Below are 57,671 nucleotides of genomic sequence, written 5' to 3' on the forward strand. Positions count from 1 at the left end.
TCGGGCACCTTAGCTTGGTCGGCAATGTCCTGCGCCCCCTCCCTGATCGACGCGCATGGCCGCACCATCCGCTATCTGCGCATATCGGTGACCGACCGGTGCGACCTGCGCTGCCGATACTGCATGGCGGAGGCGATGACCTTCCTGCCCCGTTCGAAGGTGCTGAGCCTGGAGGAGATCGCACTGATCGCCGAGCGGTTCGTGGCGCGCGGGATCGACAAGATCCGCCTGTCGGGTGGCGAGCCGCTGGTCCGGCGCGGTGTGACCGAACTGTGCCAGCGGCTCGGCCGGATGATCGGGGGCGGCCTGTCCGAACTGACCATGACGACCAACGCCACGCGGTTGCGCGAACATGCGCCGGCGCTGGCCGATGCCGGCATCCGGCGGATCAACGTCAGCCTCGATAGCCTCGACCCTGAAATCTTCCGCTATGTCACTCGCCACGGCGATGTCGCGCAGGTGCTGGACGGCATCGCCGCCGCACGCGACGCGGGCATGGCGATCAAGATCAACATGGTGGTCCTGAAAGGGCTGAACGAGGACCATGTCGGCGACATGCTCGACTGGTGCGGGCGTGAGGGGCACGACCTGTCGCTGATCGAGACGATGCCGCTGGGCGCGATCGACGAGGACCGCACCGACCGGTTCGTGCCGCTGACCCGCGTGTTCGACACGCTGTCGGACCGTTTCACCCTGACGCGCGACAGCCACCAGACCGGTGGGCCGGCACGCTATTGGCGGGTGGCCGAGCATGGCAACCGGCTGGGGCTGATCTCGCCGCTGACCGCCAATTTCTGCGCGGGATGCAACCGGGTGCGGCTGACGACCGAGGGCAAGCTGTACCTTTGCCTGGGCCATGACGACCATGTCGACCTGAAGGATGCGCTGCGCGAGGGCGGGATCGCGGCGGTCGATGCCGCGCTCGACGCCGCGCTGCCGCGCAAGCCGGCCGCGCACGACTTCCGCATCGAAACCGGGGCGGCGCCGGCCGTTGCCCGCCATATGAGTGTGACCGGCGGATGACGACGCGCCTTGCCTTGCTGGCCTCCCCCACGCCGCAGGCGCGCGCGGCCGAGGAGACGCTGCGCGCCCGCTATGATTGGGCGGGGGTCGAGGATGCCGATTTGATCGTGGCGCTGGGTGGCGACGGGTTCCTGCTGCAGGTGCTGCACATGCTGCTGGAGCGCCGCAATACCGTGCCGGTGTTCGGCATGAACCTCGGCACGGTCGGGTTCCTGATGAACGAATGGCGCATGGACGAGCTGGACCGGCGGCTGGGCCGGGCCAAGCCGTTCCGCGTATCCCCGCTGACCATGACCGCGACCACGATGGACGGCGAGGTGCGCGTCCTGCCGGCGATCAACGAAGTCTCGCTGCTGCGCGAGACGCGGCAGACCGCCAAGCTGGAAGTGTCGCTCAACGACCGGGTGGTGATGCCCGAGCTGGTGTGCGACGGCATCCTGGCGGCCACGCCCGCCGGGTCGACCGCCTACAACCTGTCCGCGAACGGCCCGATCCTGCCGATGGGGTCCGGCATGCTGGCGCTGACGCCGATCAGCCCGTTCCGCCCGCGGCGCTGGCGGGGCGCGATCCTGCCCGACAAGGCGCGCATCACGCTGCGCGTATTGGAGCCCGACAAGCGCCCGGTATCGGCGGTTGCCGACCAGCGCGAGGTGCGCGACGTGGCGCAGGTCGATGTCGCGGTCGACCGGGTGCGCGACCTGACGCTGCTGTTCGATCCCGAACATGCGCTCGACGACCGCATCACGATGGAGCAGTTCGCCGGCTGACGCGCAAAAAGTGAAATTAGGCGTTGCAAAGCCCGAATCCGCTGCTAAAGACGCGGCCTCGCAGTTGTTCCCTGATAGCTCAGCGGTAGAGCTCTCGACTGTTAATCGAGCGGCCGTAGGTTCGAATCCTACTCAGGGAGCCAGCGACACCCCCGGAAATTGTTGGATTTTCCCTTCCGGGGGCGGGCCCGTTTACGGCCGTCGCGGCATCGCGCTGCTTTGCGGGCGACAGCCGAATGCCTGGAACATATCGGCCAGATCGTCCCGTCGCGGGGTAGCGCGCAACAGCTCGCCTTCGATCACCGCACAGCGCCGGTCATTATCCCGCGCCATCGTTCGCGCCGCGAAGAACAGCTGCCCGGCGAACAGCACCGTCATCGCCGCCGTCCCGAAAAACGCGCCGCGCGCCACCTGTCGCACCACCGCGCTATGCGCCCGGTGCGAACGCTCCAGCGTCAGGATGACCAGAAAGGCGCAGACGCCGCAGCGGGCGAGCGCGACGGCATCGGCATAGCGGATCAGCGGCGCGCTGAACCACGCCAGCGCGAGCAACCCGATGCCATAGCCCCAATAGATGCGTCCGATATCGTCGTTCGTGCTATCGGCCATTCCTGCCCCCGCATCGCGTCCCGAAGGCAGCGTATCGACAACCACCCGCGAACGCGACCCCAGCCCAGCCTCGTCTTGTGGCGGCGGCAGCCCGCCCTGTATGCAATGCGAACAGGTCATCGTTCAGCCGCCGCTAATCTCAACTCGTGCACGGTCCGTCGGTCCGTCCCACGGACCCGAACCGGCGACCGTTCGTTGAAATGGCAGGAAGACACGCCATCGGTCGGGAACCATGGCGGCATTGGAGAAACTGATGTTGCTGCACCCTATGTCCCGTGCCCGCCTTCGCGCGATCGGCGCCACCTTGGTCGGGGCGCTCGCGCTCGCGGCCTGCGCCACGCCTACCCCCTATCAGCCCGCGTCGGGTTCGGGCTTCTATCGCAATGGCTATAGCGACCAGCAGATCGAGCCGAACCGCTACCAGGTCAGCTTTTCGGGCAACAGCCTGACGTCGCGCGAGACGGTCGAGCGGTATCTGCTGTACCGCGCCGCGCAGCTGACGCTGGAGCGCGGCTATGACTATTTCATCATGGCCGATCGCGACACCAATCTGCGTAGCCGGACCTATTCGACGCCGGGTGTCGGTGGCTTCGGCGGATGGGGTGCGGGCTTTGGCTGGGGCGGCTGGGGCCCGGCATGGCGCTATCGCAGTCCGGCGTTCGGCTGGCGTACCTGGGACCCGTTCTGGGGCGATCCGTTCTTCGACCGCTCGGTCGATATCCGCACCGTCGACAAGTATGAGGCGATGGCGGAAATCGTGCTGGGTCGCGGTCCGAAGCCCGCCAACAATGTCCGCGCCTTCGACGCCCGCGCGGTGTTGCAGAGCCTGGGGCCGAGCGTGATGGAGCCGGAACCGCGCCGGTAACGTAAGCTACCGGCTGAATGCGGAAAGGCCGCCGTTCCTGATGGGGAGCGGCGGCCTTTTTCGTTGTGCCCGTATCATGTCGCTCCAACTCAAGCTGGGGACAGTTGCGATACTAGCGGCGCCACCAGCCGTCATCGTCACCCCGGACTTGATCCGGGGTCCCGCTTCTTTGCCGGCGTGGAAGAAAAAGAAGCGGGACCCCGGGTCAAGCCCGGGGTGACCGGGGGGAGCGTTGGGTCACCAACAGACGACCGGGACTTCGCCTAGCTGACAAACGTATCCCCGCGCAGGCGGGGATCCAGAGCCGCAAGCGCCATCGCCCGTAACCCTGGATCCCCGCCTGCGCGGGGATACGTCTTTCGCGGTCGAGGTAGTGGTTACGCCACCAGCGCGCCGTGGCAGTGCTTGTACTTGCGGCCCGACCCGCACGGGCACGGCGCGTTGCGGCTGACCCGGCCTTCCCAGCTGGCGGGATCGTCGCCCAGATCCTCGTCGGGCTGCGGTGCGGCCATCTGCAGCATCGGCACGCGGGTGGTGATGAGGCCCGGCGTGCCCTCCCCGCCCCAGCTGTCGTCCTCGCCGGTCAGCGGGTCGATGTGCATCGTCAGGAAATCGGGCAGCTCGGGCAGTTCGGGCGGAACCTGGAAATTGAAGTTGGCGTGGGCCATCGTGCGGGTCACGTCCTCGCGGATGCTGCCGAGCATCCGTTCGAACAGCGCGAACGCCTCCTGCTTATATTCGTTGATCGGCGTCTTCTGGGCATAGGCGCGCAGGTGGATGACAGCACGCAGCGCGTCGAGCATCGCCAGATGCTCCTTCCAATGATGGTCGAGCGTCTGGAGCAGGATCGACTTTTCGATCTGCGTCCAGCTTTCCGGGTCCAGTTCGGCCGACTTGGCCTCAACCAGCGCATCGGCTTCGGCGCGGATGCGCTCTTCGAGGGTTTCGGCGTCCAGCCCGTCCTCGTTCGCGATCCATTCCGCGACCGGCGCGTCGACGCCCAGCAGCTCCTGCGCCTGTTCGCGCAGCCCCTCGACATTCCACTGTTCGGGATAGCTGTCGGGCGGCACCGCGTCGCCGACGATGGTGTTGACGACCGCGTGGCGCATGTCGACCACGACATCGCCCACTGCATCGGCGTCCATGATGTCGGCGCGCTGTTCGTAGATGACCTTGCGCTGGTCGTTCATCACGTCGTCATATTCGACGACCTGCTTGCGCACGTCATAGTTGCGCGCCTCGACCTTCTTCTGCGCGGTTTCGATCGCGCGGCTCAGCCACTTGCTGCCGATCGCCTCGCCATCCTCGATATTGTTGCGCATCATCTTGGCGAACAGCGTGTCCGGTCCGAAGATGCGCAACAGGTCGTCGTCGAGGCAGAGATAGAAGCGCGACAGGCCCGGATCGCCCTGACGCCCCGAACGGCCGCGCAGCTGGTTGTCGATGCGGCGGCTTTCATGGCGTTCGGTGCCGAGCACGAACAGGCCGCCGGCGTCCAAGACCTTCTGCTTTTCCTCGACGATCTCCGCCCGGATGCGCGCGGCGGCGGCGTCATATTCGCTCGTCCCCTCGACCAGGTCCGGATGTTCGTCGAGCATCCGGAATTCGAGGTTGCCGCCCAGCTGAATGTCGGTGCCGCGACCGGCCATGTTGGTGGCGATCGTGACCGCGCCCAGCCGCCCCGCCTGCGCCACGATATGCGCTTCGGATTCATGATAGCGGGCGTTCAGGACCTTGTGATCGACGCCTTCCTGGGTGAGGAATTCGGACAGCAGTTCCGACTTCTCGATCGAGACCGTGCCGACCAGCACCGGTTGCCCCTGCGACGCATGTTCGCGGATCTTCTTCGCAATGGCGCGGAACTTGTCGTCCAGCGTCTTGTAGAATTCGTCCTCTTCGTCGACGCGGCGCACCGGCACGTTGGTCGGGATCGACACGACGTTCATCTTGTAGATGTCGAAGAATTCCGGCGCCTCGGTCGCGGCCGTGCCGGTCATGCCCGACAGCTTCGGATACATGCGGAAATAATTCTGGAAGGTGATCGAGGCGAGCGTCTGGTTCTCCGGCTCGATCGTCACGCCTTCCTTGGCTTCGGCGGCCTGGTGCAGGCCGTCCGACCAGCGGCGGCCGTCCATCATGCGGCCGGTGAATTCGTCGATGATGACGACCTTGCCGTCCTTCACGATGTAGTCGGTGTCGCGCTTGAACATCACGTTCGCGCGCAGCGCCTGGTTCACGTGATGCACGACCTGCGTATTCTCAAAGTCGTAGAGGTTAGCGCCGACCAGCAGGCCGGCATCCTCCAGCATCCGTTCGACCTTTTCGGTGCCGTCCTCGGTCAGGACGATCGACTTCTGCTTCTCGTCCTTCTCGTAATCGTCCGGCGACAGGCGCTTCACGATCTCGTCGACCGAACGGTACAGGTCCGACTTGTCGTCGGTCGGGCCGGAGATGATGAGCGGGGTGCGGGCTTCGTCGATCAGGATCGAGTCGACTTCATCGACGATCGCGAAGTTGAACGGCCGCTGCGTCATCGACGCGCGGTCGAACTTCATATTGTCGCGCAGATAGTCGAAGCCGAATTCGTTGTTGGTGCCATAGGTGATGTCGGCGGCATAGGCTTCGCGCCGCTGGTGATCGGCGATGTTCGGCACGATCACGCCGGTGGTGAGGCCGAGGAAGCCGTACACCTGCCCCATCTGTGCCGCGTCGCGCCGCGCCAGATAGTCGTTGACGGTGACGACATGGACGCCTTCGCCCGGCAGCGCGTTCAGATAGCAGGCGAGCGTCGCGACCAGCGTCTTGCCCTCACCGGTGCGCATCTCGGCGATCTCGCCCCGGTGCAGCACGATGCCGCCGACCATCTGCACGTCGAAATGGCGCATGCCGAGCACGCGGCGCGCGGCTTCGCGAACGGTCGCGAAGGCTTCGGGCAGCAGCGAGTCGAGCTTGGCGCCGTTCGCCAGTTGCTCGCGGAACTTCGGGGTCTGCGCGGCCAGTTCCGCGTCGGACATGGCGGTCAACGTGGGTTCGAAGCCGTTGATCTTGTCGACGATCGACCCGAGCGACTTGACGTAACGGTCGTTGGACGACCCGAACAGCGATTTGGCGAGGCCACCGAACATGGGCGAATTTCCTTGAAACTACGGGAAGCGCGCCGCGATGCGTTCGCCGGCTGCGCTGGAATAAGGGGTCGGACGGGCGCGGGTGCGCGCTATTCGTGGGTGCGCAGCGTGCGTGCGCGGACCGCGACATGGGGCGCGGGCGTCAGGAACAGCGGATGCGGATCGCGTACCAACGGCTGTAGCGGACGGGCGGTCGCGGCCGATCCGGCCTCCACCACGGCGACCGCGATCTGCCCGGCAACGGCCTGCGCCTGTGCGACCTGCCGCGCATTCGCGACTCCCACGCCGGGCAGCAGGCCGGTCAGGCCCGTCAGCAGCGCGGAGAGGAACAGCAGCAAACGCAAGCGATACGTCCAGACGGTTTGGTTTCGCGACAGGATGCCGGCCGCAGTCGCGCGAGACATAGGGAATGGGTGGCCCGGCGTCCAGACGCGGTCGATCTACTTGTCGGAAGAGCGGCCCGGCAATTTCCACCGCATCTCACGCTGCCAAACGCCCGCTACGGCCTTTCCATCCGCGTCACGCGCCGGCTTGAATCGCAACCGCGTCACCAGTCCGCGACAGGTCGCCTGATCCAACGAAGCGCCGGCCGACTCGAGGATACGGCACCCTTCAACCCTTCCCCGCCGGTCGACATCGATCGCGAACTTCACGACACCTTCTTCGCCCCGCCGAAGCGCCACCTCCGGATAATCGTCGCCGGTCAACCATGTGGCGGCACCGATCCTTTCGGGTGGTGTCTGTGCGCAAACCCCGCCACCCCAACAAAGCGTTGCAACCGCCGCGCCCATGCGTAGGAACCGTCGCATTGCCACCCCCTGCCCCGAACCCGGCGCAGGCTAGACCGGACCCTGCGACCATGTCGACTGCCACATCCCCGCTCGCCACGCCGTTTCCCGCGCTGCCGCCGATCGGAGGCGTGACGCTGCGCGTCGCGCGGGCGCGGTACAAGAATTGGGACCGGTGCGACCTGACCTTCGTGACGCTGGCCGAGGGGACGGCGGTCGCCGGCGTACTGACCAACAGCAAATGCCCCTCGCCCGAGGTGGAATGGTGCCGTCGCGCGCTGGTGCTGGGCCGGGCGCGGGCGCTGGTGGTCAATGCCGGCAACTCCAACGCCTTTACCGGCGACCGGGGCCGTGCCGCGGTCGAAGCGATCGCGGCGCGCACCGCGCAGGCGATGGCATGCCAGCCGTCCGACGTGTTCGTCGCCTCGACCGGCGTGATCGGCGTGCCGCTGCCGATCGACAAGGCAGAAGCGGGCCTCGACGCCGCGTTCGTCGCCGAATCCTGTGGCTGGGAAGCGGTGGCCGAGACGATCGGCACGACCGACACCTTTACCAAGGGTGCGTTCACCACCGCCAGGATCGGCGACCGGACGGTCAAGCTGTCGGGCGTGATCAAGGGGTCGGGCATGATCGCGCCGGACATGGCGACGATGCTCGGCTTCATCTTCACCGATGCGGCGGTCGATCCGGCGTTCCTGCAAAGCGCGCTGGAGGCGGCCAACCGCCAGACCTTTTCGTGCATCACGGTCGATGGCGATACCTCGACCAGCGACACCGTGTTGGCCTTTGCCACCGGGGCGGCGGGGAATGCGCCGATCGCGTCGTTCGATGATGACGGGGCCGATGCGTTCGCGGCGGCGCTGCATGACCTGTGCCGGCAACTGGCGCATCTGGTGGTACGCGACGGCGAAGGCGCGACCAAGTTCATCGCCATTACCGTCGAAGGGGCCGAGAGCGACGGCAGCGCGCACCGCATCGCGATGAGCATCGCCAATTCGCCCTTGGTGAAGACTGCCATCGCGGGCGAAGATGCGAATTGGGGCCGTGTCGTCATGGCGGTCGGCAAGGCGGGCGAACCGGCCGAGCGTGACAAGCTGTCGATCCGGTTCGGCACGACGCAGGTCGCCGAAGGCGGGCTGGCGGTAGCCGGTTACGACGAAGCGCCGGTAGCGGCGCATCTGAAGGGTCAGGAGGTCGAGATCGGCGTCGACCTGCATCTGGGTGAAGGCCGCGCGACGGTGTGGACCTGCGACCTGACGCACGGCTATATTTCGATCAACGCCGATTATCGGAGCTGAGGGGCGACGGAAGGCCGCTTTCGTCCCGTTGAACCTCGCGTCATCCCGGCGGAGGCCGGGATCTGTGGCGGATAGCGCGGGACAGGAGTCAGTCGATGCCTCAGCCTCCGCTGGGGCGACGGTTGTGGCAGGGATGCCTGGGGATGTTGACGCCCCGCACATAACCGTCACCCCGGACTTGATCCGGGGTCACGCTTCTTCTCACGGCTCAGTCGAGGAAGAAGAAGCGGGAACCCGGGTCAAGCCCGGGGCGACGATAGGTATTCCGGTCAGCGGCGGCGATGGTCCGCCGCCGGCGGCATCAGCCCAGTTCACCCTCGAGCCACGCCTTCAGCTGGCTCTTCGGCCGCGCGCCGAGCAGGTCGGCGACCGGCTGGCCGTTCTTGAACAGCTTCAGCAGCGGGATCGACTGGACGCCCATCGACCCGGCGGTGTCGGGGTTGGCCATGATGTCGACCTTGGCGATCGTCACCTTGTCGCCCAGTTCGTCGGCGATTTCTTCCAGCGCCGGAGCGATCATCTTGCACGGGCCGCACCAGTCCGCCCAGAAATCGACCAGCACCGGCTTGTCGGATTGCAGCACGTCGGCGGAAAAGCTGGCGTCGGTAACGGTCTTGGTCGGCATGATAATCTCCTTCTTGCGCCAGTATCTATGATCGGGGGGCCGGCACCTCAAGCTGTGCGGGGCAAGCTTTGTTCCCCCGCCCCCAAGCCGGGCTTGTGCGCGTCGAGCAGTTCGCCGGGCAGGACGAACAGGCGCGGACCGGCGGTGTAGAGCAACGCCGCCTCTACCGCGTGGTCGGGAAAGATGACGCGCAGTGCGGCGGCATAGGCCGCCATCTGCCGCAGGTGATAGACCGGAATGTCCTCGACCGTGTCGGGCACGCGGCGGCCGGTCTTGAAGTCGACCACGCGCACCGTGTCGCTGCCGACGCACAGCCGGTCGACCGTGCCGGCGACGACCTGCGTGCCAACGACCGCTGCGATCGGCGCTTCGGCCAGCGCGTCGGGGCCGAACAAGTCGGCAAAGGCCGGATCGTCGAGCACCGCCATCGCGTCGCGCGTCACCCGGCGACGGAGGGCGGCATCCTCGACGCCCGCCGCGCCGGCCAGCCAGCGTCCGGCGGCATTGGCGCGCTCGTGGCGTGGCAGTTCGGGAAGGCGTTCGAACAGCTGGTGGAGCAGCCTGCCCCGCTCCGCTGCCGCGCGCATCGTCGCGGTGGGCGGCGGATCGGACACCTCGTCCTCGCCCACTGCCGACGGGGCGAGCGGGCGCGGCGGGCGGGCCTCGGCGGGGGCGGCGCGCGGAGCCAGGCGGGCGCCGATGCGGCGGCGGCCGGTGCGGTTGCCGACCGTGCCCTGACGGCGATCGGGGGTTGCGGCGTCAGGCCGGTGAACAGCCGGTCACCGTCCTCGCTCCCCGGCACCCCAAGCGCATCGAAAGCGGCGGCGGCGGCGCTGTACCAGCTGAGCGCCGGCGGAATGCCCTTGCACTTCGGTGATGGCGCGCCGGCGATGACCAGCCGCTCCTCGGCACGGGTCGCCGCGACGTAGAAGAGCCGCCAATGCTCCTCCAACTCGCGGCGGTCGCTGGCGGCAAAGGCGCCGTCGACCGGGGTGCCCGCCTCGCTGCCACGCGGGCGGAACAGCGGGAAGGCTGCGCCGTCATGGCTTTCGGGTGCCCATTGGACGACCCCGCGCCGGCTGTTCTCCGGATCGATCGCGGCATCGGCCAGCAGCACCAGCGGCGCCTGCAACCCCTTCGACCCGTGCGCGGTCATCACCCGCACCGCGCCGCCCGAGCCGCCGGCGTCGCGCTTGATCTCCACCTCGCCCCGGTCGAACCATTCGACGAAACGTTGCAGCGACGATGTGGCGACGCTTTCGAACGACAAAGCGGCGTTGAGCAGCTCGTCGATCGGGTCGCGCGCCTCCTCCCCCAGCCGCGCGATCAGCTTGCGGCGGCCGTCCATCTCGCCCGACAACAGTTCCTCAAGGAAGCGATAGGGCGTCGCGAAATCGGCACGGCGCAGGATGCGCGACAGCGGTTCGACCACCTCGCTGTTCGTCCGGCGCAGATGCCGCCACAGGCTTCCGCTCTCGCGCAGTGCCCCTGCGAGCAGTTGCTCCTGCGTCCAGCCGATCAGCGGGGATACGAGCAGGCAGGCAAGGCTCAAATCGTCATCGGGTTGCAGCGCGAAGCGGATCGCGGCGAGCAAATCCTTGACCGCCAGCGGCGCATCGAGCCGCAGCCGGTCGACGCCCGCCACCGGCACCCCCTCCGCATAGAGCCGCGCGACGATCAGCGAGGCGAGGTCGCCGCGCCGCTTGACCAGCACCATGATGTCGCCGGGCTGAAGCATCCGCCCCTTGGATTCCAGCGGCAGCGTGCCGATCCAGCCGGCGATTTCGCGCGCGATCTTCGTCGCGATGACGCGGGTGACGTCGTCGATCCAGCCTTCCTCGGCATCGTCGGGCGTCTCGACCACGGTCGGTGCCCAGAGGGTGACGGTGCCGGGGCCGGGCACCTCGCTGTCATGGGTGTCGGGCGCGTCGATGCCCATGCCGGGGTCGGGCAAGGCGGCGATGGCGGCGTCGACGAATTCCAGCACCGGGCGCGTCGTGCGGAAGCTGTGGGTCAGCGACAACGTATCCAGCTCGCGCGCATCGCCGCGATAATCGTCGGGCAGTGCGGCACGGCGTTCGAAATCGACATGCGCCGCGCGGAAATAGATCGGGTCGGTGCCCTGGAAACCGAAGATCGCCTGCTTGTAGTCACCGACGACGAACAGCGTCCGCATCCCCGCCGTCCGCACCGCATCGCCGCTGAAGAATTCCTCGACCAGCGAACGGACGATCGCCCATTGCTGGGGATTGGTGTCCTGCGCCTCGTCGATCAGGACATGTTCGGTGGTCTGGTCGAGCTTGAAGCGGACCCAGTCGCCGATGCCCGGTTGCGCCAGCAGGTTCAGCGTCTCGCGGATCAGATCGTCGAAATCGACCGCGCCCGCCCGACGCTTGGCACGGACATAGGCGTCGGCATAAGCACGCCCCGCCTCCAGCGCGTCGGCCAGCGCATCGGCATAGCCCATGCGTGCGGCTTCCTCGATCAGCTCACCGGCACGGCCGCCGACCGCATAGGCCAGTTCGTCATAATCGGGTTCGGCGGCGACCAGTTTGGCCGACGCCTTGCGCAGCGTGTCCTCGGCCGTGAAGAAGATCTTGCGGATGTCGCGGACCCGCGCGGCGCGCTCGACCGGGCTGGCAGCCAGCCAGTCCATGATCGCGCCATGCGTCTTCTTGCCCGTCGCCGTGCCCCAGGCGAGGTTGGCGGCGGCCAGCCGTTCCAAGGCGTCGCAGTCGAATTCGTCGTCGCTGCACGCTTCCGCCAGCATTTCGTCGATCGGCATCGACGGCAGGTCCAGCGCACGGCGCAGGAACGGCTGAATGCCGCTCGGCAGTTCAGTCATCGCCTGCGGCCGCTTGGCACATTCGCGCAGGAAATTCTCGGCCGCGCCCTCGCCCATGCGCAGTGACATGGCGGCAATGGCATCGCCGATACGGCTCGACCCGGTGCGCTGTTCCTCGACCAGCAGTTCGGCCAGCGCCTCACGCGCCATGCCCGCTTCCTCGCGCGCCTCGAGCGGGCGGAAGCCGGGGACCAGCCCCGCCTCGACCGGGAAGCCGGCGAGCAGGCTCTGGCAGAATCCGTGGATCGTCTGGATACGCACGCCGCCGCCCGGCGCGTCGAGGACGCGGGCGAACAGGGTGCGGGCGCGGGCGAGCAGCGCCGGGTCGTTCACGTCCTCACCCAACGCAAACAGATCGGCCTTCAACTCGGCGGTCGGCAGGCGGACCCAGCGCGCCAATCGGCTGGCGACGCGTTCGGCCATTTCCGCCGCGCCCGCCTTGGTAAAGGTCAGGCACAGGATCGCGGCGGGATCGACCCCGCGCAGCAGCAGGCGAAACACCCGCGCCGACAGCACGTGCGTCTTGCCGGTGCCGGCCGACGCCGACAGCCAGACATGGCGATGCGGGTCGCTGGCCGCCGCCTGGTCGTTCTTCAACCGCTGGAGCGCGCGGACCTCACTCACGGCCATACCATTCGTCGCGGCGCATCAGCTGGTCGTAATCGGCATAGATGGCATATTCGGGCACCAGCTTGGCGGTAAAGGCTTCGTCGCCGGTCAGGAAGCGGGCGACCGCATCCTCGAAATGACGCAGCGCGGTGGCGACGAATTCCGCCGTAGCAATCTTGCCGCCGGTGCCGTTGGCGTTGACCGGGGTGGTGAACTTGCCGAAGCTGTCCTTGTCCTTGATCAGCGACCAATATTCGAACGCGCTTGCCGTGCCGCGCACCCCGGCGAAGCAGCCGCGTTCGGCCATCAAGCCCAGCAGCCCCAGTTGCAGACTGTAGCCGGCGGCCACCGCCTTGCCGCTCGGCGCCTTGCCGGTCTTATAGTCGATGATCGCGAGACTGCCGTCGGCGGCGCGATCGATCCGGTCGGCCTTGCCCGACAGTTCGACCCCGGCGATGGCGAGCTTGCCGTCGCATTCGACCGCCGCCACGTCGCGCCCCTCGGCCAGCTTCTGGTGCGTCAGCGACGCGACCCAGTCGATCGCCTCGCGCAGGCGCGGCACCCACAATGCCCGCAGCAGCGGATGGGTGCGCGGATCGTCGGACAGCGCCTGCAACCGGCGGCGCAGCTTCGCCGGGTCCAGCCCGTCCTCGCGCGCCCAGCGTTCGAGCACGCCGTGCACCGCCGTTCCCCGCCATGCGGCGGTCGCATCGGCATCGACCGCGTCCATCGGCGACAGGCGCAGCATCCGCCGCGCATAGAAGGCGTAAGGGTCGGCCTTCATGCGGTCGACCTCGGTCACCGAGATGCGGCGCGGGCGCTGTGCTACCGGCGGGCGCGGTGCGGGGCGCGCTGCGGCAGCAAAGGATGCGGGCCGGTCGATCGCCCGCGCCCAGTCGCGCAAATGCCCTGCACGCTCCAGATTGTCGTCCAGCGCCTGCAACCGCAGCCACAGCCGTGACGCGATGGTCGGCGCGGTCGCGTCGCGCGCCGCGCGGGTGAGCACCACGTCGGGCGCGCCCATCGCCCCGGCAAAATCATGCGCGGCAAGGCCGATACGGCGTTCGAGACCGGGCAGGCCCAGATCGGCGCGAATGCGCGGGGCAAGCCACGGATCGGGTGACGGCAGCGCCGGCCACACCCCTTCGTTCAGGCCGCCGAGGATCATCAGGTCGGCGGTCTGCAACCGCGCTTCGAGCAGGCCGAGAATGGCGAGGCGCGGATGCGCGCCCTGCGGCGGACGCACCGCCACTTCGTCCAGCAAGGTGCGCAGGAGCGCGGGCAGCACACGGGGATCGACCAAGGGCGGGCCGATCGCCGCCTGTTCCTCCAGCGCGGCGATCAGTTCGGCAGCGGCGCGGCCTTCGGGCCGACTCCACGCCGCGTCGCCCGCCAGCGTGGTCGCCGTCTCGCGCAGCACCCCCAGCAGGCGGACGAGCGGCTGCGGCCCGGATGCGAAGATGTCGGCGAGCGGCGTCAGCAGCGGACAGGCGATTTCCCAGAAGCCCGCCGCCGCCGCGCGGATCGCGGCATCGCGCGGCTCGCCCTCGCGCAGATGACGTTCGATCCCTGCCAAGCCCGGCGCCGGACGCGGGCCGCGCAACGCCCGGTCGAGCCGGCGCACACCATCGAGCCACAGCACCCGCTGTTCGGCGTCCCCGCTCTTCACCAACGGATGTTTCAGCAGCGACAGCAACGCGACCGGCGCGAACGCCTGCGCCGCCGCCTCGACCAACGCCAGCAGCAACGTACCGGGCGCGAGCAGCGACAGCGGCTGCCCGGCGGAATCGTCGACACTGACACCCCAGCGCGCCATGTGCGCCGCCACCCGTCGCGCGAGCATCCGGTCGGGAGTCACCAGCGCGGCGGTGCGGCCGGGCGTCTCCAACGCCTCGCGCAGCGCGACGGCGATCGCCTGCGCTTCCTCGGCCGGGGTCGCCAGTTCGACCATCCGCACACCGGACAGGCGCCGGTCGGCGGCGGGCACGTCGATCCAGTGGTGCGTCCGCTCGGCGGGACTGAGCGCGGTGGCAATGGCGCGGCTGCGCGTCGGGGTCGCGTCATGCTCGCTCGCCGCCTGCCAGCGGACGAATTCGTGGCGGTTGACGCCCATCCGGTCGAGCAGCAGCTTCAAATGATATTGTGGGTGCGTCTCGATCGACCGCTTGCGCCGGCCGGTGACGGGATCGGGCGCATGGGGGCCGAGCGACGCCCATTCGTCATCGTCCATCGCCAGGTCGAGGCCGGGCAGCACGACCATCCCGCGCGGCAGGCCGGCGACGCAGCGCTGGATGCGGGCGATCGCCGGCGCGTTGGTGGCGATGCCCGCCGCGCAGACGAACCCCTTGGGCGGATCGACCGCCCAGCGCGCGCACAGCCGCCCGAGCAGCCGGGTCCGCCGGTCGGCCAGATCGATCCGCCCCAGCGCCGCCAGTTCGCCGGGCCAGCGGTCGAGCACGATGCGGAACAGGTCGAGCGAGCGTTCCCAATGCGCCGACAATGTTTCGTCGAGGTCGAGGGTGCGCAGCCGTGCCGGATCGACCTCCTCGACCAGCAGCTGGTCGAGGGTCGCGGCAAGGTCACCGGCCAGTCGCACCGCCTCCGCCGCATCGACCGGACGCCCGGCGCGCTGGCGCTCCTCGGTCACCAGCCGGGCGAGGATCATCCGTCGGGCGAGCGGATCGATCGCGGGCGGGATCGGTTCCTGGTCGGCCGGATCGGCAAAGCTGCCGACGCCTTCGTCCAGTTCGGGGTCGCCGATCGCGACGAGGCGGGGGAGCAGCAACCCGCCGCCGCTGGCGCGCACGAACGCTTCCTGCACCGTCCGCTTGGCGCGGTTGGTCGGCACCAGAACCATGCCCTGCGCCAGCGCCAGCCGGTCGCCGCCGAACCGGCGGATCAGCCCGACCGCCAGCGCATCGGCAAATGCCCGATGGATCGGGATGGTATAGAGGCTGAGGCGCCGCCCCTCAGCCATCGGCGAGGACCGCCTCCGTCATCGCGATCGCGCCCGGCGTGCCGACATCGAACCACAGCCCCTGGTGCACCACGCCATAGGCGCGCCCGGCTTCGATCGCGCGGTTCCAGAACAAGTTGGTAGAAAACGCGCCTTCCGGCCAGTCGGCGATGACGCGCGGCGACAGGATCTGGACGCCGGTGAACACGAACGGCGCAAGCCGGCCGGGCTTGCGACGGCCGGTGATGCGGCCCATCGCGTCGATGTGGAAATCGCCCTGCCCGCGATGGCCGTGCGCCAGCGCCTGCGGCACCAGCAGCAGCAGCGCGTCCATCCGGTCGTCGTCCCACAAATTGCTGAGCAGCCGGATCGAGTCGACCGGGCCGTCGACCCACAGATTGTCCGAATTGACGCAGACGAACGGCTGGTCGCCGATCAGCTCGCGCGCCTGTACCAGCCCGCCGCCGGTCTCCAGCAGCTTCGCGCGTTCGTCGGACACCGCGACGTCGATGCCCTTCACACGGTGCTTGAGATGCGCTTCCATCGCATCGGCCAGGTAATGGACATTGACCACCGCGCGCTTGACCCCCGCCCCGCGCAACCGGTCGAACACGTGATCGATCAGCGGCTTGCCGGCGACCTCGACCAGCGGCTTGGGCCGCATCGCGGTCAGCGGGCGCATCCGCTTGCCCAGCCCCGCCGCCATCACCATCGCGGTTTCGGGCACCGTCGCTTGCGGATGGGGACGGATCGAACGGAGCGTGGTCATGCGAGTTCCTGCGGATCGCCGCGCTTGGGCGACGGGATGTTGAGATCGAACCAGCGCGCGACCCCGGCCAGCGCCGGATGGGTCAGGTCACGCTCCAGATAGCGCCACACGCGCGGACACAGCGCGCCATAGCGCGGCTTGCCGTCGCGCCGCCACAGCCGGGTGAAGATGCCGAGGATCTTCGCGTTCCGCTGCGCGCCGAACAGATGATAGGCGGCGTCGAACCCGTCGCCCACGCCGGTCGACTCCCGATAGCGGGCGAGCATCGACGCCTCGACCACCGCCGGCACATCGCGCCGCGCATCCTGCAACAGCGACACGAGGTCGTACGCCGGATGCCCGGCCAGCGCGTCCTGGAAATCGAGCAGCCCCAGCCGCGCATCGTCGAGCAGCATCAGATTTTCGGCGTGATAGTCGCGCAGCACGGTGACGACCGGCATGTCGGGCAGCGCGTCGAACGCCGCATTCCATGCCGCTACATAACCTTCGGTATCGACGGTGAGGCCCAGCGCGTCGCAATACCATTCGATCAGCAGGTTCGCCTCGCGCAGGATGAACGCGCGGTCGTAGGGAGGGACCGGGGCCGGCTCATGGCGTTGCAGGCGGAGCAGCTGGTCGACGGCGGCGGCATATAGCCGGCCTTCGCTTTCGGGTGCGGCGTCGACCGTCTCGCGCATCCGCATGTCGCCGAAATCCTCCAGCAGCATGAAGCCGGCAGCAGCATCGTCGGCCAGGATCGCGGGCGCGGCAAAGCCCCGTTCGCCCAGCCATGCCGCCATATGGGCGAACTTGCGCGTATCCTCGGGCGGCGGCGCGTCCATCAGCACCGCGCTGCGCCCCGCCTCGATCACGCGGTAGTAGCGGCGGAACGAGGCATCGACCGCCAAGGGCAATATCTGCGCTTCGCCCCAGCCGGCGTCAGTGAGGAACGGGACAGCCGCATCGCGCGGGTTCAGATCAGCGGCCATCGGCTTTCCCAAGCGTCCGGCACGCGCGCTGTCAAGCGCCGCCCGCCCGCTTCGTCGAACGCGAGGGTCAGCCAAAGGGCATCCGGCCAAGGATCGTCGCCCAGCCGTTCGGGCCATTCGACGAGCAGCAGCGCATCGTCCGCCTCGTCCAGTCCCAGTTCGAGCGCCTCGTCCGGTTCCTCGATCCGGTACAGATCGACGTGCAGGACGCTCAGGCGCACCTCCGGCGGATCATAGGGCTGGACGATCGCGAAGCTCGGCGAGGGCGCCTCCCCCGCCAGCCCCAGTGCCGCCAACACCCCGCGCGCGATACTCGTCTTGCCTGCGCCGAGCGGCCCCGACAGCGCGATCACGTCACCCGGCTGCACCACCGCCGCCAGCTTCGCCCCGAGCGCATGCGCCGCCGCTTCGTCCGGCAGATGCATCACGGCTCGCGCGGCAGGTCGATGGTGACCAGCGTGCCGACGCCCTTTTCGGACACCAGCTCGATCGTCCCGCCATGCGCCTCGACCGCCTGTCGGGCGAGCGGCAGGTCGAGGCTGAGCGCGCGTTCCCCGACCCGCGTCGCGCCGGCCTGGGCAAAGCGGTCGAACGCGCGCGCCACCGCGTCCTTGGACATGCCGGGACCGTCGTCCGACACCACGATCCGCGCCCGCTGCGCATCGCCGTCGACATGCAGCAGCACGCGCCCGCCCTGCCGCAACCCGCCGATGGCATGGTCGAGCAGATGGCCCACCGCCTGCCGCAACCGCCGCGCATCGCCCAGCATCACCCCGGCGGTCGGTGCGATCTCCACCGCCAGTTCGACGCCACGCGCCGTCGCCGCCGCCCGCGCCGCATCGGCAGCCTCGGTCGCGATCATCTTCAACGGCACCGTAGCGCGTGCGACCGGCGTGGTTTCGTTGGCGGTCAGGTCGAGCGTGTCGTCGATCAACCCGCCCAGCCGCTCGACCGATTCGAGGATCGCGTCGGTATAACGCGCGCCGTCCTGCGTCAGCTTGCCGGCATAGCCCGCCTGCAACATCTCGGCGAACCCCTTGATCGAGGTCAGCGGCGTGCGCAGTTCGTAGCTCATCGACGCGACGAACGCGGTCTTCACCCGGTCCGCCGCCTCCAGCGCCTCGTTGCGGTCGCGCAGCGCCTGTTCCATCCGCCGGCTGTCGGAGATGTCGAGCATGGTCAGCAGCGCGTTGCCATCGGGCAGCGGCACCGCGCCAAACTCATAATGCCGCCCATCGGCCATGGCGAAGCGGCCCGAACGCTGCATCCGCTGCTGCGTGGCGAAGCGGACCAGTTCGGGGATCAGCGCCGCCTTGCCGGGACTGGCGAGGCTGTCGGCGACCCGCTCAGCCAGCGCATCGACCCGCGGGTGGGAATCGAGGAACGCGTCGTCCAGCCCCCAGACCTGCCGGAACTTCGCGTTCCAGATCTGCAACCGCCCATCCGCCGCGAACACGCCCAGCGCCTCGAACAGATTGTCGAACGTCGCGGTGCGCACCCGCAGCAGCGTGTCGCGGGCGCTGGCGAGCTGCACCTGTTCGGTGCGATCCTCGAAGATCAGAAGTAACCCGCCTTCGGGCAGCGGTTGCGCCACGACGCGCAGATGGGTGCCGCCGGGCAGATGCCATTGTTCCTCGATCGCGCCCTCGGCCGCGCGGAACCAGTCGCGCCGCTCCGCCTTCCACCCCGGAAAGTCCCGGACTTCGGGAAGCCGCTTGGCCTCGCGCATCCGGTCGAGCACCCGGTCGAATTCGGGCCGGTCGGCCAGCCATTCGGGCTTCATCGCAAAGGTGCGGCCGAACGGCTGGTTGTAGAAGACGAGCGTACGATCCGGCGCGAATTGCGCCACGCCCGCCGACAGCCGGTCGAGCATCGCCCGCTGCGCCTCGCGGCTGCGCTTCAGCTTGCCGCGCGCTTCCTCGATCTCGTGCACGTCGATTGCGAAGCCGCCGGTCCCACCGTCGCGCAGCGGCATGTCGTGGACGCGCAGCATCCGCCGTTCGCCATTGATCGTCGCCGGCATCGCCGCGACCTGCGGCTGTCCGGTATCGCGCGCGATCGCCGCGCTGGCCAGCGGCCCGCCCATGCCGACGCCCTCGACCAGTTCGACCTGGCGCGCGATCACCTCTGCGGCATCGGCGGCATCGACCGCGCGGACATAGGCGGTGTTGACCATGGCCAGGCGCAGGCTGTCGTCGCGATACCACATCGGCATCGGTGCCGCCTCGATCAGGCTGGAGAGCGCTTCGAACGCCGCGCGATATTCCTCGGCCTCGGCGCCCAGCGTCGCGATCTCGTCATGGAATTCGGTCGCGTCGAAGAACCAGACCAGCACCCCGCCCGGCGTATTGAGGGCCGCCGGCGCCCGCTCGCCAATCGCGAACAACGACCGCGCCGAACCGGTCGCGCGCACGACGGTGCGGAACGGCTTGCCCCCGCGCAGTGCCGCGGTAATCGCATCGACCAGCCGGTCGGCACTGCCCGGCTCCAGCCCGCTATCGGCATTGCCCAGATCGGCCAGCGACGCCGGCATGTCGCTGCGCCCCAGCCGGTCGGCCAGCGGCTGGTCGAGCAGCAATCGCCCATCGGCCCGCACCACCATCGCCAGCGCCGGCGATGCGGACAGGGTGGCGTTCAGCGACGCGAACGACGCCGCATCCGCCGCCGCCCGCCGCCGTGCGGACAGGCCGGCATGCAGCATCCACGCGCTTGCCCCCACCAGCAGCGCCAGCACGACACCGGACAGGATGGCGGCCATCAGGCTGAGCGTAATCAAGCAAGCGCCTCGCGGGCAGACGAAGGAACGGCGGACATGGGCACGCCCCCTGCCTAGTCGTTAGCGCCCGCATAAAAAAGGGGCGACACCGCATGGTGCCGGCCAGAATCGTTCAACCGAAACCTCGGTCGCGTCCGATCACATGCGCATCGTCGCGCCGGCATACAGGAACCGGCCGACGCCGGAGATCGGGTAGTTCAGCGAACCCCAGATCGGCGTCTGTTCGAACAGGTTGTTGACGCCGCCATAGAAGCGGAACCGGTCGTTCACCCGCACTTCGGCACGAATGTCGTGTTGGAACATTTCCGGCCAGAAGAAGAACTTCGGATCGGACAGGTCCGGATTGTTGGCCAGTTCCTCGACGCTGAAGCGACGGGTCTTGCTGAAATAGACCAGCCCGTAGTTCAGCGACAGCGCGTCAAGGGTCCAGGTGATGTTGCCCGACCCGCGCCACCGCGGATTATACTGTTCCAGCGTGTTGTCATCGACGTCCGCGCCCACCGTCGGCACGAACGAGATATGGTCGAGATAGCCCGCATTCACGTTGAAGTCGAAGCGGCCCAGCTTGCCCGGCTGTACGGTATAGTTGACCGCGAAATCCGCACCCGACGTACGGAACGCGGCGACGTTGGCCGGTCCGACGTTGAAGCCGATGCGCCGCTGCGGATCGTTGCCGTCGCCCAGCACATAGCCGGTGGTGGTCGACCGGAAGACGTTGGCGCAGAACTGGTTGTTGATCGTCGGCTGATCGACACACAGTTGCGCCAGCTGGGTCGGGCTGGGCGTGTTGATCGCGTCGCGGATGCGGATGTCGTACCAGTCGGCGGTGATCGTCAGGCCGGGGATGAAGCGCGGCTGCAGCGCGACGCCCGCGGTCCACGTCGTCGCGATTTCCGCCGCCAGGTTGCGGTTGCCACCGACGGTGCCGCGCCGCGAGGTGGTCGCCGACGGCACCCGCGACGGGGTGAAGGTCGCGATCTGCTGCGGAGTCAGCCCCAGCCCGGCCAACAGCGTGCGGCAATTCGCCTCGCGATACTGGGTCCCCTGATTGCGGTTCGCCAGATCGCACGGATCGGTCACGAAGCCGAACGTGCCCGTCGTCGGCAGGAACAATTCGCCGATATTGGGCGCGCGGACCGCCTGCGAATAGGAGCCGCGGAAGCGGATGTCGCGGATCGGCGCATAGATGCCGTCGAACTTCCACGTGCGGGTCGACCCCACCGTCGAATAGTCCGACACGCGGGCGGCGGCGCCGAACGACAGCAGGTCGGCGAACCGCATGTTGGCGAGCAGCGGCACGTTCACTTCGCCGAACACTTCCTTGACGTCGAAGCTGCCGGCGCTGGGCGGCAGCGCGGCGGAATCGCGAAACTCGCCCCGGACGCTGAACGGATCGGGGTCCGACCGGCTGCGCTCACGCCGATATTCCGCACCGAATGCAAAGCCGATCGGACCGCCGGGCAGTTCGAAGACGGCACGGCTGTCGCCCGAGATCGATCCCGACACGACATGCTGGTCGACCAGCGCGCGGCCGACATTGCTCGCCAGTACGAAATCGAGCGCGGCCTGCGACGCGACGCCGTTCCCCAGCAGGTTGAGCGGCCGGCACGGGCTGCCCGCCCCCGGGGTGAAGGTGGTCGCCGCCGGGCTGAGCGCCGACGGATCGAGCGTCGAGCGGCAGACGATCGATCCGTCCGGCGCGCGCACCGCATCGATCGCCGCATAATAACGGTCGCCGATCGGGTTCGACGTCTGCGACGACCGCGCGCTGGTGCGGCCATAGACGTACGAGATTTCGTAGCGCGTGTTCTCGGCGATCTCGCCGTCGAAGCCGACGACCCCGCGCCACGTATCGCGCCGCACCCGCTCGCCGCGAATGCCGAAGTCGAAATTGTCGCGCGAGATGAAGGCACCGTTGGGCGCCGCATTCGCGCCGAACCGATCGTTCAGGAACGCATTGTCGGGCATCAGATAGGTGTAGAAGTCAAAGCTCGGCTGCCCGACCGAATAGGCGCGGGTCCGGACGAACTTGCCCTCTGCGAAGAAGCGGACCTTGTCCGAAAATTCGAAGCTGGTCAGCAGGTTGGCGGCATGGCGTTCGATCGCCGGATACAGGTCGCCGAAATATCCCGCGGTCGGCGTGTTCGACGTGCCGCCGATCGCACGGCCGCTGCCGCCGGGCAGGAAGGTGCCGCCGTCATAGGGAAGGCCGCTGCCGGTGAAGTCGGGAATGCCGTCGAGGTTCAGGTCGACCGCGCCGTCGGGCGCGCTGTCCGCCCAGGTCAGGTTGGTGTAGAGTATGCGATCCGGAATGTTGGGATCGTCGAACGGAATGCCGTTCGCGCCCGGGCGGAAATCGTTGATGTTCTGCCACAATTCCTGGAAATGGTCGGGATCGCCGGAAAATGGCCGTGCAAAGCTGCTCAGCCGTTCGGTGTTGCTGTATTCATAGGCGGCCGTGACGTTGCCGCGTCCACCGGCGAAGTTCTTGCCGGCGACGATCGATGCCAGCTGGTTGCCGGCGTCGCCATCGTCCGAGATGCCGGCCTGCAATCGAGCGGTCACGCCTTCGAAATCGCGACGCAGCACGAAATTGACGACGCCCGACACGCCGTCGGCGCCATAGACCGCCGACGCGCCGCCGGTCAGCACGTCGACCTGCTGGATCAGGTCCTGCGGGATCGAGTTGATGTCGACCGCGGCGGTATTGGGGACGCCCGCCACGTGGCGACGGCCATTGACCAGCACCAGCGTCCGGTTCGTCCCCAGATTGCGCAGGTTCAGGAAATTGGCGCCGGTGCCGGCCAGCGGCGTCGGGCTGCCCCCGCCCGACCGCGCACCGCCGACCGATGCGCTGAGCGCGGGATTGCGGATCAGCACGTCGGTGATGTTGTTCAGACCGGTCGCCTCGATCGCGGCGGCGGTGACCGACACGATCGGGCTGGCAACCTCCAGCTCGGGCCGCACGATGCGCGAACCGGTCACGACGATCTCCTCGGCGGGATCGGTCGTTGCCTGTTCGTCGCCGACGGTCGCCGGCGCATCCTGCGCCGAAGCGGATGCCGCCGCCAGAACGGCAGCCATGGCGAGGACGCTGCGTGCGGCGTTCAGCCGCCAGCGCGATATCGGTTGCTTCATCGGTCGATCCCCCTTTTCAGTTTAGTATACCATATTAGGGCATGCGACCGGCGCGCAGTTCGCCCGGTCCTTTCGTCGCAACGGTACGAAACGGGTCATTTAGCGGGGCAGCGTTGTTGCCATGCAACACCCCGCCACATACCAGCAACAATTCGGAGCCGCTCCGGGCGGAAGCCGCGTTTCCCGGACCTCACCACGACCGGCACGAAAAAGGGGCGACACCGCATGGTGCCGCCCCTCTATCGCTTCCCGGCGACGGATCGCCGCCCGGGGCGTGCGCTTACATCTTTATGCGAGCGCCCGCGAACATGTAGCGGCCGATGACCTGCTGGATATAGGTCGTGTCGGCAATGTCCGCCTTCTGACCGAACACGTTGTTCACGCCACCGAAGAACTGGAAGCGGTCGGTCGCATCGACGCTGACATAAATATCGTGCTGCCACATCGCCTTGATGTACTTGTACTCGGGCGCAACGACGTCCGGGTTGTTCTCGTTCGTCAGATTGGCGTAGCGCAGCGTCTTGTCCATGAAGTTGACACCGTAGTTGACGGTGACATTCTCCAGCGACCAGGTCAGATCGGCATTCGCGCTGTACTTCGGCGCACGATACCCCGCTTCCTGGCGACGGTTGGTGACCGGGGCTCCCGGCGTGCCGATGAACTCCAGCTTGTCCAGATAGTTGCCGATCAGACGCAGGTTGAAACGGCCCGCCGAACCCGCATCGAAGGCGTAGTTGACGTTGACGTCCAGACCGGCGGTGCTGAAGCGCGCGACATTCTGCGGTGCGACGACGAAGCTGGTGATGTTGCCAACGGCCGCCGTGTTGCTGGCGACGTTGGTACGCGTGATCGACCGGCAGAAGACGTTGTCCAGCGTGGCCTGATCGACGCACAGCCGCGCGACTTCGTTGGCCGCGACCGTGTTGATCGCACCGCGCAGGTTGATGTCGTACCAGTCGGCACGCAACGACAGGCCCGGGATGAAGCGCGGCTGCAGCACAGCGCCCGCGGTCCAGGTCGTCGCTTCTTCCTCACGCAGCTGGCTGTTACCGCCCGAGAAGCCCGAGATGTTGGTCGAGCGCGCATCGACGTAATTGGCCGGATCGGCAACGCCCAGACCGCTCAGCAGCGTGCGGCAGTTCGCCGCGCGGGTCGCCGTGCCGTTCTGCAACTCGGCCCGATCGCACGGGTCGGTGATGAAGGCAAAGGTCTGCGACTGACCCGCGAACAGCTCGCCGATATTCGGGGCGCGCACCGCCTTCGAATAGGTGCCGTTGAACACGATGTCGCGGACCGGCGCGTAGGTGCCGTTGACCTTCCACGTCGTCGTGCCGCCGATGGTCGAATAATCGGAGAAGCGGATCGCCGCGCCGACGCTCAGGCGATAGGCGAACGGCAGGTCCTTCAGGATCGGCGCATCGAGTTCGGCAAAGCCTTCCTTCACGTCGAACTGACCCTCTTCGCGACCCAGCGAGTTCGTGAAGGTCAGCCCCTGTGCCGCGATGGCATCGGGCACGAACCGGCTCTCTTCCTTCCGATACTCGGCACCCAGCGCGAAGTTGACCGGACCGCCGGGCAGCTTGAAGAACTGACCGAAATCGCCCGAGATCGATCCCGACACGACATGCTGGCGCAGGCGCGAACGGTCGGTGGTGGTCGCACGCACGAAATCGAGCGCCGCCTGGCTCGGCGCACCATCGCCGAACAGGTTGAGCGGCACGCACTCACCCGGCCGGAACGTCGTCGGGTTCACCACGGTGCGGCTGGCATAGGGCTGGTTCGGCGTCCAGTTCGGCTGCAGGTTCACCCGGCAGGTGATCTGCCCGTTCGACGGATCGCGCACCGCGTCCAGCGCCGCATAGAAGCGGTCGTTATAGGTGTTGTTGACATAGCGGTTGGCGATGTCCGACTGCCCGAAGACATAGGACAGTTCGTAGCTGCCATGGTCGTTGATCTGGCCCTTCGCACCGACGACGGCGCGATAGGTTTCGCGGGTGATCGTCTCACCGCGCTGACCGATGTCGAAATTGTCACGGGTAATCAGCACGCCGCCATTGCCCAGATTGGGCAGGCCGGCCGGCAGATACGGATTGCCGTCCTCCGCCAACAGATAATAGTCAAACGACGGCTGACCGACGGTGAACGACTTGTTGCGGGCGTATTTACCCTCGGCGAACAGCGTCAGCGCCGGCGACACGTCGAAATGCGTGATCGCGTTCACAACATGGCGGTCGATGCGCGGCAGCAGGTCGTTGAGATAATCGGCGGTCTTGGTGCCGGTGCCGCCCTGCGAGAAACCGGGACGCAACACGGTGCCCAGCTGGAATGGAACCAGCTGTCCCGCGCCATTGACGATATAGTCCGGCTGACCGTCGAAATCGACGTCGATGCCACCCTCGCGCGCGGTGTCGTTGTAGCGGACGTCGCGGGTCGGGATATTGTCGGGGATGCCGTTGCTGGCACCGCCGGTATAGCCCGGCCGGAACTCCGGATCGTTCGGGTTGCGCTGGAAGCTGACCAGCCCGTTCCCGCGCAGGCGCGCGCGGTCTCGCGATTCCAGACGGCTTTCCGAACCATATTCATAGGCAAGCGCGACGTTGCCGCGGCCGTCGGCGAAATTCTTGCCGACGGTGACGGCCAGCAGGCGCTTGCCCGCATCGCCATATTCGGAAATGCCGGCCTGAGCGCGGGCGGTGATGCCCTCGAAGTTGCGCTTCAGGGCGAAGTTGACCACGCCGGTCACCGCGTCGGCACCGTACACCGCCGACACGCCGCCGGTCAGAACGTCGAACCGCTCGACCAGATCGCTCGGGATCGTACCGATATCGATCGCCTGCGACCCCGGAACCGACGCGACCTGGCGACGGCCGTCGATCAGCACCAGCGTGCGATCGGTGCCAAGGTTGCGCAGGTTCAGCACGTTGAGGCCCGACGCGCCGATGCCGACGCCGCTGCCCGCGGTATCGGCCGAGGTCGTCGACCCCTGCAGCGCGGGGACCTGCGCGATGATGTCGGTCAGGTTGGTGCTGCCGGCCTGCTGGATCGCGGCGGCGCTGACGGAGACGACCGGGCTGGGCGATTCGAAGTCCGGGCGACGGATGCGCGTACCGGTGACGACGATTTCGTCGCCGTTGCTGGCGTCTTCGGCGGTCTGCGCGGCGGGGTCTGCCGGGATCGGAATGTTATCGCTGTTGCCGGGCGCGGCAGTCTGCGCGGTGGCGGCCGCCGATGCCATCAGCGCGGCGACGACAACGGCACTGCGGGCGACACCGGCACGCAAACGCGACGTTGACTGGTTCATGAAACAGACCCCTTACTCATACAGTTATATGCATTCCTACGATACGCAGTCGGTTTCATTTGCAACGTATTGAATGATTGCCGGGGTGGTTTCGGCGCAGAGCGTTGCAAACGTGCAACAAAAGGGGCGGGCACCCGGTGGATGCCCGCCCCCTGTGGCGTCGGATCGCGTGGGCGATCAGTAGCGATAATGGTCCGGCTTGAACGGCCCTTCGACCGGCACGCCGATGTACGACGCCTGCTTCTCGGTCAGCTTGCTGAGCTTCACGCCCAGCTTTTCGAGATGCAGCGCCGCGACCTTTTCGTCGAGGTGCTTGGGCAGAACGTACACTTCGTTCTTGTAGTTCTCGCCCTTGGTCCACAGCTCGATCTGCGCCAGAACCTGGTTGGTGAAGGACGACGACATCACGAACGACGGGTGGCCCGTGGCGCAGCCGAGGTTCACGAGGCGGCCCTTCGCCAGCACGATGATCTGCTTGCCATCGGGGAACTTCACCAGGTCGGTGCCCGGCTTCACTTCGTCCCATTCATAGTTCGACAGGGCGGCGATCTGGATCTCGCTGTCGAAGTGGCCGATGTTGCAGACGATGCTCATCGGCTTCATCTTCGCCATATGCTCGGCGGTGATGACGTCGGCATTGCCGGTCGCGGTGCAGAAGATGTCGGCGCGTTCGACGGCCTCGTCCATCGTCACGACCTCGAACCCTTCCATCGCCGCCTGCAGCGCGCAGATCGGATCGATCTCGGTGACCATGACACGCGCGCCGCCGTTGCGGAGCGACTGGGCGCTGCCCTTGCCGACGTCACCGAAGCCCGCGACGCACGCGACCTTGCCGGCCAGCATCACGTCGGTCGCGCGACGGATCGCGTCGACCAGCGATTCCTTGCAGCCATAGAGGTTGTCGAACTTCGACTTGGTGACCGAGTCGTTCACGTTGATCGCCGGGAAGGGCAGCTCACCCTTCTTCGCGATTTCGTACAGGCGGTGGACGCCGGTCGTCGTCTCTTCGGACACGCCCTTCAGGTTCTTGACGGTTTCGGTCAGATAGCCCGGACGCTTGGCGATGAACGCCTTCAGCGCGCGCTGGAACTCGACTTCTTCCTCATTCTCCGGCTCGCCCAGCGTCGCGCCGGCTTCGAGCTTCGCGCCCCACAGCGCGAACATCGTCGCGTCGCCACCATCGTCGAGGATGATGTTGGCGGTCTGGTCGCCCCAGTTGAAGATGTCGCCGACATAGTCCCAATAGTCCGCCAGGCTCTCGCCCTTCACCGCGAACACCGGAATGCCCTTGGCCGCGATCGCGGCAGCGGCATGGTCCTGCGTAGAGAAGATGTTGCAGGTCGCCCAGCGGACGTCGGCGCCGAGCGCCACCAGCGTCTCGATCAGCACCGCGGTCTGGATCGTCATGTGCAGCGAACCGGTGATGCGCGCGCCTTTCAGCGGCTGCGACGCACCGAACTCGTCGCGCAGCGCCATCAGGCCCGGCATTTCGGTTTCGGCGATCTCGATTTCCTTGCGACCGAAATCGGCGAGGCTGATGTCGCGAATGACGTAATCGGTCTGCTTGTCGGCAATGGCGGTAGCCATGGGATGCTCCTGCGTGGGGCCATGGGCGCACCCATGGCGGATGGTCCGCCTCTACCGGCGGCCCCGCCGAAACGCAAATCCTATATAAAGATTCCTTTATATGCCGTGGTCAGGCGGTTCCCGCACCCAGCGCCAGCAACCGCGGATCGATGCCCGCCCGTTCGAACCCGCCGCGCCAGCGCGTCGCGGTCGGCACGTCGAACAGCAGCGCCCCGTCGCCGGCGACGTTCATCCAGCCATGGCGCGACAATTCGCTCTCCAGCTGTCCGGCTTCCCAGCCGGCATAGCCCAGCGCGATCAGGTAGCGCGACGGCCCGCTGCCCGCCGCAATGGCGCGCAGCACGTCGATCGACCCGGACAGCGCCCATTTGCCGGCCACGTCGATCGTGTCCTGCCCGCTCCAGCTGTCGTCGTGCAGCACGAAGCCGCGCCGCGTTTCGACCGGCCCGCCGAGGTGGATCGGCGCATCGGGCGCCTCGCCCGGTTCGATGTCGAGCTGCTTCAACAGCGCATGCAGCCCCAGGCCGTCGATCGTATCGCCGATCCCGACCCCCATCGCGCCCTCTTCGTCATGGGTGCACATCGCGATCACCGCATGGTCGAACCGGCGATCGCCGATCCCCGGCATGGCAAGCAAAATCTCTCCGGCAAGGAATCGCGTCTGGTCCATCATGCCGCCGACGCTAATCCCGCCCGCGACCGAGCGCCATGGTTGAAAAGGACCATGAGCGCACCCAAGCTGCATGGCGGCGCGCATCGTGCGCCGGACCCGAAGCGGAGAGATTCATGACGATCAAGGTCGGCGACCGCCTGCCCCACGCCACCCTTACCAAGGTCACGCCCGACGGCCCGGACCAGGTATCGACCGATGATTTCTTCGCCGGGCGTCGCGTCGCGCTGTTCTCGGTCCCCGGCGCCTTCACTCCGACCTGCTCGGCCAGGCACCTGCCCGGCTTCGTCGAACAGGCGCAGGCATTCCGTGACAAGGGCGTGGACGAAATCGCCTGCACCGCGGTCAACGACGCCTTCGTCCTGTCGGCCTGGGCCAAGGCCGGCGATGCGGGTGACAAGGTAACGATGCTGGCCGACGGCAATGCCGATTTCGCGAAGGCGATCGGGCTGACCATGGACGGCTCGGCCTATGGCATGGGCACCCGCTCGCAACGCTATGCGATGCTGGTGAACGACGGCGTGGTCGAGGCGCTGCATGTCGAGGCACCCGGCGAGTTCAAGGTCAGTTCCGCCGAAAACCTGCTGGCATCGCTCTAACGCTGTTCGCGCAGACTCGCACGCACACGTCACCCCAGCGAAGGCTGGGGTCTTACGGTGACAGCACGCAGCAGGAGCCGCGCGAGGCCCCAGCCTTCGCTGGTGCGACGTCGTGGGACAAGGGGCCATTTCCCGCCGGTTGTAACGGAACCGGCGGCGACCGTTCGAGTTAGTCGGTAGTTACGCAGCCATATCGATCAGGAAAGGGAACGTCATGACCGACACGACGACCACGACCAACGCCGCGAAGGATGTCGCCAACGACATCGCGAACGACGTCGCCGAAACCTCGGGCACGCTCGCCGAAAAGGCATCGGCGACCTACGCCTCGGCCAAGGACAGCGTCAGCGACGCCGCTGCCAAGTCGCGCGATGCCGTCAGCAGCGCCGCCAAGTCGACCGCCGAAACCGTGAAGGCACATCCCGGCGCGACCGCCGCGATCGTCGCCGGTGCCGCCGCCGCGATTGCCGGCGCCGCGTTCGGTGCGTCCAAGCTGATGGAAAAGAAGCGCGAGGCCGACGCCACGCCGAAGGTCCCGCCCTCGGCGACCTGAGGCCGCTGCCCCCGGCGCGTTACGCGCGCGCCGGGGGCTTGCGTTGCGCCGCGCGCCGCCTTAGCCACGGTCGATGACGCAGGCTTCCCAGATCGTCGCCGAACTCGATCGGCTCTACACCGCCTCGGTCGCGCGCCTCCGCGCCGCGCTGGACCGCTACCTCACCGACGGCACGCCCCCGCCCTCTTCCGCCAGGGTCGACGGGTCGTTCGCCTATCCCGAAATCCGCCTGACCTATCGCGGCAGCAGCGAACGGCCGACGCCGTCGCGCGCCTATGGCCGGCTGACGACGCCCGGCGAATATCGCATCAGCGTGACCAAGCCGGCGATGTTCGCCGCCTATCTGACCGAGCAGCTCGACCTGCTGATCGAAAACCACGACGTGACGGTCGAGGCGGTTGCGGGGCGGCAGGAAATTCCCTTCCCCTATGTCCTCGACGCGGGGCACGCACTCAGCCTCGACGCGGTATCGGCGACCGAACTCGCCCGCTATTTCCCTGCGACCGAGCTGGCGCATATCGGTGACGAGATCGCCGATGGCCTCTGGGCGTCGCAGGATGCGCATCGCCCGCTGGCGTTGTTCGACGGCCTGCGCACCGACTTCTCGCTCGCACGCCTGCGCCATTACACCGGCACGCCGCCCGAGCACATCCAGCAGTACGTGCTGTTCACCAACTATCACCGCTATGTCGACGAATTCGTCCGCTGGGCCGGCGAGCAGCTGAAGCCCGCCGCCGATGGCACGCCCAGCCGCTATACCGCGCTGTCCGGCGCGGGCGGCGTGCTGGCGACCGCCGGCGACGATGCGGAACGCATGGTCAGCGACAGCGCATGGCGGCGGCACCAGATGCCGGCCTATCACCTCGTTGCGCCCGACGGCACCGGGATCACGCTGGTCAATATCGGCGTCGGCCCGTCCAACGCGAAGACGATCTGCGACCATTTGGCGGTCATGCGGCCGGAGGCATGGCTGATGATCGGCCATTGCGGCGGCCTGCGTCCCAGCCAGCGGATCGGCGACTATGTCCTCGCCCACGCCTATCTGCGCGACGACCATGTCCTCGACGACGTGCTGCCGCCCGAAATTCCCGTCCCGGCGATCGCCGAGGTGCAGGTCGCGATGGCGCGCGCGGCGGAGATCGTGTCGGGCCAGTCGGGCGATGAGTTGAAGAAGCGCCTGCGCACCGGCACCATCGTCACCACCGACGACCGCAACTGGGAATTGCGCTTCAGCCGCTCGGCGCTGCGCTTCTCGCTCAGCCGCGCGGTCGGGATCGACATGGAATCGGCGACCATCGCCGCGCAGGGCTACCGCTTCCGCGTCCCCTACGGCACGCTGCTGTGCGTTTCGGACAAGCCGCTCCACGGCGAACTGAAACTGCCCGGACAGGCCAACCGTTTCTACGAACGCGCGATCAACGAACATATGCGCATCGGCATCGAGGCCTGCGAGCAGCTGCGACTGGAGGGCGCCCGGCTGCACAGCCGCAAGCTGCGCGCATTCAACGAACCGCCGTTCCGGTAACGGGCGCGCTTCGCCCCCAACGAGTAATCTGCCGACCGGCAAACGTCGCCCCAGCGAAGGCTGGGGCCTCTCGCGGCTCCTGCCGGGTGCTGTCGGCGAGAGATCCCAGCCTGCGCGGGGATGACGCATGTCGCGGCAGGACCCGCTCTCGATCTGGGGCGACGACCGCCCGCCCGCTACACCTTGTACCGGTCGGTCGGGATGGTCGCCTCGCTCGCCGCCGCGCTCTTGTGGAACAGCGCCTTGTCCTCCGGCCGGAACGCCCAGCGCCACAGGATCGCGAAATAGGTCGCGAGGATCACGGGTATGCCGAACAGCATCTCGGCCCATTCGAACCGCTTGGGCAGCTGCATGATCGCCGATCCGATCAGCGCCGCGGCCAGCACCGCCCATAGCAAGGCGGGGCGGAAATCGCGCACGCTATGGCCGAGCAGCTTCGACAGCAGCCCCGACTTGATGACCGATCCCAGCGCGACCGAGATGCACAAGGCCATCGCCGGCCCCACCGCCGCATAATTTTGCGGCAGGCCGAACGATCGCATCAGGAATACCAACGCGAAGCTCAGCACGACCTGGAACGTCAGCAGCCCGATCGAGATCATCAGGTTGCGATGCCGCGCGATATAGACCAATGCCGCTTCCGACACCGCGCCTTTCGCTGCCAGCACCTCCGCGATCAGCAGGAACGACAGTGCCCCCGCGCCACTCACGAACTCGCGCCCGACCACGCCCATCACGCCGGACGCCGGGATGCTCCCGGCCAGCGCCAGCGCCGCCTGCGCGGTGATGATCCAGAAACCGACCTGCCGCACCTGCCGCGCGACTGCGCTCTTGTCGTCCGCCGCCAGGCTCTGGGTGATGACCGGGCCCAGCACGGGGTCGAAACTGGTCTTCAGCTTCTGCGGCAGCGACGCGACCTGCTGCGCCATATAGTAGATGCCGACAATCGCCGGCCCGAAAAGCAGCCCCAGAATGAAGCGATCGACGTTGCGCGTGCCCCATTCGATCGCATCGGCCCCGGCCAGCGGCATGTTGCGCTTCACCAGCGCCAGCATCGGCCGCAGATGCGGCGACCAGCCATAGGGCAGGCCATAGCTGCGGATGAACGGCACGATCGACGCGACCAGCGCCGCCGCCATCGACAGGACGTAGCTCATGATCAGCCCGTCGCGCGTCGAATAATAGCTGAGCGCCCAAGCCGCGATCGAGATCGTCCACGGCTCCACCACCGCGCGCGCCGTCACCGCCGCCTTGACGTTCAACCGATAGGCAAGCGCCGCCAAGCTGACGTCCGACCAGGCGATGGCGAACACGATCAGCGGCAGCAGGCGCTCGAACCCGATCACCTCGCTGTTCGGATACATCACCTGCGGGAATACGAACAGCACGGCGCTGGCCGCGACGGACATGATGAACGCGACCGCCAGTGCGTCCCACACGACATGGGCATGCGGCCGGTCGGTCGACGACAGCGCCTGCGCCAGCCCCCGCTTCAACCCCAGCGTGGCGACCAGCGCCGCCAGTTCGACCACCAGCACCGCCAGCGCGAACCGCCCGACGATTTCCGGGCCATAGATGCGTCCGGCGATGAACAGGAACGGCAGGCGCGCGACGAGCCGCAGGACGAAACCGAACACGTTCGTCCGCCCGCCCTTGGCCAGGGCGGCGATGTCGTCGGCGGGTTGGGTCGGCGCGTCGGTCACGCGACGCGCGAAGGATCGATCATCGCGGCCTCTTACGCCAGGGCGTCCGCTCCCCATAGCCCCCGTATGCGCTTTGCCCGCGGGGTGCGGCTTGCGGGCAACGGTCGGAACGATCGGACGCCCCGGCCTTTGGACTACCGCAACGATGGAGACGATCGATGAAGCCAGCCGCGACGATCCTCGGCCTCACCCTGCTGGCGGCCTGTTCGCAACAGCCCGCCCCCGGCAACGGCGCGCAACCTCACGACGCCATGGCGCATGACGCGATGGCGCCAGGGGCGACGGACTCCGCAGCGACACGCGGCTACAAGCAATCGATGGCCGCCATGATGACCAAGGCCCCGCCCTATACCGGCGACGCCGATGTCGATTTCATGCAGCAGATGCGCGTTCACCACGCGGCGGCGGTGGCGATGGCCCGCACCGAACTGGCGCATGGCAAGGACCCTGAGGCCCGCACGCTGGCGCAGGCGGTGATCGACACGCAGCAGGAGGAGATCGAGCAGATCGACCGGTGGTTGGAGGCGAAGGGTCGATAACCGGACTGGCCTTCGCAATCGCCGGCGGTTGCGACACGACGGCGTAGCGCGCATCCTGCCCTGCGTCGGGCAGTCTATGCCAGTATCGGGAAGGAACACGGCATGTCGATCGCCGCATCGCTGGCGCTGCTGATCGCGGCGACCGGGTCGCCATGGGGCGAGGCGACGGGTTCCTTTCGCATCACCCCGGTCGATGCCGCCACCGTGCGGATCAGCGGGCTGATCCGTCCGGGGGATGCCGCTGCGCTCGAACGGCATCTGACGGACAAAGTGCAACGAGTCGTCATCAATTCGGCGGGCGGCGAAGCGGAAACCGCGCTGGCGATGGCCGGAATGGTCGAGGCGCGCCGTCTGAGCATCGTCGTCGACGGCGTCTGCGCATCGTCGTGCGCCAATTATCTGTTCGCCGCCGCCGCGCACCGAACCATATTACCCGGGGCGCTCGTGCTGTGGCACGGTGCGCCCGACGCGGCGTCGCGAAGCGACATGCATGCGCAGCTACGCACGGCGATGACCGGCGCCGGCGCGACGCCGGACGAGGTGGCGGCGACGATCGCGCGCGAAGATGCCCGACTGAACGGATGGATCGCTGCGCAGGATGCGCTGTACGCCAGACACGGCCTGTCGCCGTCGGTGCTATACCGCCTCAACGATCCAGCGCTTGGACAGCCGGTTCCCCGGCATGTACCGGACGCGGCGGGAGCGACCGACATGCTGCACCTGTCGAACGCCGCACTGCATTGCGCGGGCTTCGTTACCACCGCCGCTTCCGGTGCCACGCCGGTAGACGTCGCGGCACGCAAAATCGGCATGACAGGCGTGCGTATCGTCGCCCTGCCCGGTCTCGAGCGGCTACTGTGCCAGCCACGCCGATAGGGCGAACCCGGCGCTAGAGCGGTTTCCGACCAGATTGGATCGTCGGCACGGAGGGGATTTCGGTTTGGGGCAAGGCGCGAGGAGGGAGCGATGCAGTCGCATCGTAACCGACGAGCAACGCGGCCCCGGCGGGAAATCACCCCGCCGCGAAGCGGGCGCCCGCACGGCGATGACGATGGCTCAATCTGGTCGGAAACCGCTCTAGTGCGCCGCGCCCCAGCTCTTGCCCGTCCCGATCTCCACGCCCAGCGGCACCGACAGCTGCACCACCGGTTCCGCCGCCGTCTCCATCACCTGCCGGATCACCAGCGTCGCCGCCTCGACCAGCCCCTCGGGCAGTTCGAACACCAGTTCGTCGTGCACCTGCAACAGCATCCGCACTTCGGTGAGGCCGGCCTCGGCCAGCGCAGGCCCCATCCGCGCCATCGCCCGCTTGATGATGTCGGCGCTCGTCCCCTGGATCGGCGCGTTGATCGCGGCGCGTTCGGCGCCCTGCCGCTCATGCTGCACCTTCGACTGGATGCGCGGGAAATGCGTCTTGCGCCCGAACAAGGTCGTGGTGAAGCCGGTCGTGCGCACGCTCTGCGTCGTCTCGGCGATATAGCGGTTGATGCCGGGGAAGCGGTCGAAATAGCGATCGATCATCGCCTGCGCCTCGTCCGCGCTCACGTCCAGCCGCCCGGCCAGCCCCCAGCGGCTGATGCCGTAGAGGATCGCGAAGTTGATCGTCTTGGCCCGCCCGCGCGTGTCGCGGTTGACCTCGCCGAACAGCTCCTGCGCGGTGATGCTGTGGATGTCGTCGCCGCGTTCGAACGCCTCGCGCAGCTGCGGTACGTCGGCGATATGCGCCGCCAGCCGCAGCTCGATCTGCGAATAGTCGGCCGCCAGGATGACATTGCCCGGCTCGGCCACGAACGCATCGCGGATCTGCCGGCCGACCTCGGTGCGGATCGGGATGTTCTGCAGATTGGGATCGGTCGACGACAGCCGTCCCGTCTGCGCACCGGTCAGGCTGTACGACGTATGCACCCGCCCGGTCGCCGGGTTGATCTGCGCCTGCAACGCATCGGTATAGGTGCTTTTCAGCTTGGACAGTTGCCGCCAGTCGAGCACCTTCGCCGCGATCGCCGCGCCGGGCGAATCCTTGTCGGCGGCGATCCGTTCCAGTTCGTTGACGTCGGTGGAATAGACCCCTGACTTGCCCTTGCGCCCGCCCTTGATGCCCAGCGTCACGAACAGCACGTCGCCCAACTGCTTCGGTGACCCGATGGTGAACTTCGTCCCCGCCAGCTCGTGGATTTCGGTTTCCAGTGCCGCAATGCGGGCGGAGAAATCCTCCGACAGCTTGGCCAGCACGCCGGCATCGACCTTGATCCCGGCCTGCTCCATGTCGGCGATCACCCGCACCAGCGGCCGGTCGACCATCTCGTACACCCGCGTCGCCGACTCATAAGGCAGCCGCGGCTTGAACCGCCGCCACAGCCGGAGCGTCACATCGGCATCCTCGGCGGCATAGCGGGTGGCGGTCTTCAGGTCGATCTCGCCAAAGCCGATCTGCTTCTTCCCCGTCCCCACCACGTCCTTGTACGCGATGCAGCTATGCTGGAGATGCGTCGCGGCCAGTTCGTCCATGCCATGCCCGTGCAACCCGGCGTCGAGCGCAAAGCTCATGACGATCGTGTCGTCATAGGGCGCGACGGTCAGCCCGGCGCGCGCCAGCACGATCATGTCGTACTTCAGGTTATGGCCGATTTTCAGGACGCTCTCGTCCTCGAACAACGGCTTCAACGTCGCCAGCACCGCCTCGCGCGACAGCTGTTCCGGCTTCTCCGCGAACATGTCGGTCCCGCCGTGGCCGATCGGAATATAGCAGGCGAGGTTCGGGTGCAGCGCCATGCTCACGCCGACCAGCTCTGCCCGCGTCGCGTCCAGACCCGTCGTCTCGGTATCGATCGCCACCCAGCCCTGATGCCGCGCGACCTGCACCCAGCGGTCGAGCGCCTCCTGCGTCACCACCGTCTCGTATGCGTCATGATCGCAGGCCGGCTCGTCGTCCTGCGCCACCGGCGCGGCGGGCGTCTCAACCGGCGTATCGGCAACCTGGCCGAGCTTGGTCAGCAACGTGCGGAACCCGTGATGTTCGAGGAACGCGCGCAGCGGCGCCTCCGGAATCCCCTGCAATTCCAGCGCGTCGAGCGGTTCGGGCAGCCCGCCATCGCATTTCAGCGTCACCAGCACCTTCGACAGCCGCGCATTGTCGGCATGGTCGATCAGGTTGTCGCGCAGCTTGCCCTTCTTCATCTCGGGCGCCGCGGCGAGGACGGCTTCAAGGTCGCCATGCTCGTTGATGAGCTTGGCGGCGGTCTTCGGCCCGACCCCCGGCACGCCCGGCACATTGTCGACGCTGTCGCCCATCAGCGCCAGCACGTCGCCCAATTTGTTCGGGGTCACGCCGAACTTCTCGACCACATGGTCCGGCCCCAGCGTCCGGTTGTTCATCGTGTCGAGCATGTCGACCGACGGGTCGGTCATCAGCTGCATCAGATCCTTGTCGGAACTGACGATGGTCACCGCCCAGCCCTGCGCCAGCGCCGCCTGCGTATAACAGGCGATGATGTCGTCGGCCTCCAGCCCCTCTTCCTCAATGCACGGCAGGCTGAACGCCCGCGTCGCATCGCGGATCATCGGGAACTGGGGCACCAGGTCCTCGGGCGGCGGCGGCCGATGCGCTTTATACTGATCGTACAGGTCGTTGCGGAACGTCTTCGACGATTTGTCAAGGATGACCGCCATGTGCGTCGGCCCATCCGCCTTGTGCAGCGCATCGGCCAGCTTCCACAGCATGGTGGTATAGCCATAGACCGCCCCCACCGGCTCGCCATGCTGGTTGGTCAGCGGCGGCAGCCGGTGATAGGCGCGAAAGATATAGCCGGAGCCGTCGACGAGATAGAGATGGGGCATGGGCGGGAGATAGCAGCGCGGGCGGGGCTGCGCGAGGGGGCGATCTTGACTTCGTTGCCCGGTCGGTGTGCAATTCCGCCTACGGGCAATGCGGACGCCCGTTCAGACGCCTGCGTCCAAGTTCCGCTCCACCGGCCGCGTTCGCGCGGCCTTGGGAGCGTTCGTTCATGGAAATTGCCGCACCGTCCCGTCCGCCGTCGATCGGCTTGATACCACTATTCTGCAAATTCCTGCGCTTCGGCTGTCTCGCCTTTGGCGGCCCGGTCGCGCAGATCGCGATGTTGCGGCAGGCGCTGGTCGAGGAAGAACGCTGGATCGACAAGGGCCGGTTCAATCGGCTGCTCGCCGTGCTGCAAATCCTGCCCGGGCCCGAAGCCCACGAACTCTGCGTCCATTTCGGCGTGCTGGCGCGCGGGCGGATCGGCGGGCTGCTCGCCGGCCTCGGTTTCATGCTGCCCGGCTTCTGCCTGATGCTGCTGGTCGGCTGGCTGTACGTCACCGTCGTGCAGGGCAGCGTGGCGCTCGGAGGCCTGCTGCTCGGCATCCAGGTCGCGATCCTCGCCGTCATCCTGCGTGCCGTCATGCGGATCGGTCAGCATGTCGTGGAGGATCGGCTGCTGGCGCTGATCGCGCTGGCGGCGGTCGCCGCGACGCTGGGCCGGGTGCCGTTCTGGATCCCGTTGCTGGCTGGCGGCGCCGTCTATGCAATGAAGCACCGCCCGCCGCTTGCGCTCGCGATCGGACTTGCCGGCATCGCCGCCGCCGTTGCCAGCCTCTCCATCGCCCCGCCCACCCCTGCCGCAGCGTCGGTCCAGCCGCTCACGGTCGTCGCGCTCTTCATCGCCGGGTTGAAAGGTGGCCTGCTGACCTTTGGCGGGGCCTATACCGCCATCCCCTATGTCCGTGCCGATACGGTCGGCCGTGGCTGGATCGGCGATGCGGCGTTCCTAGACGGGGTCGCCTTCGCCAATGTCATTCCCGCGCCGCTGGTCATCTTCGCGACCTTCGTCGGCTTCGTTGCGGGCGGCCTGGCCGGTGCGCTGGCGATCACGCTCGGCATGTTTGTCCCTGCCTTCGCCTTTTCGCTGATCTTCTTCGAACGGCTCGAGCGCGTCGTCGACGCCCCCTCGCTGCGCCATGCGCTGACCGGCGTGGCGGCGGCGGTTGTTGGAATCATCGCCGCGACCTTCGTGCAACTGGCGCTGGTGACCGGCGGGCGGGTCGATCCGCCGGTCGGCGCGGCGCTGTTCGCCGCAGCGCTGGCAATGGCGTGGCGATTGAAGGGAGGCTGGGTGACGCCGACGATCGTCGCGGTCGGCGCGACGGTCGGATGGCTGTTCCTGTGACCGCCGCTTGACCGCCGCCGCGTTCGCGCGATGATGGCGGCAGGGGGGACACGAACATGCCGAACTGGACTCTACCGCTCGCCGCCGCGCTGATCGTCGCGACGCCGGCCGCCGCCAAGGAACTGAAGGTCGGACAGCCTGCGCCGCCGATCGAACTGACGCTGGCCGACGGGACGAAGACCACCATCGCCGAGCATCGCGGCGAGGTCATCCTCGTCAATTTCTGGGCGACCTGGTGCGTGCCGTGCCGCGTCGAGCTGCCGCTGCTCGACGGCTATTACCGTCAGGTCAAGAAACATGGCGCCCGAGTCTTCGCGGTCACCACCGAAGGGTCGGTGCCGATCTACAAGATGAAGGCGCTGTTCGCCGCGCTGGCGATCACCCCGGCCAAGGCGATCAAGGGCATCACCCATGCCCGGCCCGCCGTCCCGACCAACTACATCATCGATCGCCGCGGGATCGTCCGCTACGCCAAGGCCGGCGCGATGGATCTGGACGACCTCAATCGCGAACTGATCCCGTTGCTGCGGGAGCCGGTGCCGGACGCCTGAGGGGCGGTGGGTGTCGAGGCCCGCCGCTTAAGGCGATAGCTCACCCCGATCGTCACCCCGGGCTTGACCCGGGGTCCCGCTTCTTCTCGAGAGCGCCGCAACCGCCCGTCGCCGAACGACAAACCGCCCCGGAATCGCTTCCGGGGCGGCTTTCGTTTCCGGTGGCCCGACGTGGCAAAGCCACGTCGTCGGTCCTTGCCTTCCGCAAGGCCGGCCGGGCGAGCCTTGAGGCTCGGCCGAGCTTACGCTGCGGCCTTGGCCCGGCTCGCCTTCTTCCGCTCGTGCGGGTCCAGGTGCCGCTTGCGCAGACGGATGTTCTTCGGCGTCACCTCGACCATCTCGTCATCGTCGATATAGGCGATCGCCTGTTCCAGCGTCATCTTCTTCGGCGGGGTCAGGCGGATCGCGTCGTCCTTGCCGCCCGATGCGCGGAAGTTCGTCAGCTGCTTCGCCTTCATCGGATTGACCTCGAGGTCGTCCGTCTTGGCGTTCTCGCCGATGATCATGCCCTCGTACAGCGCTTCGCCATGCCCGACGAACAGGATGCCGCGTTCCTCGAGCGGACCCAGCGCATAGCCCTGCGCTTCGCCGGCACCGTTCGAGATCAGCACGCCGTTCTTACGGCCTTCGATCTGGCCCTTGTGCGGACCGTACTTCTCGAACAGCCGGTTCATGATGCCGGTGCCGCGCGTGTCCGACAGGAACTCGCCGTGATAGCCGATCAGGCCGCGCGACGGTGCCGAGAAGGTGATGCGCGTCTTGCCGCCACCCGACGGGCGCATGTCGGTCATCTCGGCCTTGCGCTGGTTCATCTTGTCGACGACCGTGCCCGAGAACTCCTCGTCCACGTCGATCACGACGGTTTCGTACGGCTCGGTCTTGTTGCCCTGCTCGTCGGTGCCGAACAGCACGCGCGGACGCGAAATGCCCAGTTCGAACCCTTCGCGGCGCATCGTTTCGATCAGCACGCCCAGCTGCAATTCGCCGCGGCCGGCGACTTCGAAGCTGTCGCGGTCGTCGGCTTCGGTGACCTTCACCGCCACGTTCGATTCCGCTTCGCGCATCAGGCGGTCGCGGATCATGCGGCTGGTGACCTTGGTGCCCTCACGCCCCGCCATCGGCGAATCGTTCACCGCGAAACGCATCGACAGCGTCGGCGGATCGATCGGCTGCGCCTTCAGCGGCACGCTGACCGACGTATCGGCGATGGTGTTGGCGACGGTCGCGACGGTGAGACCCGCCAGCGAAATGATGTCGCCCGCCTTCGCCTCGTCGACCGGCACGCGCTCCAGCCCGCGGAACGCCATGATCTTCGACGCGCGGCCGGTTTCGATCACGTTGCCGTAATTGTCGAGCGCGTGGATCGGCTGGTTCAGCTTCACCGTGCCCGAATTGACGCGGCCGGTCAGGATGCGGCCGAGGAAGTTGTCGCGGTCGAGCAGCGTCACCAGGAAGGTGAACGGCGCATCGACGTCGAGCGCGGGCGGCGGGACATGGCTGACGATCGTCTCGAACATCGGCTGCAGCGTGCCTTCGCGCGCATCCATGTCGGTCGAGGCATAGCCGTTGCGGCCCGACGCATAGAGCACCGGGAAATCCAGCTGTTCGTCATTCGCGTCAAGCGACACGAACAGGTCGAACACCTCGTCCAGCACTTCCTGGATGCGCGCGTCGCTGCGGTCGACCTTGTTGACCACGACGATCGGCTTCAGGCCCAGCGCCAGCGCCTTGCCGGTCACGAACTTCGTCTGCGGCATCGCGCCTTCCGACGAATCGACCAGCAGCACGACGCCGTCGACCATCGACAGGATGCGCTCGACCTCGCCACCGAAATCGGCGTGGCCGGGGGTGTCGACGATGTTGATCCGCACCGGTTCGCCACCCGCCGGCGGCACCCATTCGACCGAGGTCGGCTTGGCGAGAATGGTGATCCCGCGTTCCTTTTCGAGGTCGTTCGAGTCCATCGCGCGTTCCTCGACGCGCTGATTGTCGCGGAACGTGCCGGACTGACGGAACAACTGATCGACGAGCGTGGTTTTGCCGTGATCGACGTGGGCGATGATCGCCACGTTGCGAAGGCTCATGGTATTTCCTGGATACTGCGGGAGTGCAATTGGCCGCGCGCTTAGCGTATTTCGCGCCAAACCGGAAGACCCCTGCTTGTTGCGTTGCGGCATGGGACAAGAAGAAGATGGTTCACGCGAAGGCGCGGAGGCGCGGAGGGGTGCGCCTGGCTCCAAGCTCACCCGCGCCAGCGGCCTCGTCTCCATCGGTTCAGCGAGCGAAGGCGTCTCCCGGTCGCGGGCGTTTTCCCGGTACGAAACCCCTCCGCGCCTCCGCGCCTTCGCGTGAACCAACCTTCTTCCTGCCTGCCGACCTTGCACCCCCAACGTGTATTACATAAATAGGACAGTTGAACGATACCGTGTTCGCATGGCATCAACCGGCGGACGACGTGGAGGAAATATGGCAACGCAGACGACCGAAGAGCCAGCACTGGTGCTGACCCCGCCAGATCCGGTGCCGACCGTCGCCCCGGCCAAGGCCGCCGGGCTGGTCCCGGTCGACGATACCAAGCGCACCGAACTCCAGCGCCGCGTCGACGACTTCATCGATCAGCTGGTCGCCCAGGACGCGAACTCGCCCGAATTCGGCAAGCGGGTCGATGCGATCAGCAACCTGGGCGCACGCGAAATCCGCGAGGCCGCCGGCCAGTCGAACCGCTTCCTCGACCGCCCCGTAAAGGCGATGGACCAGGAATCGGGCGTCGGCGCCGATCTGGCGCAACTGCGCCGCACGATCGAGGACCTCGATCCCGGCCGGCAGGGCAATCTGCTCGAACCCAAAAAGCTGTTCGGCATGATCCCGTTCGGCAACAAGGTCCGCGACTATTTCGACGGGTACAAGTCCGCGCAGAGCCACATCGCCTCGATCCTCAAGCGGCTCCAGTCCGGCAAGGACGAGCTGTTGATGGACAATGCCGCCATCGACACCGAACGCGCGAACCTGTGGACCGCGATGGGCCGCCTCGAACAGATGATCTATCTGTCGCAGGAGATGGACGGCAAGCTGGAGGAAAAGGCCAACGAGCTGGACCACACCGACCCGGCCAAGGCCAAGGCGATCCGCGAAACCGCGCTCTTCTACGTCCGCCAGCGGTCGCAGGACCTGCTGACCCAGATGGCGGTGACGGTACAGGGCTATCTCGCACTCGACTTGGTCAAGAAGAACAATGTCGAGCTGGTGAAGGGCGTCGACCGCGCCAGCACCACGACGGTCGGCGCGTTGCGCACCGCGGTGACGGTCGCGCAGGCGCTGACCAACCAGAAGCTGGTGCTCGAACAGATCACCGCACTCAACACCACCACCGCCAATATCATCGATTCCACCGGCAAGCTGCTGCGGTCGCAGACCGCGACGATCCACGAACAGGCCGCCGCCTCGACCATTCCGGTCGAAGTGCTCCAGCGTGCCTTCCAGAATGTTTATGACACGATGGACGCGATCGACACCTTCAAGCTGAAGGCGCTGGATTCGATGAAGACCACCATCGGCACCCTGTCCAACGAGGTCGAGAAGTCGAAGGGCTATATCGCCCGGGCCGAGGGCGCGTCGCAAAATGCGCAGGGCGGCGAAACCTTCAAGCTGGAGGCGATGTAACGCGATGTCGCGCAGCGACGAGGTCCTCGAACGCGCCAGCTTGACGCTCGAACGCGCCCGCGAACGCCACGGCGCCGTAGCCCCCCGCGCCCGGCGCAGGCGCGAGGCGGAGGTCCTGCGCCGCCTCGGCCGCATCGCTGCGGCCGATGGCGCGATCATCCTCGCCGCCCTGGTCATCGGCTGGTTCGTGCCGCTGGGTCTGGGCGGCGCGATGATCGTCATGGCGCTGCTGATCGCCGCGACCGCGCTGTTCGCGCTGATGCCGGTCACCCGCGAAGTCGCCGTCGAGCAACTGGGTCAGGCCCCGATCAAGTCGCTCCCCGCCCAGACCGAACTCTGGCTCGCCACCCAACGCCCCGCCCTCCCCGCGCCCGCCATCACACTGGCCGACGCGATCGGCGTCAAGCTAGACACGCTCTCGGCGCAGCTCGCCACCCTGCCCGACGACGAACCGGCGGCGGCCGAAGTCCGCAAGCTGGTCGGCGAGCAACTCCCCGAACTGGTCCGCGGCTACCGGCGCGTCCCCGAACCGCTCCGCCGCGTCGAACGCAACGGCCGCACCCCGGACCAGCAACTGGTCGACGGGTTGAAGATCATCGACAGCGAAATCGCCGCGATGACGCAACAACTGGCCCAAGGCGACCTCGACAGCCTCGCGACGCGCGAGCGGTTTCTGCAGATCAAGTATCAGGGCGAGGAATAGGCCGGAACGTCCTCTCCACCTCCATCGTCACCCCGGGCTTGACCCGGGGTCCCGCTTCTTGTCCGACCGCAGGTAAAAGCGGACCGGCATCCAGTCAGAACGGACGAAATCGACCCCGTCGTCCGACGCGGTTGAATCCGGCCGACCTCAAACGGCACCGTTTGTGCTGAGTAGGGACTGAGCGAAGTCGAAGGCCCGTATCGAAGCACTTGGTAAGCGGTCCCTAGGCACGAACGCTTCAACCTCAGGTCATAGTGCTCCAGCCGCCTACTCGGGCCAGTACCAACCCCGGCCGCGGCCCCGTCATTCCCGCGAAGGCGGGAAGCCATACACGCCGACATCGGCGATGGAACCACGGCCGCAGCGTCTATCGATCCCGCCTTCGCGGGAATGACGCCAGATACCCAGAAACCATTTTCCTACACCGCCCGAACCGCCCTACCCTCCGTGCGGCTCTTTCCCACCGTCGATCCAACACCTCCGCCACATGCGAATGCTACGCAACAACGCAAACACGTCACTAGTGTGAACTTAGTGAACTTTGGCGCGAATCCGCGCTATTCGCGGTCGCGTTCCACGTCCCAATAATGGCGCTGCACCATCACCGACGGCACCGGCCGCCCCCGCCCGTCGAGCGAGGGTCGGAACCGGAAGGCACGCTCGACCTGCCGGCAGGTCGCGGCATCGATCGCGCGATTGCCGCTAGAGCGCATGATCTGGCACTCGCTCGCCCGCCCGTTGACCTCGACGATATAGCGCACCTCGACCGAGCCTTCGAAGCCATATTCCTCCAGCTCGCGCGGCAGCCGCGCGCCCTGCAACGACCCGCCGATCTGCTCGGGCGGCGTATCGCCCCCGCCGCTCCCGTCGCCATCGCCCTCGCCACCGCTACCCAAGCCATCGCCGACCCCGCCGGCCCCGGTCCCCGGCCCGACCGTATCGGTCGCGCCTGACGATGCGTCATTCCCTGGCCCGGCGACCGGTGCGGTGACGACCGGCGGCGGCACCGGCAGCGGCACGACGGGCGGCGTGGCGACGATCTCGGTCGCCTTGGACCGGATATTGGGCGGCGCGGCACGTCCCTCCGGCCGCCCCTGCCGCACGACCTGCGGCACCGGTGGCGGGGGCGGCGGATCGGGTGGCGGCGGCAGGATGTCGAACGTCGCCAACGCACTCTGCGCCGTCCGCGTGACGTCCACCCCCAGCCCGACGATCAGCGCCCAGCCAAGCAGCACGTGCAGGCCGACCGTCACGGCCATCGCGCCGATACGGCTCCGGTCGGGAAGGGTCGTGGTCATCGCCATGATGCTGGCACAACGCCGATGAATGGCGGCTGATCCGTTCCTCGCCCACGGTCGGCGTATCCCCGCGAAGGCGGGGATCCAGAGCCGCAAGCGCTACCGTCGCGTTCCTGATCCTGGATCCCCGCCTTCGCGGGGATACGGCCGAGCCTACCTTTTCCCCAACGCCACGATCGCCCGGTCCCTCAACCGCTCCACCGCCGCACCATGGATGCCCGGCGCCGCCGCCATCACCCCGAAGAACTGTGGCCGTGCCTGGTTAAAGCGCAGCTTCCGCCCGATCGCATCGGTCACCGTCGCCCCCGCCTCGCGCGCGATCAGGATGCTCGCCGCCACGTCCCACTCGTTTCCCCAGCGAAGCGTCGCCAGGAAATCCGCCTCCCCGCTCGCCACCATCGCCATGCGCAGCGCGATCGAATTGGGCTTGGCGACCATCAACAGGTCGCGGTCCGCCTTGGGCAGCGCGTCGACCGGGGTCCGGCTGCCGGCGAAGTCGACGCGCGGGCTGACCGCCAGCCGCTCGCCGTTCATCCGCGCCCCCTGCCCCGCCGCCGCCGTCCAGCGCTGCCGCCGGACCGGCGCGTCCAGCACCCCCAGCACCGGCTGGCAATCCTCGATCAGCGCGACCGATACCGCCCATCCGTCGCGCCCGCGAATATAGTCGCGGGTGCCGTCGATCGGATCGACGATCCACACCTGCCGCCGCGCCAGCCGGCTCGCATCATCGGCCGTCTCCTCCGACAGCCAGCCCGCCTCGGGCAGCAGCGCGGACAGCCGCTCGCGCAGCAGCCGGTCGACGGTCAGGTCGATCTCGCATACCGGATTACCCGGCGCCTTTTCCCATGTCTGGAAATCACCAAGCCAGCTGGCCAGCGCCAGCGCCGCCGCCTCCCCCGCAATCGCGGTTACCTCGTCTAGCAGCGCCGCCTCAGCCACCCGCCACCGTCATGCCATCGACCCGGATCGTCGGCACATTGACACCCTGCCGATGCTCCAGATCACCCGCCGCACGCATCGACAGCAGCATCGGGCGCAGATTGCCGGCGATGGTGATGCCCGACACCGGCCGCGTGATCTCACCCTTTTCGATCAGGAAGCCCGACGCCCCGCGGCTGTAATCGCCGGTGACGCCGTTCACCCCCTGCCCGATCAATTCGGTCAGCAGGACGCCGCGCTCGACATCCTCGATCAACGCCGCGACGCTGCCGCTGCCCCCGGCCAGATGGACGTTGCCCGTCGTCACACCCGGCGGACCGCTCAAGCCCCGCGAGGCATGGCCGGTCGGCTCCAGCCCCAGCTGCCGCGCCGACGCGCTGTCGAGCAGCCAGGTCTGAAGCACGCCCCGCTCGACCAGCGCCATCGGCGATACCGCCAGCCCCTCGCCATCGAACGGCCGTGCGCGCAGTCCATGCGGACGGTGCGGATCGTCGATGATCGACAGCCCCTCGGGCAGGATCGCATGGCCGAGATGTTCGCGCAGGAAGCTGGTCCCGCGCGCGATCGACGGGCCAGAAATAGCGCCCAGCACATGGCCGATCAGGCTGCCGCCGACGCGCGGGTCGAACACGACCGGCATCGCCCCGCCATCAATCTTCACCGGGTTCAGCCGCGCGACGGCGCGCTCGCCGGCGCGACGGCCGACCGTCTCCGGCGACTCCAGCATCGTGCGGTGCCGCGCCGAATGATGGGCATGGTCGCGCTGCATGGCGGCACCCTCGCCCGCCAGCACGCTCGCCGAAATGCCGTGGCTGGTGACGGCATAGCCCTGCGCAAAGCCATGGCTGGTCGCCAGCGCGACGATCGCGCGGTTATAGCCGGCCGATCCGCCCTCGGAATTGCTCACCCCCGCGACCGAACGCGCCGCATCCTCCACCGCCAGCGCCGCCTCGCGCAGCACCTGCGGCGGCACCTCGCCACCATCGTCCAGATCGAGCAGCGGCGGCGCGCCGTGCAGCAGCCGTTCGGCCGGCGCGAGGCCCGCCCAACGATCCTCCGGCGCCGCACGCGCCATCGCCACCACCCGCTCGGCAAGGGCCGCGAGGCCGGTCTCGGACAGGTCCGACGTAGAAACGCTGGCCGACCGCTGCCCGACGAACACGCGCAGCCCCAGCTCCGCACCCTCCGACCGGCCGACATCCTCCAACTGCCCCAGCCGGACCGACACCGACAGCGCGGTATCGGCGACGAGGATCGCGTCGGCGGCATCGGCGCCATGGGCACGGGCGCGGGCGATGGCGGATTGGGCGCGGTCGGCGGCGGTCTGGGGATCGAGCATGGGAGCCAGATGGGAAGCCGCTCCCCTCACGGCAACGCTCATGCCGCCTGCCCCACGGTCAACAGGCCGAGGAACAGCAGCAGTCCGGCATCGCGGTTCGACCGGAACCGGCGCAGCGTGTTCGCCCCGTCGTCGGGCCGGAGCGTCGCGACCTGCCACAACAGATGCAGCGCGGCGGGCAGCAGCGCAACCAGCGCCAGCGGCGTCGGGAACACCCGCCACACCGCCCCCGCCCAGCAGGCAATGGCGACGACATAGAGCAGCCCGACGCCCGGCCGCACCCGCGCGCCCATCGCCCGCGCCGACGACCGGACCCCGACCATCGCGTCATCCTCGATATCCTGGCAGGCATAGATGGTGTCATAGCCGATGACCCACGCGATCGCCCCGGCATAGAGGAACAGCAGCGGCGTCCAGTCCGCCACCGCCATCTGCGCCCACGCGACCGGCGCGGCCCAGCTGAACACCATGCCCAGCCACGCCTGCGGCCACCAGGTGATCCGCTTCATGAAGGGGTAGGCGGCGACCAGCACCAGACTGCCGAGCGCCACGATCGCGGCGGTGAAGTTCAGTTGCAGCAGGACGACGAAGCCGATCAGGCTGAGGAACACCAGCCACACCCAAGCCGCCTTCAGCGACACCGCCCCGCTCGCCAGCGGCCGATTGGCGGTCCGTGCCACCTGCCGGTCGAGATCGCGGTCGACGATATCGTTATAGACGCACCCCGCCCCGCGCATCGCGATGCTGCCGAGCAGGAACCATAGCAGCATGTCCCATCGCTCGACCGCGCGACCCGACAGCGCGATCGCCCACGCGCCGGGCCAATAGAGCAGCCACCATCCGATCGGCCGGTCGAACCGCGCCAGCAAGGCAAAGGGTCGCGCCGCGGCGGGCAGGACGGCGATCAGCCCGCGATGTTCGGTATCGGCGACTTGGGTGGCAGGAGCAGGGGACGACATGCCGCCCCTGCTGCCACGGACCGGCCGGCTTGCACAGGGCGAACGTCAACGCTTGGCCGCCGCCTTGGCCTGCCTGCCATAATGATGATGCGCCGCGATGCAGCCGGCGACCGCGCCCAGCTTGCCATGCCCCTTGCCGACCATGTGTCCGGCAACGCCACCCACGACCGCGCCACGGATGCACCCCTTGGCGAAGGCCGGCTGGCCTGCGATCAACGCGACCGGCAGGGCGAACAGAGCAACGAACCGCATGTCCCGTCTCCTTCTATCGAGACGGTATCTACGGCCCGACCCAAGCCTGGGTTGCGTTAAACTTTCGTCATGTCGCCGGGCCCGCTACGGGAGGAGCCATGGACCTCGACCAGCTGCTTCACCATTATTTCGGCACCGCCGATCCCGACACGCTGATCGCTGCCGAACAGGACGCCGCCCGCGAGCGGATGAGCATCGATTTCGGCGTCGAACGCGATCCCTCGCGCCGGTTCGCCTTGTGGACGCTGATGGACGCCTTCGGCTTCGCCCCGCCGCCGGCGCAAGCGTTCGAGAAGGCGCCAGAACTGCGTGCGGCGGCCGAGCGCTATCTCGACGCCGCCTGGCGGGTCGAGCGCGACGGGACGCCCGACTGATGCCATGGGTGCTGCTGACCATCGCCGGCCTGCTGGAGATCGTCTGGGCCTATTATATGAAGCTGTCCGACGGCTTCTCGAAACCCTGGCCGACGCTTGCGACCTTCGTCGCGATGTTCGCCAGCTTCGGCCTGTTGTCGCTGGCGATGAAGCAGCTGCCGCTCGGCACCAGCTATATGGTCTGGACCGGCATCGGCGCCCTGGGCGCCTTCGTGGTCGGCATCGTGATCCTCGGCGAAGCGGTCACCCCGCTGCGCTTGGTCGCGGCGGCGATGCTGCTCGGCGGGCTGGTGCTGATGAAGCTCGCGTCCTGACCGCCCCCGTATCCCCGCGCAGGCGGGGATCCAGGGTAACGGAGCGGGACGTCTGTGGCTCTGGATCCCCGCCTGCGCGGGGATACGGACGTTTGAACCCGAACCCGATCATCTCTAACCCCCGTCTCCATGCCCGCTACCCCCGCCTGGCCGCCCGATTCGTCGCCCCGCCTGTTCGTTGAACAGCCCCTCGCAGAAAGCGCCCGCATCCGCCTCGACGGGGCACAGGCACATTATCTGCTGTCGGTGATGCGCCTGAAGGACGGCGACGTCGTCCGCCTGTTCGACGACACGGCCGGCGAATGGCTTGCCCGCGCCACGGAGGTGCGCAAGCGCGACCTGATCCTCGCCGTCGAGCACCAGATGCGCCCGCGCGAAATCGTCCCCGACCTGTGGCTGTGCATTGCGCCTACCAAGAAGGGCCGCATCGACTGGGTGATCGAAAAGGCGTGCGAGCTGGGCGTCGACCGGATCGTGCCGGTGCTCACCCGGCGGACGGTGGTCGACCGCCTCAACCTCGACCGCCTGCGCGCCCATGCCATCGAAGCGGCCGAGCAATGCGGCCGCACGGCGCTCCCCGCCTTGCTCGAACCGGTGAAGCTGCCCGCGCTGCTACGCGACTGGCCGGCCGAGCGCGCGCTGTTCTTCGCCGACGAGACCGGCGGCGTCCCCGCCTTCGACGCGATGCGCGCCCGCCCCGGCCCGGCAGCGATCCTGATCGGCCCGGAAGGCGGCTTCGACCCGGAGGAGCGCGAACAGGTCCGCGCCCATCCCCAGGCCATCGGCATGGCGCTCGGCCCGCGCATCCTGCGCGCCGAAACCGCGGCGGCGGCGGCGACCGCGTTGTGGATGGCTGCGGCCGGCGACTGGTAGCCGGGCTTTGCCTGTATCAATGACAGCCCCCTAGCGCGGCCCGTCCGTGCGGCGTATGGGCGCGATCATGAGCACGAAGACCGTTTCGGACAGCAACGCAGCGGTCATCGAGGACCGCTCGCAACTGATCGCCTATTTCGCCGGGGGCGAGAAGCCCGCCGAACGCTGGCGCATCGGCACCGAACATGAGAAGTTCGTCTATCGCACCAGCGACCATGCCGCCCCGTCCTATGACGAACCCGGCGGCATCCGCGACCTGCTCGCCGGCCTCGAACGCTTCGGCTGGCGCCCGGTCGAAGAGGGCGGCAAGGTCATCGCGCTGACCGGCAAGGACGGATCGGTCAGCCTCGAACCCGCCGGTCAGTTCGAACTGTCGGGCGCGCCGCTCGAAAACCTGCACCAGACCTGCGCCGAAACCGGCCGCCATCTCGATCAGGTCAAGGCGGTCGGCGACGAACTCGGCCTCGGCTTCCTCGGGCTGGGCATGTGGCCCGACAAGCGCCGCGACGAACTGCCGATCATGCCCAAGGGCCGCTACGGCATCATGCTCAACCACATGCCGCGCGTCGGCAGCATGGGTCTCGACATGATGCTGCGCACCTGCACGATCCAGGTGAACCTCGACTATGCGAGCGAGGCGGACATGGTGCAGAAATTCCGCGTCGGCCTCGCGCTGCAGCCGCTCGCGACCGCGCTGTTCGCCAATTCGCCCTTCACCGACGGCCTGCCCAACGGCCAGCTTTCCTATCGCTCGCACATCTGGTCCGACACCGATCCCGCGCGCACCGGCATGCTGCCCTTCGTATTCGAGGACGGCTTCGGCTACGAACGCTATGCCGACTACGCCCTCGATGTCCCGATGTACTTCGTCTATCGCGACGGCCGCTATATCGACGCCGCCGGCCTGTCGTTCCGCGACTTCCTGAAGGGTGAGCTGTCGGTCCTGCCGGGCGAAAAGCCGACGATGGAGGATTGGGCCGACCATCTCTCCACCGCTTTCCCCGAAGTGCGCCTCAAGACCTTCCTCGAAATGCGTGGTGCCGATGGGGGGCCGTGGGGCCGCATCTGCGCCCTCCCCGCCCTGTGGGTCGGGTTACTCTACGACCAGGGCGCACTCGACGCCGCATGGGATCTGGTGAAGGGCTGGTCGATCGAGGACCGCCAGCGCCTCCGCGACACGGTCCCTGCGCTCGGCCTCGACGCCCCGCTGCCCGGCGGCGGCACCCTGCGCGATGTCGCGGGTGACGTTCTCGACATCGCCAGCCGGGGCCTCAGCGCCCGCCGCCGCCTCAGCGCCTCGGGCGACGACGAAAGCGGCTTCCTCGAACCGCTGCGCGAAGTCGTCCGTTCGGGCAAGGTCCCGGCGCAGGTCCTGCTCGACAAGTTCGCCGGCGAATGGGGTGGCGACCTGTCGAAGGTGTACGGCGAATATAGTTTCTAAGCAGATCCTCCCCGCTTCGCGGGGAGGGGGGACCGTCCGCGCAGCGGATGGTGGATGGGCGACGCCGCAAACGCTCCGCCCGTGGCTAAGTCCCTCGACCATGCTGCGCATGGTCCCCCTCCCCGCGGGGCGGGGAGGAGCTGAACAGCCGTGTCACCAACCCCCGCCGAACCATCCAGTCGCTATACGCCCGGTACACCGGGTCAGCGCCCAGATGCCATTCCTCGGTCTTCGCCCGCCAGTAATAGACCCCGCTGACGACGGCCAGGATCGCGGTACTCCGCGCCGCCGATGTCCAGCTGTCCGCGGTGGTCAGCACCGGAATCGTCGAAATCCACCAGAACAGGTTCTTCGACAGATAGGCCGGGTGCCGGCTGAACGCATAGGGTCCATGCGTCAGGATGCCGCGATGCGTCAGGTTCGAAAACCGCAACCCGAACGCCATCGTCGCCCACGCATAGATCGCGGTCAGCCCTACCAGCACCGCGCCCACGATCCACAACAGCACCGGATAATCGGCCAGCCAATAGGTCCAGTCCGCCGTTCCCGGATGGTAATCCAGCGGTCCGCCATTGGCCATCAGGATGAACGGCGGATAGCAGATCAGCGCCGCCGACCACCCCGCCGCATAGGGCGTAGCGCTGCGGATATGCGTATCGAGCGGCCGCATCGCAAGGATATAGCCCGCCGTCGCGAACGCCACGTCGATCACGAACATGAAGGTGATGAGCCAATTGGCCAAAGGCACCGGCCCGGTCAGCACGGCGGAGCGCTGCGTGCGGATGAACTCGCCGAACCCCGGCGGCACGATGGCGAGCATGAAGGCGAGGAAGAACGCCTTCACCGCCCAGCCGCGCAGATGGTTCCAGATCGCTTGCGCGTCGATCGGCTCGTCAAGATGCATCGCCCACGCGCCCAGCGCCCAGCAACCGTCCTTCGGCTCGACCAGCCGCCGGTCGATCCACAGCATGTACGGGATCGACAGCACGAACAGCGGCACCGCCGCCGCCCCGAACACCCACATCGAAAAGGCGAACCCGCCCTCCCAATAGAACCGCCCGGTGGCATAGATCCCCGCGATTCCGGCCCAGGTGATCCATAGGCCCGCCAGCTTGGTCAGGCTGATCTCGACCGTTTCGCGCCACGGCCGCACGTTGTTCCAGTCGATCCCTGTCGACGGGTTGCGATGCACCTTGTCGACCAGCAGCGACCAGAGCACCATCGGCAGCGCACAGGCGGCGACGTTGGTCAGCGCCGCATAGGGCCCGTCCATCCCGTAATGCCACGCGACCGCGACCCAGGCGAACAATCCGGCCAGCCCGGCCAACCCCACGCCCGACGATACCGCGGATGCCGGACGCCGGTCGGGTTCGGCTTGCAAGGGCAAGGAGTTGGGCTGATACATGCGCTATCCGCTACACCCGCGATGGTAAGCATCCGGTGAAGCATATCCTTTTCAAAAGGAAGTCCCTGCCCTTGCGTATCGCCTTTGCCGCCCTGTTGCTGACCACCACCGTCCTTCCCGCCGCCGCGCAGCAGATCAACCCGCCCGGCAACACCCTGCCCCAGCCGACGCCGATCGTGGATACCGTGCCCGTAGCGCGCGAAGTGGACTATCCCGGCACCATCAAGCTCGACGTCGATGCGACCGACACCGTGCAGGGCATCTTCCGCGTGAAGGAAACCATTCCGGTCGCGCGCAGCGGGCACATGGTGCTGCTGATGCCGAAATGGCTGCCCGGCAAGCACGGCCCGCGCGGCGAGATCGAGAAGCTGGCCGGCCTGGTCGTACGCGCCAACGGGCGCGAGCTGCCTTGGACCCGCGACGTGCTCGACATGTTCGCCTTCCATATCGACGTGCCGGCGGGTGCGAAGAATCTCGACGTACAGTTCCAGTTCCTGACCGCGCAGCAGGGCGATCAGGGCCGCATCGTCGTGACTCCGGAAATGCTGAACCTCCAGTTCGAATCGGTCAGCCTCTATCCGGCGGGCTATTTCACCCGCCGTATCCCGATCGAGGCGACGGTGCGCTACCCCGCCGGCTGGACCGCCGCATCGGGCCTGCCGTCGAAGGTGCAGAACGGCGTCTATCGCTACGACCGCACCAGCTACGAAACGCTGATCGATTCGCCGGTGTTCGCCGGCAAATATTTCAAGCGCTTCCCGCTGACCGACCGCGTCGGGCTGAACGTCGTCGCCGACAAGCCGTCGGAACTGGCCGCTACGCCCGAGCAGATCGCGGCACATACCCGGCTGGTCGAACAGGCGGTGAAGCTGTTCGGCGCGCAGCATTACGACAAGTACGAATTCCTGCTGTCGATCACCGACAAGATGGGGTCGATCGGCCTCGAACATCACCGCTCTTCGGAGAATGGCGTCGATCCGGGCTATTTCACCGACTGGAATGCGGGCCCTGGCGAACGCAACCTGCTGCCGCACGAATTCACCCATAGCTGGGACGGCAAGTTCCGCCGCGGGGCGGACCTGTTCACCCCCGATTTCCGCACACCGATGCGCAACTCGATGCTGTGGGTCTATGAAGGGCAGACGCAATTCTGGGGCTATGTGCTGCAGGCACGCTCGGGCCTGGTGTCGAAGCAGGATACGCTCGACGCCTATGCCGACATCGCCGCGGCGCTGGACGCGCGCGAGGGGCGTCAGTGGCGTCCGCTGATCGACACCACCAACGATCCGGTCATCACCGCCCGTCGTCCCAAGGGCTGGGTCAGCTGGCAGCGGTCGGAGGATTATTACAACGAAGGCCTGCTGGTGTGGATGGAGGTCGATTCGATCCTGCGCAAGCAGTCGGGCGGCACCAAGTCGATGGACGATTTCGCCCGCGCCTTCTTCGGCGTGCGCGACGGCGACTGGGGAGTGCTGCCCTATACCCAGGCCGATATCGTCAAGACGCTGAACGCCATCCAGCCCTATGACTGGGCCGGCTTCCTCGACAAGCGCCTGAACGCCCGCACCGACCGCGCGCCGATCGACGGCTTTGCCGCCAATGGCTACCGGATCGTCTATACCGACACGCCAACGCCGTATCTGAAGGGGCGCGAAAAGAGCGCCGGCGGCGTGTCCGTCCCCTATTCGCTCGGCCTGACCGTGAACAAGGACGGCAAGGTCGGCTCGGTGATCTGGGGCAGCCCGGCGTTCAAGGCCGGGTTCGAAACCGGCACGACCATCGTCGCGGTGAACGGCACCGCCTATACCCCCGACCGGCTGCGCGACGCGGTTGGCGCGGCGAAGGGCACCAAGGACCCGATCCGCCTGACCGTCCGCATGGACGAGAGCGTGCGCGAGGTCGCCATCCCCTATTTCGACGGCCATCGCTATCCGCGCCTCGAAAAGGTCGGCGACGGCGACAGCGGCCTCGACCGCCTGCTGACCGCCAGATAAGCCGCACGCGCCATCCGGTCCCACATCGGGACCGGATGGACGCGTCCGCAACGATTCCAAGGAAAAGCCCCTTCTCCGTTCGTAAATAACCGGTAAAGGGCGCGTCTACCGCGCATACGCGTGAGACGAGGGAGTATTATCAATGCGCATCGACATGGTGCCGGTCGGCGACAACCCGCCCAACAGCCTGAACGTCATCATCGAAGTTCCGACCGGCGGCGAACCGGTCAAGTATGAATTCGACAAGGCTTCGGGCGCGCTCTTCGTCGATCGCATCCTGCACACGCCGATGCGCTATCCGGCGAATTACGGCTTCGTGCCGCACACCCTGTCGCCCGATGGCGATCCGCTCGACGCGCTGGTCGTGTCGCGTTCGCCCTTCATCCCCGGCTGCGTCGTCCGCGCGCGCCCGATCGCGGTGCTGAACCTCGAGGACGAAGCCGGCGGCGACGAAAAGCTGGTCTGCGTGCCGGTCGACTCGACCTTCCCCTATTACAGCAATGTCGGCGAAAAGGCCGATCTGCCGGAGATCGTGTTCGAACAGATCGAACATTTCTTCACCCACTATAAGGACCTCGAAAAGAAGAAGTGGGTCCGTATCGGTACGTGGGGCGGCGCCGAGGAAGCCAAGCGCATCACCCTCGAAGCGATCGAGCGTTACAACGAAGCCAAGGCGCAGGGCGAGGAACCGCACGACTACGAAGTTCCGGGTCGCTGATTTGACCTCTGGGGGATACACTTGACGATCCCCCATTCTTCGTCACCCCGGGCTTGACCCGGGGTCCCGCTTATTCTCGACGGAAGGGAAAGCGGGACCCCGGATCAGGTCCGGGGTGACGCCTGATCGCGCTGCTTGCGCTTCTTCACCGGCGCGCGCCGCCCGGCCTCGACCGCCAGCACCGCCCATTCGCGCAGCGCATCGGCATCGTCGAGCACATCGTCCGACGCACGGCGATAGTTCATCGTCGCGATGCTGCCGTCCTTGCGCGCCATCGAAAACCGCTCGGCACCGGCCGCATCCCAGGCGGCATCGCTCTCCGCATCGGCCTTGAACCACAACGTATCGTCGCCGACGATCGCGAACACGGTCCCGTCCAGATACAGCGTCGCGCCGCCCATCATCCGCCGCCATGTCACCTGCCCGAGCGGCGCGAGCGACTCCTCGATCCACGCCAGCAATCCTTCGTCCGCGCTCATGCCCCCGCCTCGCTCTGCACCGCCGGCACCCGCCGCCGGACTGCAACGATGCATCCTGCCACGATCAGCAGCGCACCGACCACCGTATAGAGCGACACCGTCTCGCCGAACGCGACCCAGCCGCTGACCGCCGCCCACAGGAACGCGCTATATTCGACCGGGGCCAGCACCTGCGCCTCCGCCCGCGCATAGGCCCAGGCCAGCGCCATCATCGATGCGGTGCCCAGCACCACCGCGCCCAGCAGCGTCGCATATTGCGACGGCGCCGGCATCGCGCCCAGCCACGGTGCCGCCGGCAGCAGCATCAGCCCCATGACCAGGCTGGAAAACAGCGCGACCTCCAGGGGGTCCGCCGCCTGCGCCTGTCGCCGCAACAGGATCAGGCTGACGGCATAGAGGATCGACGCCGCGACGCAGGCGAGGCTGCCGAGCACCGCCTGCGTCGACGCATCCGCCTGCACCTCGCCCGCCGCGATCACCAGCACGCCGAGCGAGGCGACCAGCGACCCGACGATCGCGCTGCGCCGGATCGTCTCGCCGAGGAAGAACGCCGCCAGATACAGTGCGATCAGCGGCGCGAGGAAGGTGAGCGCCACCCCCTGCGCCATCGGCACGCGTGCGAGGCCCCAGAAGAACAGCACGACCGACGCCCCGCCCGCGACCCCGCGTCCGATATGCAGCTTGAGCACGGCCCATGCCGGCCAGCGCCGACCGCCCGCGACGAACACCACGGCACAAAGCGCCGCACCGGTCAGCGACCGCCACAGCACCGCATTATAGGCGCCGCTATCGATCGACAGCCGCTTCATCATTGCGTCCATGATCGTATAGACCATGATCCCCGCCCCGGCGACGAGGAAGGCGCGCAGGCTGGACGACGCGGCGGACATGGGGACCTTTCGGGCTGCGGATGATGGCGTCCCTGTCGCGCGGCCCGAAGCCGGATGCAACCCGATCCTCCCCGCACGCGGGGAGGGGGACCATGCGCAGCATGGTGGAGGGGGGTGTCGGCAAACGGAACCGTAGCGTTGCGCGGCGATCCCCCTCCACCATCGCCTCCGGCGACGGTTCCCCTCCCCGTGCCGGGGAGGAATTGTCGCGTCGCAGTTGGCACGATACACCACCCCCATGCCCCTCCACCTCGGCCAGCGCCTCGCCCCTGCCCGTTTCGTCGCGTTCGTCGCCGTCACGCTCGCCGCGGGATGCTGGTCGGTGCCGGCACTCGGCTGGCGGATCGGCGGCCCGCTGGCGTTCGACATCGGTGCGGTCGTGTTCCTCCTGTCGTGCATCTCGCTGCTCGGCGCCTCGGCCGACCGCATGCGACAGGCCGCGGTGCGCAACGATGCCAACCGACCGCTGCTGCTCGTCCTGTCCGCCGCGATCGCGGTCGTGCTGCTGACCGCGATCGCCGCCGAACTGATGCAGCGCGGCAGCCCGTCGACCGGCGTGGTCGTGCTGGTCGTCGCAACGCTGCTGATCGCCTGGACCTTCGCCAACACGATCTACGCGCTGCACTATGCCCATCTGTTCTACACTGCCGACGACGCGGGC

At 67.5% G+C, this 57,671-nt stretch carries 45 protein-coding genes, 1 tRNA gene and 1 pseudogene (1 of these 47 only partly in view); 21 read left to right on the forward strand and 26 right to left on the reverse strand.

Annotation, left to right across the window (positions count from 1 at the left end):
- The first annotated feature begins 24 nt into the window (after window positions 1–24).
- From moaA to PPZ50_RS13590, 3 genes are all read left to right on the forward strand, one after another.
- Window positions 25–1,023 (forward strand): GTP 3',8-cyclase MoaA, encoded by a 999-nt coding sequence (moaA, locus tag PPZ50_RS13580; RefSeq protein WP_066694484.1) that lies wholly within the window; start codon window positions 25–27, stop codon window positions 1,021–1,023.
- Window positions 1,020–1,790 (forward strand): NAD kinase, encoded by a 771-nt coding sequence (locus PPZ50_RS13585; RefSeq protein WP_066694491.1) that lies wholly within the window; start codon window positions 1,020–1,022, stop codon window positions 1,788–1,790. Before moaA ends, PPZ50_RS13585 begins: the two co-directional genes overlap by 4 nt.
- Before the next feature lie 68 nt (window positions 1,791–1,858).
- A tRNA-Asn gene (locus PPZ50_RS13590) sits at window positions 1,859–1,933 on the forward strand.
- Between the two features lie 49 nt (window positions 1,934–1,982).
- On the opposite strand, the gene PPZ50_RS13595 is transcribed toward PPZ50_RS13590, so the two are convergent.
- The gene (locus PPZ50_RS13595) at window positions 1,983–2,399 is read right to left on the reverse strand and encodes a hypothetical protein (protein ID WP_066689408.1); all 417 of its coding nucleotides are present in this window, start codon (window positions 2,397–2,399) and stop codon (window positions 1,983–1,985) included.
- 253 nt (window positions 2,400–2,652) lie between these two features.
- Between PPZ50_RS13595 and PPZ50_RS13600 the strand changes: the two genes are divergently transcribed.
- Complete coding sequence (locus tag PPZ50_RS13600) at window positions 2,653–3,264, forward strand: CC0125/CC1285 family lipoprotein (protein ID WP_232307899.1); 612 nt, start codon at window positions 2,653–2,655, stop codon at window positions 3,262–3,264.
- Between the two features lie 377 nt (window positions 3,265–3,641).
- On the opposite strand, the gene secA is transcribed toward PPZ50_RS13600, so the two are convergent.
- The 3 genes from secA to PPZ50_RS18950 all read right to left on the reverse strand — a co-directional run bounded on the left by secA (window position 3,642) and on the right by PPZ50_RS18950 (window position 7,198).
- Window positions 3,642–6,389, reverse strand: a complete 2,748-nt coding sequence (gene secA / locus PPZ50_RS13605; RefSeq protein WP_066689410.1) for a preprotein translocase subunit SecA — start codon at window positions 6,387–6,389, stop codon at window positions 3,642–3,644.
- Window positions 6,390–6,478: 89 nt separating this feature from the next.
- On the reverse strand, window positions 6,479–6,733 hold the full coding sequence (locus PPZ50_RS13610) for a hypothetical protein (protein ID WP_157092695.1): 255 nt from the start codon (window positions 6,731–6,733) through the stop codon (window positions 6,479–6,481).
- A 96-nt stretch (window positions 6,734–6,829) separates the two neighbouring features.
- A complete protein-coding gene (locus PPZ50_RS18950) occupies window positions 6,830–7,198 on the reverse strand; it encodes an energy transducer TonB (RefSeq protein ID WP_084401412.1) in 369 nt (122 codons plus the stop codon).
- Between the two features lie 50 nt (window positions 7,199–7,248).
- Here PPZ50_RS18950 and argJ point away from each other — a divergent pair, with 50 nt between their 5' ends.
- Window positions 7,249–8,475, forward strand: coding sequence for a bifunctional glutamate N-acetyltransferase/amino-acid acetyltransferase ArgJ (argJ, locus tag PPZ50_RS13615; protein WP_066689413.1), 1,227 nt, complete (start codon window positions 7,249–7,251; stop codon window positions 8,473–8,475).
- Between the two features lie 301 nt (window positions 8,476–8,776).
- Here the strand turns inward: argJ and trxA are convergent, their stop codons facing one another.
- From trxA to PPZ50_RS13670, 11 genes and pseudogenes are all read right to left on the reverse strand, one after another.
- Complete coding sequence (trxA, locus tag PPZ50_RS13620) at window positions 8,777–9,100, reverse strand: thioredoxin (RefSeq protein ID WP_055760313.1); 324 nt, start codon at window positions 9,098–9,100, stop codon at window positions 8,777–8,779.
- A gap of 47 nt (window positions 9,101–9,147) precedes the next feature.
- A pseudogene (addA, locus tag PPZ50_RS13625) lies at window positions 9,148–12,575 on the reverse strand (double-strand break repair helicase AddA).
- Complete coding sequence (gene addB / locus PPZ50_RS13630; protein WP_066689415.1) at window positions 12,562–15,531, reverse strand: double-strand break repair protein AddB; 2,970 nt, start codon at window positions 15,529–15,531, stop codon at window positions 12,562–12,564. Before addB ends, addA begins: the two are co-directional and overlap by 14 nt.
- Entirely contained in the window at window positions 15,524–16,279 is a 756-nt protein-coding gene (locus tag PPZ50_RS13635; RefSeq protein WP_066689416.1) for a nucleotidyltransferase family protein, read from the reverse strand. Before PPZ50_RS13635 ends, addB begins: the two co-directional genes overlap by 8 nt.
- On the reverse strand, window positions 16,276–17,247 hold the full coding sequence (locus PPZ50_RS13640; RefSeq protein ID WP_066689417.1) for an aminoglycoside phosphotransferase family protein: 972 nt from the start codon (window positions 17,245–17,247) through the stop codon (window positions 16,276–16,278). Before PPZ50_RS13640 ends, PPZ50_RS13635 begins: the two co-directional genes overlap by 4 nt.
- A complete protein-coding gene (gene tsaE, locus PPZ50_RS13645; protein ID WP_066689418.1) occupies window positions 17,232–17,672 on the reverse strand; it encodes a tRNA (adenosine(37)-N6)-threonylcarbamoyltransferase complex ATPase subunit type 1 TsaE in 441 nt (146 codons plus the stop codon). The genes PPZ50_RS13640 and tsaE overlap by 16 nt, the downstream gene beginning before the upstream one ends.
- Window positions 17,672–20,005, reverse strand: coding sequence for a sensor histidine kinase (locus PPZ50_RS13650; RefSeq protein WP_066689506.1), 2,334 nt, complete (start codon window positions 20,003–20,005; stop codon window positions 17,672–17,674). Before PPZ50_RS13650 ends, tsaE begins: the two co-directional genes overlap by 1 nt.
- Before the next feature lie 156 nt (window positions 20,006–20,161).
- Window positions 20,162–23,161 carry a TonB-dependent receptor plug domain-containing protein gene (locus PPZ50_RS13655; protein WP_066689419.1) on the reverse strand — a complete coding sequence of 1,000 codons (3,000 nt, stop codon included), beginning with the start codon at window positions 23,159–23,161 and terminating at the stop codon, window positions 20,162–20,164.
- A gap of 280 nt (window positions 23,162–23,441) precedes the next feature.
- Window positions 23,442–26,462, reverse strand: coding sequence for a TonB-dependent receptor plug domain-containing protein (locus PPZ50_RS13660; RefSeq protein ID WP_272815325.1), 3,021 nt, complete (start codon window positions 26,460–26,462; stop codon window positions 23,442–23,444).
- Window positions 26,463–26,639: 177 nt separating this feature from the next.
- Window positions 26,640–28,049, reverse strand: a complete 1,410-nt coding sequence (gene ahcY, locus PPZ50_RS13665; protein WP_066689421.1) for an adenosylhomocysteinase — start codon at window positions 28,047–28,049, stop codon at window positions 26,640–26,642.
- A 109-nt stretch (window positions 28,050–28,158) separates the two neighbouring features.
- Complete coding sequence (locus PPZ50_RS13670) at window positions 28,159–28,719, reverse strand: YqgE/AlgH family protein (protein ID WP_066689422.1); 561 nt, start codon at window positions 28,717–28,719, stop codon at window positions 28,159–28,161.
- 116 nt (window positions 28,720–28,835) lie between these two features.
- On the opposite strand from PPZ50_RS13670, the gene PPZ50_RS13675 reads away from it, so the two are divergent.
- From PPZ50_RS13675 to PPZ50_RS13685, 3 genes are all read left to right on the forward strand, one after another.
- The gene (locus PPZ50_RS13675) at window positions 28,836–29,318 is read left to right on the forward strand and encodes a peroxiredoxin (RefSeq protein WP_066689423.1); all 483 of its coding nucleotides are present in this window, start codon (window positions 28,836–28,838) and stop codon (window positions 29,316–29,318) included.
- A gap of 214 nt (window positions 29,319–29,532) precedes the next feature.
- Complete coding sequence (locus PPZ50_RS13680; RefSeq protein ID WP_066689424.1) at window positions 29,533–29,871, forward strand: hypothetical protein; 339 nt, start codon at window positions 29,533–29,535, stop codon at window positions 29,869–29,871.
- A gap of 73 nt (window positions 29,872–29,944) precedes the next feature.
- On the forward strand, window positions 29,945–31,396 hold the full coding sequence (locus PPZ50_RS13685; RefSeq protein ID WP_066689425.1) for an AMP nucleosidase: 1,452 nt from the start codon (window positions 29,945–29,947) through the stop codon (window positions 31,394–31,396).
- 176 nt (window positions 31,397–31,572) lie between these two features.
- Here the strand turns inward: PPZ50_RS13685 and PPZ50_RS13690 are convergent, their stop codons facing one another.
- Entirely contained in the window at window positions 31,573–33,156 is a 1,584-nt protein-coding gene (locus PPZ50_RS13690; protein ID WP_084401414.1) for a lipopolysaccharide biosynthesis protein, read from the reverse strand.
- A 101-nt stretch (window positions 33,157–33,257) separates the two neighbouring features.
- Between PPZ50_RS13690 and PPZ50_RS13695 the strand changes: the two genes are divergently transcribed.
- Window positions 33,258–33,638, forward strand: coding sequence for a DUF305 domain-containing protein (locus PPZ50_RS13695; RefSeq protein ID WP_066689427.1), 381 nt, complete (start codon window positions 33,258–33,260; stop codon window positions 33,636–33,638).
- Window positions 33,639–33,740: 102 nt separating this feature from the next.
- Window positions 33,741–34,514: an ATP-dependent Clp protease proteolytic subunit gene (locus tag PPZ50_RS13700; protein ID WP_066689428.1), complete on the forward strand. Its 774-nt coding sequence runs from the start codon at window positions 33,741–33,743 to the stop codon at window positions 34,512–34,514.
- 201 nt (window positions 34,515–34,715) lie between these two features.
- Here the strand turns inward: PPZ50_RS13700 and polA are convergent, their stop codons facing one another.
- Window positions 34,716–37,475, reverse strand: a complete 2,760-nt coding sequence (polA, locus tag PPZ50_RS13705) for a DNA polymerase I (RefSeq protein ID WP_066689429.1) — start codon at window positions 37,473–37,475, stop codon at window positions 34,716–34,718.
- A gap of 167 nt (window positions 37,476–37,642) precedes the next feature.
- Between polA and chrA the strand changes: the two genes are divergently transcribed.
- Window positions 37,643–38,821, forward strand: a complete 1,179-nt coding sequence (gene chrA / locus PPZ50_RS13710) for a chromate efflux transporter (protein ID WP_272815326.1) — start codon at window positions 37,643–37,645, stop codon at window positions 38,819–38,821.
- A 56-nt stretch (window positions 38,822–38,877) separates the two neighbouring features.
- The gene (locus PPZ50_RS13715; protein WP_066689431.1) at window positions 38,878–39,372 is read left to right on the forward strand and encodes a TlpA family protein disulfide reductase; all 495 of its coding nucleotides are present in this window, start codon (window positions 38,878–38,880) and stop codon (window positions 39,370–39,372) included.
- 242 nt (window positions 39,373–39,614) lie between these two features.
- Here PPZ50_RS13715 and typA read toward each other — a convergent pair whose 3' ends face one another.
- A complete protein-coding gene (typA, locus tag PPZ50_RS13720) occupies window positions 39,615–41,456 on the reverse strand; it encodes a translational GTPase TypA (RefSeq protein WP_066689432.1) in 1,842 nt (613 codons plus the stop codon).
- Between the two features lie 382 nt (window positions 41,457–41,838).
- Between typA and PPZ50_RS13725 the strand changes: the two genes are divergently transcribed.
- A complete protein-coding gene (locus tag PPZ50_RS13725) occupies window positions 41,839–43,032 on the forward strand; it encodes a toxic anion resistance protein (RefSeq protein WP_066689433.1) in 1,194 nt (397 codons plus the stop codon).
- A 4-nt stretch (window positions 43,033–43,036) separates the two neighbouring features.
- Entirely contained in the window at window positions 43,037–43,735 is a 699-nt protein-coding gene (locus PPZ50_RS13730) for a hypothetical protein (protein ID WP_066689434.1), read from the forward strand.
- 557 nt (window positions 43,736–44,292) lie between these two features.
- Here PPZ50_RS13730 and PPZ50_RS13735 read toward each other — a convergent pair.
- From PPZ50_RS13735 to PPZ50_RS13755, 5 genes are all read right to left on the reverse strand, one after another.
- Window positions 44,293–45,033 carry an energy transducer TonB gene (locus PPZ50_RS13735; RefSeq protein ID WP_084401428.1) on the reverse strand — a complete coding sequence of 247 codons (741 nt, stop codon included), beginning with the start codon at window positions 45,031–45,033 and terminating at the stop codon, window positions 44,293–44,295.
- A 153-nt stretch (window positions 45,034–45,186) separates the two neighbouring features.
- The gene (locus tag PPZ50_RS13740; RefSeq protein ID WP_066689435.1) at window positions 45,187–45,972 is read right to left on the reverse strand and encodes an inositol monophosphatase family protein; all 786 of its coding nucleotides are present in this window, start codon (window positions 45,970–45,972) and stop codon (window positions 45,187–45,189) included.
- Window positions 45,965–47,311 carry a TldD/PmbA family protein gene (locus PPZ50_RS13745; RefSeq protein WP_066689436.1) on the reverse strand — a complete coding sequence of 449 codons (1,347 nt, stop codon included), beginning with the start codon at window positions 47,309–47,311 and terminating at the stop codon, window positions 45,965–45,967. Before PPZ50_RS13745 ends, PPZ50_RS13740 begins: the two co-directional genes overlap by 8 nt.
- Window positions 47,312–47,349: 38 nt before the next feature.
- Window positions 47,350–48,270, reverse strand: a complete 921-nt coding sequence (gene ubiA / locus PPZ50_RS13750) for a 4-hydroxybenzoate octaprenyltransferase (RefSeq protein ID WP_066689437.1) — start codon at window positions 48,268–48,270, stop codon at window positions 47,350–47,352.
- Window positions 48,271–48,315: 45 nt separating this feature from the next.
- Window positions 48,316–48,522 (reverse strand): hypothetical protein, encoded by a 207-nt coding sequence (locus tag PPZ50_RS13755; protein ID WP_066689438.1) that lies wholly within the window; start codon window positions 48,520–48,522, stop codon window positions 48,316–48,318.
- Between the two features lie 98 nt (window positions 48,523–48,620).
- Here PPZ50_RS13755 and PPZ50_RS13760 point away from each other — a divergent pair, with 98 nt between their 5' ends.
- The 4 genes from PPZ50_RS13760 (at window position 48,621) to PPZ50_RS13775 (ending at window position 51,524) form a co-directional block, all read left to right on the forward strand.
- Complete coding sequence (locus PPZ50_RS13760; RefSeq protein ID WP_066689439.1) at window positions 48,621–48,896, forward strand: hypothetical protein; 276 nt, start codon at window positions 48,621–48,623, stop codon at window positions 48,894–48,896.
- A complete protein-coding gene (locus PPZ50_RS13765; protein WP_066689440.1) occupies window positions 48,896–49,210 on the forward strand; it encodes a DMT family transporter in 315 nt (104 codons plus the stop codon). Before PPZ50_RS13760 ends, PPZ50_RS13765 begins: the two co-directional genes overlap by 1 nt.
- A gap of 129 nt (window positions 49,211–49,339) precedes the next feature.
- Complete coding sequence (locus PPZ50_RS13770; RefSeq protein ID WP_066689441.1) at window positions 49,340–50,083, forward strand: 16S rRNA (uracil(1498)-N(3))-methyltransferase; 744 nt, start codon at window positions 49,340–49,342, stop codon at window positions 50,081–50,083.
- Between the two features lie 67 nt (window positions 50,084–50,150).
- A complete protein-coding gene (locus tag PPZ50_RS13775) occupies window positions 50,151–51,524 on the forward strand; it encodes a glutamate--cysteine ligase (protein WP_066689508.1) in 1,374 nt (457 codons plus the stop codon).
- Window positions 51,525–51,609: 85 nt separating this feature from the next.
- Here PPZ50_RS13775 and PPZ50_RS13780 read toward each other — a convergent pair whose 3' ends face one another.
- Complete coding sequence (locus PPZ50_RS13780; RefSeq protein ID WP_272815327.1) at window positions 51,610–52,929, reverse strand: methyltransferase family protein; 1,320 nt, start codon at window positions 52,927–52,929, stop codon at window positions 51,610–51,612.
- Between the two features lie 71 nt (window positions 52,930–53,000).
- On the opposite strand from PPZ50_RS13780, the gene PPZ50_RS13785 reads away from it, so the two are divergent.
- Both PPZ50_RS13785 and ppa read left to right on the forward strand, forming a co-directional pair.
- On the forward strand, window positions 53,001–54,923 hold the full coding sequence (locus tag PPZ50_RS13785) for a M61 family metallopeptidase (protein WP_066689443.1): 1,923 nt from the start codon (window positions 53,001–53,003) through the stop codon (window positions 54,921–54,923).
- 142 nt (window positions 54,924–55,065) lie between these two features.
- On the forward strand, window positions 55,066–55,641 hold the full coding sequence (ppa, locus tag PPZ50_RS13790; RefSeq protein ID WP_066689444.1) for an inorganic diphosphatase: 576 nt from the start codon (window positions 55,066–55,068) through the stop codon (window positions 55,639–55,641).
- A gap of 104 nt (window positions 55,642–55,745) precedes the next feature.
- Here the strand turns inward: ppa and PPZ50_RS13795 are convergent, their stop codons facing one another.
- Together PPZ50_RS13795 and PPZ50_RS13800 are read right to left on the reverse strand one after the other, a co-directional pair.
- Entirely contained in the window at window positions 55,746–56,120 is a 375-nt protein-coding gene (locus PPZ50_RS13795) for a TfoX/Sxy family protein (protein ID WP_066689445.1), read from the reverse strand.
- Window positions 56,117–57,010, reverse strand: a complete 894-nt coding sequence (locus PPZ50_RS13800) for a DMT family transporter (RefSeq protein WP_066689446.1) — start codon at window positions 57,008–57,010, stop codon at window positions 56,117–56,119. Before PPZ50_RS13800 ends, PPZ50_RS13795 begins: the two co-directional genes overlap by 4 nt.
- 238 nt (window positions 57,011–57,248) lie before the next feature.
- Here PPZ50_RS13800 and PPZ50_RS13805 point away from each other — a divergent pair, with 238 nt between their 5' ends.
- On the forward strand, window positions 57,249–57,671 hold the 5' portion of the coding sequence (locus PPZ50_RS13805; protein ID WP_066689447.1) for a DUF1345 domain-containing protein. The gene runs 216 nt beyond the window's last position; only the first 423 of its 639 coding nucleotides appear in the window; its start codon is at window positions 57,249–57,251; its stop codon lies off the right edge, out of view.

It is taken from the genome of Sphingomonas hankookensis (genome assembly GCF_028551275.1).
GTDB classification, from domain to species: Bacteria; Pseudomonadota; Alphaproteobacteria; order Sphingomonadales; family Sphingomonadaceae; genus Sphingomonas; species Sphingomonas hankookensis_A.

Bases quoted from the DNA above. Each gene is read 5' to 3' on its own strand.
- PPZ50_RS13780 (WP_272815327.1), bottom strand. From the start codon at position 52,929: ATGTATCAGCCCAACTCCTTGCCCTTGCAAGCCGAACCCGACCGGCGT.
- PPZ50_RS13800 (WP_066689446.1), bottom strand. From the start codon at position 57,010: ATGTCCGCCGCGTCGTCCAGCCTGCGCGCCTTCCTCGTCGCCGGGGCG.
- PPZ50_RS13765 (WP_066689440.1), top strand. From the start codon at position 48,896: ATGCCATGGGTGCTGCTGACCATCGCCGGCCTGCTGGAGATCGTCTGG.
- PPZ50_RS13730 (WP_066689434.1), top strand. From the start codon at position 43,037: ATGTCGCGCAGCGACGAGGTCCTCGAACGCGCCAGCTTGACGCTCGAA.
- PPZ50_RS13655 (WP_066689419.1), bottom strand. From the start codon at position 23,161: ATGAAGCAACCGATATCGCGCTGGCGGCTGAACGCCGCACGCAGCGTC.
- ubiA (WP_066689437.1), bottom strand. From the start codon at position 48,270: ATGTCGTCCCCTGCTCCTGCCACCCAAGTCGCCGATACCGAACATCGC.
- PPZ50_RS13745 (WP_066689436.1), bottom strand. From the start codon at position 47,311: ATGCTCGATCCCCAGACCGCCGCCGACCGCGCCCAATCCGCCATCGCC.
- PPZ50_RS13675 (WP_066689423.1), top strand. From the start codon at position 28,836: ATGACGATCAAGGTCGGCGACCGCCTGCCCCACGCCACCCTTACCAAG.
- PPZ50_RS18950 (WP_084401412.1), bottom strand. From the start codon at position 7,198: ATGCGACGGTTCCTACGCATGGGCGCGGCGGTTGCAACGCTTTGTTGG.
- ahcY (WP_066689421.1), bottom strand. From the start codon at position 28,049: ATGGCTACCGCCATTGCCGACAAGCAGACCGATTACGTCATTCGCGAC.
- secA (WP_066689410.1), bottom strand. From the start codon at position 6,389: ATGTTCGGTGGCCTCGCCAAATCGCTGTTCGGGTCGTCCAACGACCGT.
- polA (WP_066689429.1), bottom strand. From the start codon at position 37,475: ATGCCCCATCTCTATCTCGTCGACGGCTCCGGCTATATCTTTCGCGCC.
- moaA (WP_066694484.1), top strand. From the start codon at position 25: ATGTCCTGCGCCCCCTCCCTGATCGACGCGCATGGCCGCACCATCCGC.
- PPZ50_RS13700 (WP_066689428.1), top strand. From the start codon at position 33,741: ATGTCGATCGCCGCATCGCTGGCGCTGCTGATCGCGGCGACCGGGTCG.
- PPZ50_RS13735 (WP_084401428.1), bottom strand. From the start codon at position 45,033: ATGACCACGACCCTTCCCGACCGGAGCCGTATCGGCGCGATGGCCGTG.
- PPZ50_RS13690 (WP_084401414.1), bottom strand. From the start codon at position 33,156: ATGGGGAGCGGACGCCCTGGCGTAAGAGGCCGCGATGATCGATCCTTC.
- PPZ50_RS13635 (WP_066689416.1), bottom strand. From the start codon at position 16,279: ATGACCACGCTCCGTTCGATCCGTCCCCATCCGCAAGCGACGGTGCCC.
- argJ (WP_066689413.1), top strand. From the start codon at position 7,249: ATGTCGACTGCCACATCCCCGCTCGCCACGCCGTTTCCCGCGCTGCCG.
- PPZ50_RS13775 (WP_066689508.1), top strand. From the start codon at position 50,151: ATGAGCACGAAGACCGTTTCGGACAGCAACGCAGCGGTCATCGAGGAC.
- PPZ50_RS13715 (WP_066689431.1), top strand. From the start codon at position 38,878: ATGCCGAACTGGACTCTACCGCTCGCCGCCGCGCTGATCGTCGCGACG.
- PPZ50_RS13770 (WP_066689441.1), top strand. From the start codon at position 49,340: ATGCCCGCTACCCCCGCCTGGCCGCCCGATTCGTCGCCCCGCCTGTTC.
- trxA (WP_055760313.1), bottom strand. From the start codon at position 9,100: ATGCCGACCAAGACCGTTACCGACGCCAGCTTTTCCGCCGACGTGCTG.
- chrA (WP_272815326.1), top strand. From the start codon at position 37,643: ATGGAAATTGCCGCACCGTCCCGTCCGCCGTCGATCGGCTTGATACCA.
- addB (WP_066689415.1), bottom strand. From the start codon at position 15,531: ATGGCTGAGGGGCGGCGCCTCAGCCTCTATACCATCCCGATCCATCGG.
- PPZ50_RS13755 (WP_066689438.1), bottom strand. From the start codon at position 48,522: ATGCGGTTCGTTGCTCTGTTCGCCCTGCCGGTCGCGTTGATCGCAGGC.
- PPZ50_RS13795 (WP_066689445.1), bottom strand. From the start codon at position 56,120: ATGAGCGCGGACGAAGGATTGCTGGCGTGGATCGAGGAGTCGCTCGCG.
- PPZ50_RS13685 (WP_066689425.1), top strand. From the start codon at position 29,945: ATGACGCAGGCTTCCCAGATCGTCGCCGAACTCGATCGGCTCTACACC.
- PPZ50_RS13670 (WP_066689422.1), bottom strand. From the start codon at position 28,719: ATGGACCAGACGCGATTCCTTGCCGGAGAGATTTTGCTTGCCATGCCG.
- PPZ50_RS13680 (WP_066689424.1), top strand. From the start codon at position 29,533: ATGACCGACACGACGACCACGACCAACGCCGCGAAGGATGTCGCCAAC.
- PPZ50_RS13760 (WP_066689439.1), top strand. From the start codon at position 48,621: ATGGACCTCGACCAGCTGCTTCACCATTATTTCGGCACCGCCGATCCC.
- typA (WP_066689432.1), bottom strand. From the start codon at position 41,456: ATGAGCCTTCGCAACGTGGCGATCATCGCCCACGTCGATCACGGCAAA.
- PPZ50_RS13595 (WP_066689408.1), bottom strand. From the start codon at position 2,399: ATGGCCGATAGCACGAACGACGATATCGGACGCATCTATTGGGGCTAT.
- PPZ50_RS13600 (WP_232307899.1), top strand. From the start codon at position 2,653: ATGTTGCTGCACCCTATGTCCCGTGCCCGCCTTCGCGCGATCGGCGCC.
- tsaE (WP_066689418.1), bottom strand. From the start codon at position 17,672: ATGCATCTGCCGGACGAAGCGGCGGCGCATGCGCTCGGGGCGAAGCTG.
- PPZ50_RS13725 (WP_066689433.1), top strand. From the start codon at position 41,839: ATGGCAACGCAGACGACCGAAGAGCCAGCACTGGTGCTGACCCCGCCA.
- PPZ50_RS13640 (WP_066689417.1), bottom strand. From the start codon at position 17,247: ATGGCCGCTGATCTGAACCCGCGCGATGCGGCTGTCCCGTTCCTCACT.
- PPZ50_RS13650 (WP_066689506.1), bottom strand. From the start codon at position 20,005: ATGGCCGCCATCCTGTCCGGTGTCGTGCTGGCGCTGCTGGTGGGGGCA.
- PPZ50_RS13695 (WP_066689427.1), top strand. From the start codon at position 33,258: ATGAAGCCAGCCGCGACGATCCTCGGCCTCACCCTGCTGGCGGCCTGT.
- ppa (WP_066689444.1), top strand. From the start codon at position 55,066: ATGCGCATCGACATGGTGCCGGTCGGCGACAACCCGCCCAACAGCCTG.
- PPZ50_RS13585 (WP_066694491.1), top strand. From the start codon at position 1,020: ATGACGACGCGCCTTGCCTTGCTGGCCTCCCCCACGCCGCAGGCGCGC.
- PPZ50_RS13660 (WP_272815325.1), bottom strand. From the start codon at position 26,462: ATGAACCAGTCAACGTCGCGTTTGCGTGCCGGTGTCGCCCGCAGTGCC.